The 57,671-nt window shown below is 68.7% G+C and carries 43 protein-coding genes (2 of these 43 cut by a window edge); 17 read left to right on the top strand and 26 right to left on the bottom strand.

The genetic code is table 11. From position 1 onward, the window contains the following. From gyrB to dnaA, 10 genes are all read right to left on the bottom strand, one after another. Nucleotides 1-2,001, bottom strand: the 5' portion of a protein-coding gene (gene gyrB / locus C3V41_RS09425; protein WP_254423743.1) for a DNA topoisomerase (ATP-hydrolyzing) subunit B. It extends 36 nt beyond the left edge of the window; the window shows 2,001 of its 2,037 coding nt (coding positions 1-2,001); it begins with the start codon at nt 1,999-2,001; its stop codon lies beyond the left edge, outside the window. Between the two features lie 236 nt (nt 2,002-2,237). Continuing rightward, on the bottom strand, nt 2,238-3,359 hold the full coding sequence (rsgA, locus tag C3V41_RS09420; RefSeq protein ID WP_106110048.1) for a ribosome small subunit-dependent GTPase A: 1,122 nt from the start codon (nt 3,357-3,359) through the stop codon (nt 2,238-2,240). Continuing rightward, a complete protein-coding gene (locus tag C3V41_RS09415) occupies nt 3,346-4,104 on the bottom strand; it encodes an ABC transporter permease (RefSeq protein WP_106110047.1) in 759 nt (252 codons plus the stop codon). The genes rsgA and C3V41_RS09415 overlap by 14 nt, the downstream gene beginning before the upstream one ends. Continuing rightward, a complete protein-coding gene (locus tag C3V41_RS09410) occupies nt 4,105-4,857 on the bottom strand; it encodes an ABC transporter permease (RefSeq protein ID WP_254423555.1) in 753 nt (250 codons plus the stop codon). Then, nucleotides 4,854-5,837 carry an ABC transporter ATP-binding protein gene (locus tag C3V41_RS09405; protein ID WP_106110046.1) on the bottom strand — a complete coding sequence of 328 codons (984 nt, stop codon included), beginning with the start codon at nt 5,835-5,837 and terminating at the stop codon, nt 4,854-4,856. Before C3V41_RS09405 ends, C3V41_RS09410 begins: the two co-directional genes overlap by 4 nt. Further along, a complete protein-coding gene (locus tag C3V41_RS12890; RefSeq protein WP_129591546.1) occupies nt 5,830-6,954 on the bottom strand; it encodes a hypothetical protein in 1,125 nt (374 codons plus the stop codon). Before C3V41_RS12890 ends, C3V41_RS09405 begins: the two co-directional genes overlap by 8 nt. Nucleotides 6,955-7,208: 254 nt before the next feature. Next, nucleotides 7,209-7,925: a DUF721 domain-containing protein gene (locus C3V41_RS09395; protein WP_106110044.1), complete on the bottom strand. Its 717-nt coding sequence runs from the start codon at nt 7,923-7,925 to the stop codon at nt 7,209-7,211. 88 nt (nt 7,926-8,013) lie between these two features. Then, nucleotides 8,014-9,240 carry a DNA replication/repair protein RecF gene (recF, locus tag C3V41_RS09390; protein ID WP_106110043.1) on the bottom strand — a complete coding sequence of 409 codons (1,227 nt, stop codon included), beginning with the start codon at nt 9,238-9,240 and terminating at the stop codon, nt 8,014-8,016. A 19-nt stretch (nt 9,241-9,259) separates the two neighbouring features. Next, nucleotides 9,260-10,393 (bottom strand): DNA polymerase III subunit beta, encoded by a 1,134-nt coding sequence (dnaN, locus tag C3V41_RS09385; protein WP_106110042.1) that lies wholly within the window; start codon nt 10,391-10,393, stop codon nt 9,260-9,262. A gap of 771 nt (nt 10,394-11,164) precedes the next feature. Beyond that, on the bottom strand, nt 11,165-12,832 hold the full coding sequence (gene dnaA / locus C3V41_RS09380) for a chromosomal replication initiator protein DnaA (RefSeq protein ID WP_106110041.1): 1,668 nt from the start codon (nt 12,830-12,832) through the stop codon (nt 11,165-11,167). 913 nt (nt 12,833-13,745) lie between these two features. Between dnaA and rpmH the strand changes: the two genes are divergently transcribed. The 8 genes from rpmH to C3V41_RS13880 all read left to right on the top strand — a co-directional run bounded on the left by rpmH (nt 13,746) and on the right by C3V41_RS13880 (nt 20,144). Beyond that, nucleotides 13,746-13,883, top strand: a complete 138-nt coding sequence (rpmH, locus tag C3V41_RS09375; protein WP_106110040.1) for a 50S ribosomal protein L34 — start codon at nt 13,746-13,748, stop codon at nt 13,881-13,883. A gap of 22 nt (nt 13,884-13,905) precedes the next feature. Next, entirely contained in the window at nt 13,906-14,253 is a 348-nt protein-coding gene (gene rnpA, locus C3V41_RS09370) for a ribonuclease P protein component (protein WP_106110039.1), read from the top strand. After that, entirely contained in the window at nt 14,250-14,591 is a 342-nt protein-coding gene (gene yidD, locus C3V41_RS09365; RefSeq protein WP_106110038.1) for a membrane protein insertion efficiency factor YidD, read from the top strand. Before rnpA ends, yidD begins: the two co-directional genes overlap by 4 nt. Further along, a complete protein-coding gene (gene yidC, locus C3V41_RS09360) occupies nt 14,591-15,727 on the top strand; it encodes a membrane protein insertase YidC (protein WP_106110037.1) in 1,137 nt (378 codons plus the stop codon). The genes yidD and yidC overlap by 1 nt, the downstream gene beginning before the upstream one ends. 38 nt (nt 15,728-15,765) lie before the next feature. Next, nucleotides 15,766-16,344, top strand: a complete 579-nt coding sequence (locus C3V41_RS09355) for a Jag family protein (RefSeq protein ID WP_106110036.1) — start codon at nt 15,766-15,768, stop codon at nt 16,342-16,344. Nucleotides 16,345-16,784: 440 nt separating this feature from the next. Beyond that, nucleotides 16,785-17,420, top strand: coding sequence for a 16S rRNA (guanine(527)-N(7))-methyltransferase RsmG (gene rsmG / locus C3V41_RS09350; protein ID WP_106110786.1), 636 nt, complete (start codon nt 16,785-16,787; stop codon nt 17,418-17,420). 145 nt (nt 17,421-17,565) lie between these two features. Next, complete coding sequence (locus tag C3V41_RS09345) at nt 17,566-18,465, top strand: ParA family protein (RefSeq protein WP_106110035.1); 900 nt, start codon at nt 17,566-17,568, stop codon at nt 18,463-18,465. 407 nt (nt 18,466-18,872) lie between these two features. Next, nucleotides 18,873-20,144 (top strand): ParB/RepB/Spo0J family partition protein, encoded by a 1,272-nt coding sequence (locus tag C3V41_RS13880; RefSeq protein ID WP_441299706.1) that lies wholly within the window; start codon nt 18,873-18,875, stop codon nt 20,142-20,144. 3,448 nt (nt 20,145-23,592) lie between these two features. Here the strand turns inward: C3V41_RS13880 and C3V41_RS09335 are convergent. The 13 genes from C3V41_RS09335 to C3V41_RS09275 form a co-directional block, all read right to left on the bottom strand. Continuing rightward, nucleotides 23,593-24,531, bottom strand: coding sequence for a D-alanine--D-alanine ligase family protein (locus C3V41_RS09335; protein WP_106110034.1), 939 nt, complete (start codon nt 24,529-24,531; stop codon nt 23,593-23,595). 14 nt (nt 24,532-24,545) lie between these two features. After that, nucleotides 24,546-25,712 (bottom strand): aminotransferase-like domain-containing protein, encoded by a 1,167-nt coding sequence (locus tag C3V41_RS09330; RefSeq protein ID WP_254423742.1) that lies wholly within the window; start codon nt 25,710-25,712, stop codon nt 24,546-24,548. Nucleotides 25,713-26,491: 779 nt separating this feature from the next. After that, entirely contained in the window at nt 26,492-27,436 is a 945-nt protein-coding gene (locus C3V41_RS09325) for an NADP-dependent oxidoreductase (RefSeq protein ID WP_106110032.1), read from the bottom strand. A gap of 446 nt (nt 27,437-27,882) precedes the next feature. Further along, nucleotides 27,883-28,122, bottom strand: a complete 240-nt coding sequence (locus C3V41_RS09320) for an Imm1 family immunity protein (RefSeq protein ID WP_165271627.1) — start codon at nt 28,120-28,122, stop codon at nt 27,883-27,885. A 317-nt stretch (nt 28,123-28,439) separates the two neighbouring features. Further along, complete coding sequence (thrC, locus tag C3V41_RS09315; protein ID WP_106110030.1) at nt 28,440-29,936, bottom strand: threonine synthase; 1,497 nt, start codon at nt 29,934-29,936, stop codon at nt 28,440-28,442. Between the two features lie 219 nt (nt 29,937-30,155). Then, nucleotides 30,156-30,605 (bottom strand): hypothetical protein, encoded by a 450-nt coding sequence (locus C3V41_RS09310; protein ID WP_106110029.1) that lies wholly within the window; start codon nt 30,603-30,605, stop codon nt 30,156-30,158. Nucleotides 30,606-30,708: 103 nt separating this feature from the next. Beyond that, complete coding sequence (gene trxA / locus C3V41_RS09305; RefSeq protein WP_106110028.1) at nt 30,709-31,044, bottom strand: thioredoxin; 336 nt, start codon at nt 31,042-31,044, stop codon at nt 30,709-30,711. Nucleotides 31,045-31,392: 348 nt separating this feature from the next. Next, a complete protein-coding gene (locus C3V41_RS09300; protein ID WP_368033258.1) occupies nt 31,393-32,361 on the bottom strand; it encodes a lipid II:glycine glycyltransferase FemX in 969 nt (322 codons plus the stop codon). Nucleotides 32,362-32,497: 136 nt separating this feature from the next. Continuing rightward, a complete protein-coding gene (locus tag C3V41_RS09295; protein ID WP_106110026.1) occupies nt 32,498-33,730 on the bottom strand; it encodes a carboxylate--amine ligase in 1,233 nt (410 codons plus the stop codon). Nucleotides 33,731-33,827: 97 nt separating this feature from the next. Next, a complete protein-coding gene (gene trxB, locus C3V41_RS09290) occupies nt 33,828-34,751 on the bottom strand; it encodes a thioredoxin-disulfide reductase (protein ID WP_106110025.1) in 924 nt (307 codons plus the stop codon). A gap of 105 nt (nt 34,752-34,856) precedes the next feature. Continuing rightward, entirely contained in the window at nt 34,857-38,933 is a 4,077-nt protein-coding gene (locus tag C3V41_RS09285) for a murein biosynthesis integral membrane protein MurJ (protein ID WP_106110784.1), read from the bottom strand. Between the two features lie 54 nt (nt 38,934-38,987). After that, nucleotides 38,988-41,348: a DUF6049 family protein gene (locus C3V41_RS13170; protein WP_165271626.1), complete on the bottom strand. Its 2,361-nt coding sequence runs from the start codon at nt 41,346-41,348 to the stop codon at nt 38,988-38,990. Beyond that, entirely contained in the window at nt 41,345-41,866 is a 522-nt protein-coding gene (locus C3V41_RS09275; RefSeq protein WP_106110024.1) for an NUDIX hydrolase, read from the bottom strand. The genes C3V41_RS13170 and C3V41_RS09275 overlap by 4 nt, the downstream gene beginning before the upstream one ends. 490 nt (nt 41,867-42,356) lie before the next feature. Between C3V41_RS09275 and C3V41_RS09270 the strand changes: the two genes are divergently transcribed. After that, entirely contained in the window at nt 42,357-43,856 is a 1,500-nt protein-coding gene (locus C3V41_RS09270; RefSeq protein WP_106110023.1) for a CCA tRNA nucleotidyltransferase, read from the top strand. Nucleotides 43,857-44,115: 259 nt separating this feature from the next. Here the strand turns inward: C3V41_RS09270 and C3V41_RS09265 are convergent, their stop codons facing one another. Together C3V41_RS09265 and C3V41_RS09260 are read right to left on the bottom strand one after the other, a co-directional pair. After that, nucleotides 44,116-44,715 (bottom strand): zinc transporter, encoded by a 600-nt coding sequence (locus C3V41_RS09265; protein WP_129591545.1) that lies wholly within the window; start codon nt 44,713-44,715, stop codon nt 44,116-44,118. A 239-nt stretch (nt 44,716-44,954) separates the two neighbouring features. Next, nucleotides 44,955-45,608 (bottom strand): DUF6318 family protein, encoded by a 654-nt coding sequence (locus C3V41_RS09260; RefSeq protein WP_254423740.1) that lies wholly within the window; start codon nt 45,606-45,608, stop codon nt 44,955-44,957. A 374-nt stretch (nt 45,609-45,982) separates the two neighbouring features. On the opposite strand from C3V41_RS09260, the gene serC reads away from it, so the two are divergent. The 3 genes from serC (at nt 45,983) to C3V41_RS09245 (ending at nt 50,030) form a co-directional block, all read left to right on the top strand. Beyond that, entirely contained in the window at nt 45,983-47,065 is a 1,083-nt protein-coding gene (gene serC / locus C3V41_RS09255) for a 3-phosphoserine/phosphohydroxythreonine transaminase (RefSeq protein WP_106110020.1), read from the top strand. 221 nt (nt 47,066-47,286) lie between these two features. After that, nucleotides 47,287-48,465, top strand: coding sequence for a phosphoglycerate dehydrogenase (locus C3V41_RS09250; RefSeq protein WP_106110019.1), 1,179 nt, complete (start codon nt 47,287-47,289; stop codon nt 48,463-48,465). A gap of 80 nt (nt 48,466-48,545) precedes the next feature. Next, nucleotides 48,546-50,030 carry an MFS transporter gene (locus C3V41_RS09245; protein ID WP_106110018.1) on the top strand — a complete coding sequence of 495 codons (1,485 nt, stop codon included), beginning with the start codon at nt 48,546-48,548 and terminating at the stop codon, nt 50,028-50,030. A 221-nt stretch (nt 50,031-50,251) separates the two neighbouring features. On the opposite strand, the gene C3V41_RS09240 is transcribed toward C3V41_RS09245, so the two are convergent. Continuing rightward, nucleotides 50,252-52,384, bottom strand: a complete 2,133-nt coding sequence (locus C3V41_RS09240) for a beta-galactosidase (protein WP_106110017.1) — start codon at nt 52,382-52,384, stop codon at nt 50,252-50,254. Nucleotides 52,385-52,650: 266 nt separating this feature from the next. Here C3V41_RS09240 and C3V41_RS09235 point away from each other — a divergent pair, with 266 nt between their 5' ends. The 5 genes in view from C3V41_RS09235 to C3V41_RS09215 are tightly spaced (at most 43 nt apart) and all read left to right on the top strand, a layout consistent with a single transcriptional unit that may run on beyond the window. Then, complete coding sequence (locus tag C3V41_RS09235; RefSeq protein WP_106110016.1) at nt 52,651-54,006, top strand: extracellular solute-binding protein; 1,356 nt, start codon at nt 52,651-52,653, stop codon at nt 54,004-54,006. Between the two features lies 1 nt (nt 54,007). Further along, the gene (locus C3V41_RS09230; protein WP_106110015.1) at nt 54,008-55,399 is read left to right on the top strand and encodes a carbohydrate ABC transporter permease; all 1,392 of its coding nucleotides are present in this window, start codon (nt 54,008-54,010) and stop codon (nt 55,397-55,399) included. Further along, nucleotides 55,396-56,235, top strand: a complete 840-nt coding sequence (locus C3V41_RS09225; protein ID WP_217350932.1) for a sugar ABC transporter permease — start codon at nt 55,396-55,398, stop codon at nt 56,233-56,235. Before C3V41_RS09230 ends, C3V41_RS09225 begins: the two co-directional genes overlap by 4 nt. Nucleotides 56,236-56,240: 5 nt before the next feature. Further along, nucleotides 56,241-57,422 carry a glycoside hydrolase family 53 protein gene (locus tag C3V41_RS09220; RefSeq protein WP_217350931.1) on the top strand — a complete coding sequence of 394 codons (1,182 nt, stop codon included), beginning with the start codon at nt 56,241-56,243 and terminating at the stop codon, nt 57,420-57,422. Between the two features lie 43 nt (nt 57,423-57,465). Continuing rightward, on the top strand, nt 57,466-57,671 hold the beginning of the coding sequence (locus tag C3V41_RS09215) for a glycoside hydrolase family 53 protein (RefSeq protein WP_106110014.1). It continues 1,453 nt past the right edge of the window; the window shows 206 of its 1,659 coding nt (coding positions 1-206); it begins with the start codon at nt 57,466-57,468; its stop codon lies beyond the right edge, outside the window.

The following is a 57,671-nucleotide window of genomic DNA, read 5'->3' as shown; positions in this document are numbered from 1 at the left end:
CTGGATAAAGGAGCGGCGCTGCTCGACGTCGTCGCCCATGAGGACGGCGAAGGTCTCGTCAGCGTCAGCGGCCTCGTCCAGGGTCACCTTCTTGAGGATGCGGCGCGCCGGGTCCATGGTGGTCTCCCACAGCTCGTGGTCGTTCATCTCCCCCAGCCCCTTGTAGCGCTGGATACCGCCGTCCTTGGGCAGGCGCCGCCCGGCCGCCCGGCCCGCCTCCAGGAGCTGGTCGCGCTCGGCGTCGGAGTAGGCGAACTCGTGGTCGGTGCCGGTCCACTTGAGGCGGTACAGCGGGGGCATGGCGATGTAGGCGTGGCCGTGCTCGATAATGGGGCGCATGTAGCGGAAGAGCAGGGTCAGCAGGAGGGTGGCAATGTGCTGGCCGTCGACGTCGGCGTCGGCCATAATGACGATCTTGTGGTAGCGCAGCCTGGAGAGGTCGAAGTCCTCGCCGATACCGGTACCGAAGGCGGTAATGAGGTTGCGGATCGTCTCGGACGACAGGGCGCGGTCCAGGCGCGCCTTCTCCACGTTCAGGATCTTGCCGCGGATAGGCATAATGGCCTGGAACTCCGGGTCGCGACCGCCCACGGCGGAGCCGCCGGCGGAGTCGCCCTCCACGATAAAGATCTCGCTGCGGGTGGCGTCGCGGCTGGAGCAGTCACGCAGCTTGCCGGGCATGGAGGCGGACTCCAGGACGCCCTTGCGGCGGGTGGCCTCGCGCGCCTTGCGGGCCGCCAGGCGGGCGGCGGCGGCCTGACCGGCCTTGACAATGACGGCCTTGGCGTCGGCCGGGTGGGAGTCGAGCCAGTCGCCGAGCTGGGCGTAGACGGTCTGCTGGACGAATGTGCGGGCCTCGGTGTTGCCGAGCTTGGTCTTGGTCTGCCCCTCGAACTGGGGCTCGGAGAGCTTGACGGATATGACCGCGGTCAGTCCCTCACGGATGTCGTCACCGGTGAGGTTGTCGTCCTTGTCCTTGAGCAGGCCCTTCTCCCGGGCGTACTTGTTGACCAGGGTGGTCAGGGCCGTGCGGAACCCCTCCTCGTGGCTGCCGCCCTCGGTGGTGTTAATGGTGTTGGCGTAGGTGTGCACCGACTCGGAGTAGGCGCTCGTCCACTGCATGGCGATCTCCAGGCTGATGGAGCGTCTCTCGTCCAGCTGCTGCTCGGCCTCGAAGTCGATAATGTCGGGGTGGATGAGCTCCACCTTCTTGGAGGTGTTGAGGAAGTGCACGTAGTCCCGCAGGCCGTGGTCGTAGCGGTAGGAGACCTCCCGGTGCCCGGGGACCGGGTCGTCGGCGGGGCCGGCCTCGTCACCGGTGATCTCGTCACCGGCGTCCACGGCGGTGGGGCGCTCGTCGGTCAGGGTGATGCGCAGGCCCTTGTTGAGGAAGGCCATCTGCTGGAACCGGCGGCGCAGGGTCTCGAAGTCGAACACCGTGGTCTCGAAGATAGCCGGGTCGGGGTAGAAGGTCTGGGTGGTGCCGGTGGACGAGGTCTCCTCGCCCCTGACGAGCTCGGTGACGGGGCGGCCGCCGTCGGCGAACGACATGCGCCAGGCGTAGCCCTGGCGGCGCACCAGGGTGTCCACCCGGGTGGACAGGGCGTTGACCACGGAGATGCCCACACCGTGCAGGCCGCCGGAGACGGCGTAGCCGCCGCCGCCGAACTTGCCGCCGGCGTGGAGGATGGTCATGACCACCTCGACGGTGGGCCTGTGCTCCGTGGGGTGCTCGTCCACCGGGATGCCGCGGCCGTTGTCGCTCACGCGCACCCCGCCGTCGGCCAGGAGGGTGACCTCGATGTGGTCGCAGAAGCCCGCGAGGGCCTCGTCCACGGAGTTGTCCACGACCTCGTAGACGAGGTGGTGCAGCCCGCGCTCCCCGGTGGAGCCGATGTACATGCCGGGCCGCTTGCGGACGGCCTCCAGCCCCTCGAGGACGGTGATGTCGCTGGCACCGTAGTCAGCGGCCCCGTTGGTGGGGTCAGGGGTCACAGCAATGTCCTCAGCCACGTGTTCGTTGCTCCTCACGTCGGGCGCGTCAGGACGCTGCGGGGCGTTCCTGGCCCTCGGGCCGCGCGCACGTAGGTGGGTACCTGCGGCGGGTCCTGGGCGCACCATGGGCAGTTTCACCGCATTCTATCGCGGCCTGACCTGGGCACTGACCGCCGACGGCGTGGCGCGGGACGTGCCGCCTGTCACCTCCCGCTGACGCGGGGCGCAGGTAAGCCGTACCGTCAGTTCCTCCGTCCCTTAAGACGCATGGTGGTGCGACGTCCTACCTTGTTCTCACGGCTGAGACGGCGCTCCTGGTCCCGCCAGGCGCGCGCGTCGGTGCGTTGGCGCAGGCGTGAGGACTCGGCGCTCATGCGGAGGTAACGCTCCACGCGCGCAGCGTCGAGGCTGCCCTCGCCGACGGCCTGGCGCACGGCGCAGCCGGGCTCGTCCTGGTGGCGGCAGTCGGTAAAACGGCAACGGGCGGCGACGGAGACAACGTCCGCGAAGGTCTCATCGACCGCATCGGCGTCCGTGGTGGAGGCCAGGGCGCGGACACCTGGGGTGTCGATGACCAGACAGCCTCGCCCGGCCACCAGGCCGCGGGAGGTGGTCGTGTGGCGCCCCTTGGCGTCGCCCTGCCGCACTGGCCCGGTGGCGAGATCCGTGCCCAGAAGGGTGTTGGTGAGGGTGGACTTGCCAGCACCAGAGCGTCCCAGCAGCACGGCAGTGCCAGCCTCGGCCAGGGCGTCGGCCAGTCCGGCCAGCCCCTGGTGGGAGTGGGAGGAGACCACATGGACGGCGTCGACCAGGGCGCCCAGCTCCCCAGCGGCACGTTCAGCTTGCTCAGAGTCAACCAGATCAGCTTTGGTGAGCACGAGCCAGACAGAGGTACCCGCGGAGTGGGCAAGAGCGGTGAGACGTTCAACGCGTCCAGCCGACACCTCAGGCACAAAGGGCTCGACAATGACCAGGACGTCAACGTTGGCGGCGACGGGCTGCTCGTGGGAGTCCCGGCCGGCGGAGGGGCGAGCGAGGTAGGTACGACGCGCCAGGACGGTGTGGACGCGGCCGGTGGTGTCAACAGCGAGCCAGTCCCCGACGACCGGCGGCCAGGCCTCGTCGTCGCGGTGGCCAGGTCGCCCCAGCGCGATCGTGCGGGCGGTCACGGGGGTGTCGGCGAGGGCGTCGGCGGCGGCAGTGACGACATCAATAGCTGAGCGGTGCACGCAGGTCACACGTGCCGGGGCGAGGGTCTCACCGGTATCCATGGCGGCGACAGCCAGGTGAGCTCGCCAGCGTTCGTCCAAGCCGTAGTCGGCCAGTGTCAGGCCGCCTCGCCCGGTGGCGTCAGACGGTGTCATAGCGTGTTCCCTGACGTAGTCGGTGGACGGCGACCTGGCTGACGACCAGGCCGGCGGCGCACCAGACGGCGCTCAACGCCAGGTCACGCAGGACCAGGGCGGGGCCACCTGCGGTGAGCGTGCTGACGGCACCGCTGAGCGGAGTGACCTGGGACACGACACGCAGCCACGCGGGGTAGGCGGAGACGGGGACGATGACGCCGACGAGCACGGGCAGGGCGCTGGCGAGCAGGGTGGCGCCGAGGTAGGGGTCGGGCAGGCTCACGCCCAGGCCAGCGGCACCCACCCCCAGGAGCACCCCGCAGGCCAGGGCGCCGAGGCTGAGCAGAAGCACCCGGGCGAGCAGGGCGACGTCGTGCCCCGGGGAGAGGACGAAGACCGCGCCGACAGACAGGACCCCGGTCACAGTAGCCAGCGCCAGCGGCACGAGGCTGACGGCGAGCCAGTAGGCGGGGTCGAGGCGGCGCAGGGTGCACACCTCCTGGAAGACGCCGAGGTTGCGGTCGGTGGCGACGGCGCTGACGACCCCGGAGGCGACGGTGACGGCGAGGCTGACCAGGCAGGCGGCGTAGCCGGTGCGCACGAGGTCGTCGGAGGCCAGGTCGGCCCCCATGAGGACGTCAAAGGCGATGTCGAGCAGGGGCAGCAGGGCCAGGGTGGTGACGGCGGTACCGACGGTGGCGAAGGTGACGGAGGAGGCCCAGGAGACCCGGGCACCGGAGACGACACGGGTGAGGAACGCCACTCACACCACCTCCAGGGTCCCGGTGCGGGTGGCGCGGACCAGGGCGGCCCGTCCCAGCAGACCCGCCAGGGCGGCCCAGGCGAGCGTCGAGCACGTCCAGCCGGCCAGGGCGCCGACGCTGATGGGGCCGCCGAGCAGCACCTGCACGGGCAGGCCCACCGGCAGGAGCCGGCTGAGGGGCTGGAGCCAGCCAGGCGCGCCCGAGCCGAGGAAGGTCAGGCCGGAGAGCAGGAAGACGGGCACGAGCAGGAGGCCCTCGTAGCTGATGGCGTTGGGCGTGAGGACGAACAGCGCGGCCACGGCCAGGCTCAGTGCCACGGCGCCGAGCCACAGCATGAGCGTGCCGGCCGCCACCCCGGCCAGGCGCCGCCAGGAGGGGGCGTGGACGGACCAGGACAGCAGCGACCAGGTCGCCCAGGACAGGGGCAGGGCGAGCACGCCGAAGCTGGCGGCCGCGCTGACCACGGCGGCCAGTGAGCGCAGCGCCCCCACGGGGGCGAGCACCAGGTGGACCAGGGTGCCCTTGTAACGCTCGAACCCGATAATGCCCGCCGCGCACGTCGCCGTGCTCCACAGACCGATGACGCCCCCACGCACCCAGACCACGGTCGGGGTGACGCCGTGCCAGGCGTTGAAGGCCAGGTACTGCACGAGCGTCGTGCTGAGAGTGGCGACGACCATGACCTGGATGAAGTAGGGGACCGACACGAACTGGCGCACGTGGAACGCCGTCATACGAATCTGGCGCCTCACCGGTCCAGCCTCCTGGCCAGTGCCAGGTAGGCCTGCTCCAGGCTCGCCGGGCGCGTGAGCAGGTCGTCGGGCTCGCCCAGGCCGTGGCGCTCAAGCAGCGCGCTCAGGGCCCGCCTACCGGCGTCGACGGCCTGCTGGCCGCCGTCAACGGGCCAGGAGACGGTCAGCGCCCAGTTCGAGGAGCTAGGGCGCTGGGTGACCACGACGCCGCGCCCCAGCACGCCGCGCAGCTCCTCGTCCAGGCCGGCGGCGCGCCCCGGCAGGGTCAGCGTGGTCACGGCCAGCACGCCCGCGTGGCGCGCCACGTCGGCCACCGTCCCGCGTACCTCGATACGGCCCGCGCCAATGACGGAGATGGTGTCCGCCAGCTCCTCGATCTCCGGCATCGTGTGCGAGGTCAGCAGGACGCCCACCCCGCTGGCGGCGACCTCGGCGACCGTCTGGCGCACCTGCAGGGAGATGTCCGGGTCCAGGCCGTTGGTCGGCTCGTCGAGCAGGAGCAGGCGGGGCCTGCCCAGCAGGGCGCGGGCGAGGTGCAGGCGCTGGCGCATGCCCCGGGAGAGGGCCGAGGCCCTGCGGTCCGCGGCGTCTGACAGGCCGACCTGCTCCAGGGCGCCGTTCACCGCGCTCGCGCGGTCCCCGCGGGCCACACCCTGCAGGTCGGCGAAGAAAAGGAGGTTCTGGCGGGCGCTGGCACGCGGGTAGAAGCCCAGGTCACCGCCCAGCACCAGCCCCAGGCGACGTCTGGCCCGGCGCGGGTGGGCCACGGCGTCCACGCCGTCGACGCGCACCGAGCCCGAGGTGGGCAGCAGCAGCGTGGCGCACATGCGCACCGTCGTCGTCTTGCCCGCGCCGTTGGGGCCCAGGAGCGCGTGCACCTGGCCGGCCCCGACCCTCAGCGAGACGTCGGCCACCGCCTGGAACCGGCCCCTGTCGAACGTGCGCGCGAGGTGCTCAGCCTCAAGAACCGCCTCAGTCATGGACCCCCTTCAGACCAAGAGGATCAGTCTCGACCAAGCTGGCGACAGATTCGGCGGCATCTGTTCTCCCTGTCTTGAACAACGATGCGGCCAGTATTTCCCTCGACCCGCGGATAGCTCTGATCGCACCAATCGGGTAGTTCCGCCAGAAAGCCTCCCTTGCCAACTTCTCAGCCATCGGCAGGTCCCCAACGATATAGGCCGTATAGGAAGCCTCAGCTAGCGCCTCGCCCAGATAATCAAAAGAGTTCATTCTACAAAAATTGACATTTTCGAGCATCACATCCATCGCCTGACTCTGAAGCCCGTCAAGCAGGAGCAGCTGCGTCATATTTATTGACACCTGACTCTTATACCTACAGGCGCGCGAGTAGTCATCTGCGGCTATATCCGACCTGCTGATGTACGCCATTAGATGCCGAGAAGACTCTTCTAGTGCACTAAAAGCATCACCTCCGCCCCTCAGGAGGCGAAGCGCATTGAGATTATCAAGCAGAGCCGCATTGACCTCCGCATCACTATCTTTCAAATACGACCGCGCTGTGCGCATTTGTTTCGCAGATGCTACGTCGTCGCGTTCACGCTTAAGCAGGAATGCTGCAGCACGATGATGGGCCCCATATGCTTCAGAAGAGTTGACAGCAGCTTCCGACGCGGCCTCAAATAGCGGCATGCAATTGGCGTCACCAAGAGCCGCTAGAACAACACCGGAATGGATAAGCAAGGAATAATCGTTCGACTTGCACACCGACTTCATTCGCGTCTTGATCCCTGCGGCCACCGCTTCATAGTCGCCGAAGAATAGAATTATCGAATCGATCACACTGGCGAGGTTTGCCAAATCTTCTTGAACGATACGCTCTTCGATGAGTTTCGGGGAGATCTGAGGGACACCAAAGATCTTGCAGTGTTCCTTATAAAAAATTTTAGGGTCTGGTATTAGCCGAACCCCTAGGTCCGTCACATAGAATGGCGCGCCTATACTTCGTGCGTACCGATATAGTCCGCCCGACAGTGACGAACAAGCAACCGATATCCTTTCAGCCAGAGCCGGAGACGAGGGGTATCGGTGACCTGTCGCCTCAATAAAAACAAGATGCGCAAAAATACTGTCCATCGATACCCTCGTCTCCGGTTACTGAGTGTTGACGCAGACCGCTACGTTATAAGGGGCTTACCCTGCACCTATCACTCAGGGCGAGGTGACGCACCATGGTTCCACGCGCCCATCAACATAGCGAAGCGGTCCTCAACGTCCTCCCTCTCAAGGGAATCGACAATGCTCTGTGCCTTTGACATGCACCAACACCTCCTCTCTAAACCTCCTGCATCATAATGAGGGCCACGAAACAAGACAGAAACATAACGCTGTCACCCGTACGTGTCCCTTGGCCCGCGTGAGCCCCGCACGGCCACCCGCTCGCGGCGCCAGGTGGGGCTGGCCGGTCCCAGGACGCGGATCTCGACGGCCCCCGCCCCCGGCTCCAGCGCCCCGGCCACGGCCCGCTCGATACCGGGCATGAGGAGGCGCAGCTGCTGGGCCCAGGCCGAGGAGCTGGCCCGCAGGGTGATCCGCCCGGGCGCGAAGTGCTCCACGCGGGCGTGCTGGGCCACCTGGGAGCCCACGATCTGCTCCCAGCGCACCGATATCCTGGCCACGGCCAGCATCCCGGCCCAGCCGTGCTCCCGGGCGTAGCGGCGCAGCGCCCTGCCCCCGATCTGCGGGTCAAAGCGTGTGGGCCCGGGACGGTCCCGCCCCGGGGACAGGCCGGGGCTGCGGTCATCGGCCTGGTCGTCGTGAGCGGGCCGACGGCGTCGCTGGTCCCAGGGGGCGACCCCCTCCTGCGCGCCCACCAGGCTGGCGCCGGCGCGCAGGGAGGTGCGCACCACCCCGGCCTCCCAGGCCTGGCGGCGTGAGCGGGCCAGGAGACGCCGCGCCAGGGAGTCCCGGTCCGGCGCCGTGGGCCGTGGCGAGGCGGCGCCCAGCGGTCCACTGGCACCGGGAGTCCCGGTAGCATCAGGAGCACCAGGGGCCCCGGCAGCCGGGACGCCCGGTGAAGCATCCAGCGCACCAGGGCGAGCAGCCATCTCAGGGGCCCCAGCAGCCGCAGGAGCCCTAAGGGCCCCAGCAGCCGCGCTCCCTCCGCTGACCCCACGCCTACGGGCAGGTGGCGGTTCAGACACGGGTGACCGCCCCGTCGTGCACCCGGAACCGGGCCCCGGCCAGCTCGTCCGGCACGTCCTGGTCGACCGCCGAGGTCAGCAGCACCTGCTGGGCGCCGGCCACGAGCCCGGCCAGGGCCCGGCGGCGGCGCTCGTCCAGGGAGGCGAAGACGTCGTCGAGGACGAGGACCGGCTCGCCGTCGCCCCCCAGGGCGTCCACGTCGGCCCGGAGCATCTCGTAGGAGGCCAGGCGCAGCGCCAGCGCCAGGGACCACTGCTCCCCGTGGGAGGCGAAGCCCTTGGCGGGCAGGGAGCCCAGGAACAGCGAGAGGTCGTCACGGTGGGCGCCCACCAGGTTCGCGCCGCGCTCGATCTCCCGACGGCGCAGGTCGGCCATGGCCGTCTCCAGCCTCGCGGCGGTGGCGGGCACGTCCCGCAGGCCCTCCTCGTCCTGCACCCAGGCCTGCGGCCCGGGGACGGGATCGGGCCTGCCCTCGTGGGCCAGGAGGCTGGAGCGGTAGGCCAGCGCGGCCTGGCGGGAGGCGTCGGCGGCCCCCTCGCTGACGGCGGCGTAGGCGCCCTCCAGCCAGGGGCGCAGGCGAGAGACGACGTCGACCCGTGCGGCGATCAGGCGGGCGGCGCTGGCGGCGAGCTGGGCGTCCCAGACCTCCAGGGTGGTGAGCACGGAGCCGGTGGGGCCCCGCGAGGCGCCGTGGGCGCGGGCGGACTTCAGCAGGCTGGCGCGCTGGGCGAGGATCTTCTCGTGCTCGGTGCGCGTGGCGGCTAGGGCGGGGCGCAGCGCCACGGCGAGGTCGTCCAGGAGGCGACGGCGCCCACCCGGTTCCCCGGCCACGAGGACCAGGTCCTCGGGGGCGAAGACGACCGTGCGCAGCACCCCGAGCAGGTCGCGCGGACGGCACGCCCCCCGGTTGAGGCGGGCCCGGTTGGCCTTGCCCGAGATGATCTCGATCTCAATGACGCTGGGGCGCTGGCCGCGGACCACCTTGGCGCGCACGACGGCGCCGCCGGGCTGCTCCTCACCGGGCCCGGCCCGTCGGACCAGGGCGGTCTCGGCGCCGACGCGGTGGCTGGAGAGCGTGGAGAGGTAGCCGACCGCCTCCACCAGGTTGGTCTTGCCCTGGCCGTTGGCCCCGATCAGGGCCGTGGGCCCGGCCTTCAGGCTCAGGACCAGGTGGTGGTAGGACCGGAAGTCGTCCAGCGCCAGGTCAGAGACGTACACCCGCGTGTCCCGGGCGGGGTCAGGCCCCGAAGCGGATGGGCATTAGGAGGTACCGGAAGGTCGGATCCACCTCGCCGCCGACGGACTCCACACCGGTGAGCACGGCCGGCTTGGAGGGGTGGGTGAAGTCGAAGCAGACGTAGGGCCTGGTGATCGCCCCCAGGCCGTCCAGGAGGTAGCCGGGGTTGAAGGCCGTGGAGATGTCCTCGCCGTCCAGGTGCGCCACCAGGGACTCGGAGGCCTGGGCGTCGTCGCCCTGCCCGGCGTTGAGGATCAGCTCCCCGTCGGTGAAGGCCAGGTGGATCGGGGTGGAGCGGTCCGCGACCAGGGCGACGCGACGCACCGCGGCGATCAGCTCCTCCCGGCCGACCGTGGCGTGGATGGCCGTGGACTGGGGGAACAGGCGCAGGACCGGCGGGTAGTCGCCGTCGGTCAGCAGGGAGGTGGTGCGCCGCCCCCCGGCCTCGAAGCCGATGAGGGCGCTGGTGGGGGAGTCGGGCTCGGTCAGGGCCACCGTGACGTCGCCCGAGGAGGTCAGGGACTTGGCGACGTCGGACAGGGTACGGGCCTTGAGCAGCGCCGAGGTGGACAGGGCCTGGTTGGTGGGGGACCAGCCCAGGGTGCGCACCGCCAGGCGGTAGCGGTCGGTGGCCATGAGGGTGAGGGCCTGGCCCTCGACCTCCATGCGGATGCTGGTGAGCAGGGGGAGGGTCTCGTCGCGCGAGGCGGCCACGGAGACCTGGGCGACGGCGCGGGCCAGGTCGTGGGCGTCAATGGTGCCGGCGGTGGCTGGCATGGCGGGCAGGGCCGGGTAGTCGTCCGCGGCCATGGCGGCCAGGGCGAAGCGGGCCGAGCCGCAGGTGACGGTCACCTTGGTGCCCTCGACCTCCAGGTCCACGGGCTTGGCGGGCAGTGCCTTGGCGATGTCGGCCAGGAGACGGCCGGAGACCAGGACCACGCCCTCCTCCTCGACCTCGGCAGGCACCTCGCAGTGGGCGGAGACCTCGTAGTCGAAGGAGGCCAGGACCAGGGAGGTCTCGGTGGCCTCCAGGCGCACGCCGGCCAGGACGGGTACGGGAGGACGAGCCGGGACGGAGCGCGCTGTCCAGGTCACTGCCTCGGCCAGGACGTCGCGGTCAACCCGGAGCTTCATAGAGTGCCTCCCTGAGCAGTGGGCCGCAGCCCTGACGACAAGCCAGCCCCGCAGATACCACGGGTAGGTACCACGGACGGGGCGATCCACATGGATTCTAGACGCACACCGCCGGTCCGCGTCCACGCCAGCGTGTCGGTGGGGCTCCACGGGGCCCCCGGCAGTGCGCGTCCGTCCTGCTACGACACCCCTTTGCGTCTCGTCGCCCTGCGCACGTCCACCTGGTTACCGGCGTCCTCGTGCCTCGCCGCCTTTGGGGACGGGCGCCGCCTCGCCCCTGGCTCTCCGGCTCCGGGCTCTCCCGGGCCCCTGGTTCTCCCGCCGGTGGAGTGGTGGTACCGGGACGGTGCCCGAGGCGAGGCCAACGCCATGTGTCCTGGGTCACGGCATCTTCTGCGTCCGGGCATGCTGTGTCCGCGGCGCCTACGTTGGCAGCCTTGTTCGATCTCGTGGTAGGGAACAGGTTGTAGTTGTAGTAGGTAGTGTGGATCCTGGGGGAAACCCGGTTTTCCGGCGTCATGACGCCGCTGGGGGGTGTGGACTAACAGGTGTGTAGTTCGGTGGGTTCCGCAGCGGATCTGTGGACGGCACAGCAGCTCCCACTGGCTGTCCCCAGAAGAGGGGTCCGGGATCCACATGCTGAGGCGGGGTTGTCCACCGTCTTCCCACAGGTTTGTCCACAGGCTGGGGGACGCCGTCGGCCCCCTGTGTTCTCCACAGGCTGGGGATAAGTGGTATCGACATGTGGATATCCGGGCCTGTGGCCCTCCCTCAGCTCGAGGCGGCCTGCTTAATGCGGCTGGTCAGCTCCGTGACCTGGGTGAAGGTGGAGCGGCGCTCGGCCATGAGGGTGCGGATCTTCTTGTCCGCGCTCATGACGGTGGTGTGGTCGCGGCCACCGAACTCGCGCCCGATCTTGGGCAGGGACAGGTCGGTGAGCTCGCGGCACAGGTACATGGCGATGTGGCGGGCGTTGACGATGAGGCGGGAGCGGTTGGCGCCGCACAGGTCGTCCAGGGTGATGCCGAAGTAGTCGGCGGTCTGCCCCATAATGAGGGTGGTCGTGATCTCCTGGCCGGCCGGGTCGGAGATAATGTCCTTGAGGACCATCTCCGCCAGGGTCTGGTCGATGGGCTGCTTGTTCAGGGAGGCGAACGCCGTCACGCGGATGAGGGCGCCCTCCAGCTCGCGGATGTTCGTGGTGACGCGGGAGGCGATGTACTCCAGCACGTCCAGGGGCAGGTCCAGGCCCTCGGCGCGGGCCTTGCGCGAGAGGATCGCGATGCGGGTCTCCAGGTCCGGGGGCTGCACGTCCGCCAGCAGGCCCCACTCGAAGCGGGAGCGCAGGCGCTCGTCCAGGCCCCCCAGCGCCTTGGGCGGCTGGTCGGAGGTGAGGACCACCTGCTTGCCCGAGGAGTGCAGGGCGTTGAAGGTGTGGAAGAACTCCTCCAGGGTGGACTCCTTGCCCTCCAGGAACTGGATGTCGTCCACCAGGAGGATGTCGACGTCCCGGTAGCGGCGCTTGAAGGACTCCAGGCGGCCGTCGTCGCGGTTGCCGTCACGCAGGCAGGCGATGAAGTCCGCAGTGAACTCCTCGGAGTTGACGTACTTGACGCGGACCTGGGGGTTGAGGGTACGCGCGTAGTGGCCGATGGCGTGCAGGAGGTGGGTCTTGCCCAGGCCGGAGCCCCCGTAGATGAACAGGGGGTTGTAGGCGCGGGCAGGCGCCTCCGCCACGGCGATGGCGGTGGCGTGGGCGAACCGGTTGGAGGCGCCGGTGACGTAGGTGTCAAAGGTGTAGCGCGGGTTGAGGCGGGTGCCGTCGCTGCCGGGGGTGCTCTGGCTGACGCCGGGTGCGGCGGGTGCGGTGGGTGCGACGATGAGCGGGCGCCCGGGGTGGAAGGCGACGGTCGGGGTGCCGGCCTGCGGCGTGGTGGGTGGTACGTAGACGTGGCGGCCGGCCCGCTCCGGGGTGGGGGTCAGGGGCTCCCCGGACCAGCGCTGACGGCTGGCGCCCGGCTCCTGGGTGGGGGTCAGGGGGGTGGAGGCCGACGGCGAGGCGGAGGCCGCCCCCGGCACCGGTGTCATGCCGGACGGGGGGGTGGGCAGCACCCGTGGGGCGAAGGTCGGTGCGGCTGGCGGGATGGGGACGATGGGTGCGCGAGGGAAGACCGGGGCGGAGTTCTCCAGGCTGGTGTCGACAATGACCTCGAAGGGGACGTCGGTCCCGGCGACGCTGGCCAGCGCCCGGCTGATGGGGCCGCGTGACTGCTCGACAATGTCCTTGGCGAACCCGGAGCCGACCACCAGGACGAGGGTGCCGTCGACGTCGATGACACGGGTCATGCGGATAATGGACACCTTGCCCTGCCCGAGCTCCCCTGAGGACGCAAGCGCCTCAAGGGCCGAGAGCCACATGGTGGTTGCGGTATCAGGCACCTCTGTCTCCTGGTCGAGCTGGTGGCGAGCCTGCGGGCCTCACCGTGGGAACCCATCATGCTGTTTTTCCACAGAGTTGTCCACATGTGGGGACAACCTCCTGCGTGAGGTGCCGAGGGGCGGTGCCGCGCCGTAGCGGGGCTGTGGACGACGAGGTCCGGTCCCGCTGTGGGAGAGGAAGTCCACAGCTTGTGTGTTCACGCCTTACCACAGGCTGTGACAGGGGTGGGAAAGCAGGTTTTCCACAGGCCCCGGGGGCCGGTAGGGGCTGGTATCCCGCCGGTTGATCAGGATCTGCCGGGTGTGCCCAACCCTGTGGATAACCAGGGTCGGGAAGGCCGGTTGTCCACAGGGGGCTGTGGACAACCATGGGGAGGGGTTGGTGAGGGGGCCTGGGGACAAAGCTGGGGACAGAGTGGGGATAACCTCGGGGCCGGTTCCGCACCGCGCCGGGGCGGTGGCTCACGCTGGGGCAGAGTGCGGCTCGCGACCGTACGGGTGGCTCGCCCGCGGCTGGTCGAGCCCGCGGCAGCGGTCTCGCGGTCGTGTGGGCTGAGGCGGGTGCCCACGGGCGGCGGCGCCCAGCTCGGTCAGGCGGCGGGCGGATCGCGACCGTGTGGACGGGTGTTGATACCGGCGACACCGGGCATGTGCAGCCCGGAGTGGCTCGCGACCGTACGGGTGGCTCGCCCGGGCTGTACGCCCTGGTGGACCGTCCGGCCCCCGACCGCACGTGTTCAGGTTCTCACCGAGGCCGCGTAGGAGGCGTTTGACCACCCCTGCGGGCTCCCCGTACTGTAGTGAGGACGTTCGCGCGGAGTCACGCCCCACACCACGGGGCAGCCGCGGGAGCGACCGTGCCGCGAAGCCTCGTGCCGCACGGCTGCCGAATCTTCCGACCAGGAGTACACCCGTGACCAAGCGGACATACCAGCCCAACAACCGTCACCGCGCCAAGGTGCACGGTTTCCGCAAGCGCATGAGCACCCGTGCCGGCCGCGCCATCCTGGCCGCGCGCCGTCGCAAGGGCCGCGCGCGCCTCGCTGCCTGAGGTGCTTGACGCGGCGCACCGGATGCTGCGCAGCGATGACTTTGCTGTCGCAGTCAGGTCCGGCGTGCGCAGCGGCAACCGTAGGATCGTGGTCCACTACCGCGCCGGCGAGACCGGGGACACCTCCCCGGCGCTCGTCGGCGTCGTCGTTCCCAAGAAGCAGGTGGCCCGGGCCACGCACCGCAACCGCATTAAGCGTCGGCTGCGTGCCCTCATGCGCGCGCGCGTGGACACCCTGGCCCCGGGCAGCCGACTCGTCGTGCGGGGCCTGGCGGGTGCGGACGGCGCCTCCAGCCGGCAGCTGGGGGCCGACGTCGACCACCTCCTGGCGCGCTGCCGGGACCTGAGCGCCCAGGGACGGCGGCGGTGAGCCTGCCCGGGGGAGGCGTCCCGGCGCGCCTCCTGGTGTCCGCCGTGCGCTGGTACCAGCGCACCATCTCCCCGGCCTTCCCCCCGCGGTGCCGCTACTACCCCTCCTGCTCGGCCTACGCCGTTGAGGCCCTCGCGGTGCACGGGGCCCTCAAGGGAGGCCTGCTGGCCCTCTGGCGCCTGGCGCGCTGCAACCCCCTCACCCCCGGGGGTGTCGACCACGTCCCGGACCCGGGACGGTGGCGCTACCACTATCCCCACGACGTTCCCCGCTTCGCACTCACCGCGCATGAGGACCATGTGCTCAGCGAGCGGGACCAGCACACCAAGGAGTGTTGATGGACAATATGCTGTGGCCGCTCAAGGTCGCCGTCGCCTGGGTCATGGTGCGTATCCATGACTTCCTCGTGCTTATCGGGTTCCCCGAGGGTGCCGGCGTGGCGTGGGTGCTCTCCATCGTCGGCCTGACCATCTTTATGCGCATCCTCATTATGCCCCTGTTCGTGCGCCAGATCCGCGCCTCTAGGGGTATGCAGCTCATGCAGCCCGAGCTCCAGGCGCTCCAGGCCAAGTACAAGGGAAAGAAGGACCCGGCCTCCCGGCAGCGCCAGCAGGAGGAGATGATGGCGCTCTACCGCAAGCACGGGGCCAACCCGCTGTCCTCCTGCTGGCCGATCCTGCTGCAGATGCCGGTGTTCTTCGCGCTCTTCAGGGTGCTGGCCTCCCTCCAGGCGGTCGCCAGCCACACCTACGCCGGTCACGACTCCATCGGCCCCCTCACCGCGGAGCTGGCCGAGCAGGTCCAGAACTCCAAGGTGTTCGGCGCCAGCCTGTCGTCCTCCTTCATGAACTCCTCGCAGACGAGCGTCAAGATCGTGACCGTGGTGCTCATTGTCATAATGTCCATCACCCAGTGGTACACCATGGCGCAGCTGAGCACCAAGAACATGCCCGAGTCGGCGAAGGGCAAGGACAACCCCATGATGCGTTCCCAGCGCATTATGATGACGGTCATGCCGATCTTCTTCGCCTTTACCGGCATTAACTTCCAGATCGGCGTCCTGGTGTACTGGGTGACCACCAACGTGTGGACCATGGGCCAGCAGTTCTTCACCATCCGCAAGATGCCCGCCCCCGGGTCCGCCGCGGAGAAGGCCTGGAGGGAGCGTGAGAACGCCAAGCGCGCCCGCAAGGGCCGTCCCTCCCTGGAGGAGGAAGAGGCCGCCCAGGCCCTGGCCGACGGCATTGAGCTGGGCGGCCAGCGGGTCCAGCCGGTGCGCAAGGACCGCCAGAAGAAGAGCCGTCCCCTGCCCGTGACCTCGGAGGCGCAGACTGAGGACGCCGGGTCCAAGGATCCGGCCTCGGAGAGCACCAACGCCTTCGGGCTCACCAGCGAGGAGATCGCCCGACGCCGGTACGAGAGGCGTGCCCGGCAGCGTCAGCAGCGCAAGAACAAGAACAAGAAGAAGCGCTGAGTTCCAACCCCGTCATCCTGAGAAGAAATGGACTGCCCATGACTGAGAACACCACCGGCTCCGCCACCATGAAGCGTCTGGAGGAGGAGGGCGAGGTCGGTGCCGACTACCTCGAGGAGCTCCTCGATATCGCTGACCTCGGCGGTGACATTGACATTGACGTCGATCACGGCCGCGCCTCCGTCGCCATTGTCGCCTCTGAGGAGGGGGACGAGCGCGACCTCGCCGACCTCGTGGGCCGCGACGGCGAGGTCCTCGAGGCCGTCCAGGAGCTCACCCGCCTGGCCGTCCAGGCACGCACGGGTAACCGCTCCCGCCTCATGCTGGACATTAACGGCTACCGTGCCAGGCGTCGGGTGGAGCTGACCGGTATCGCCCAGGCCGCCGTGGAGAAGGTCCTGGCTACCGGCCAGGCTGTGTCCCTGGAGCCCATGAACCCCTTTGAGCGCAAGGTCTGTCACGATGTCGTCGCTGCTGCGGGCCTGGTCTCGGAGTCCGAGGGCGCCGAGCCCCACCGTCACGTCGTGGTCCAGCCCGTCGAGGACGAGGAGGATACGGGCAACGACGTCAATGGTGATGACGTGGAAGACGAGACTATTGAGGACGGTAGGTCGTGAGCGAGCAGAAGGTGAATGTCTCTGAGGCGAATGTTCCAGAGGTGAATATCTCGGAGGCAAATGTCCCGGAGGTGGCTGAGCGCTCGGGGCCGGAGTCTGGCGCGCACCAGTCCGGTGCCGGTCACTCTGACCGGCCCGAGACTAGTGGTGCGGGCCAGACTCAGGCCGGTGGCGTGGATCGGTCTGAGGTTGACTCTGACCGGCCTGACACCGCCCGGCCTGCGGGGCATGCCGCGACGTCGCACCGGCACCACCATGTCCAGGGCTCCCACTGCTCCCTGCCCGACTGCGCCCGGCGCGAGGCCGAGGAGGCCAGGGAGGCTGCTGCCGCGGCCGCTGGCGCAGGGGTGGCCGGTACGGCTGACGCGCAGGCGCCCGACAGGACCGGTGCGCAGGTCGCGGCCGTGCGAGGCACCGACGACACGGGCGCGACCGGGGGCGTGGACGCCACCGGGACCGACCTGGAGCAGCCCTCCCAGGAGGTGCGTGACCTCTTTGGCCTGGCCTTCGCGGGGGCGGAGCACTTTGCGCAGATGCTGGCCGAGGAGGGGCAGCTGCGCGGACTGGTCGGACCGCGCGAGCTCCCACGCCTGTGGAGCCGTCATATTGTCAACTCCGCGGCGGTCGTCCCCTTCCTGCCCTCGCGGGGGACGGTGGTGGACGTCGGTTCCGGGGCCGGCTTCCCGGGTGTGGTGGTCGCCCTGCTGCGTCCGGACCTGGAGGTGACGCTCATGGAGGCCATGGAGCGCCGCGTGGAGTGGCTCGACGTCGTCGTCGAGGAGCTTGGGCTGGATAACGTCACCGTCCGACGGGCCCGGGCGGAGGAGGTCGGGGAGCAGTACGACGTCGTGACGGCACGTGCGCTGGCCAACCTGTCCAAGCTGGTCCGGCTGACCGCGAGGCTGGTGCGTCCTGGCGGGGCGATCCTCGCGCTCAAGGGCTCCCGGGCGGAGGCCGAGGTCGAGGAGGCCAGGTACGTTATTAAGAAGGCGCGGTTCAGGCCCGCGGTGGTGCACGATGTGGTGGCGCCGGGGGAGGAGCTGACCAAGGTGGTGGAGTTGAGGCGGACTCGCTGAATATATGTGATAATAATCATATATTATGCCATGGGAAGACACGGTTCTCCGCGGGAAGGGCGTCCGGCGGAGGAAGCGAGGCCGCTCTGCCGTAGACTGAGGTGGCCAGCCGCATCGGCTCGGAACGTCGTCCCAGGAGAGCCACGTGTCGTCTATCTTTGACCAGCTTCAGGCCGATCATAAGATCCTGTCTGAGGTGGCGGAGGGTGACTTCCCACGCCCCACGCAGACCCGGGTCATTGCTGTCGCAAACCAGAAGGGCGGTGTCGGGAAGACCACAACCGCCGTCAACGTGGCCGCGGTACTGGCGCAGGGCGGACTTGAGGTCCTGGTGATCGACGCCGACTCCCAGGGCAATGCCTCGACGGCGCTGGGCGTGGGGCACCGTGACGGGACGATCTCCATCTACGACGTCCTGGTGGAGGGCACGCCTATTAGGGACGTGGCCGTCCAGACGCGGTTCACGCCGAACCTGTGGTGCGTACCCGCCACCATTGACGTGGCCGCCGTCGAGATTGAGCTGATCGACGCCGAGCGGCGTGAGTCCAGGATGCGCATGGCGCTGCGTGAATACCTGCTGGGACGACGGGAGCAGGGACTGCCCCGGCTGGACTACGTGCTTATCGACTGTCCGCCGAGCCTGGGCATTATGACGATTAACGCCTTTGTCGCCGCTGGCGAGGTCCTTATCCCCATGCAGGCCGAGTACTACGCCCTGGAGGGCCTGGCCCTGCTCACCCGTTCCATTAACAGGATCGCCGAGATACACAACCCGGTGCTCGGGGTCTCCATGATCGCCCTGACCATGTTCGACAAGCGCACCATGCTGTCGCGGGACGTGGAGGCAGAGGTCCGCAACTACTTCCCGGAGGCCACTATGGAGACCCGGATACCGCGGTCGGTGAGAGTGGCGGAGGCGCCCTCCTACGGGTCGCCGGTGGTCTTCTGGGATCCCCGTTCAACTGGTTCCGTGGCTTATGCGAAGCTAGCTCAAGAAATCGCAATGCGCGGCGTTGCTCACACGATGACTGAGGGAGAGACCTGATGGCACAGAAACGACGCGGTCTGGGGCGCGGACTCCAGGCACTCATTCCAGATACGCAGCTGGAGAGCCCGAACCAGAGGCCCTCGGACGTCTTCTTCCCGGCTGGGCACCGACCTCCCCGGTCTCACTTTGGGGGCGGCACCCTGACGGCGGAACCCGTCAGGACTGCCCCTGACCGCACCTCGGTACTGGGGGATCGTCAGGTGACAGAGGTGACGGCAGCGTTGCTTGCTCCCAAGCCCCGACGACGCAGTGGGGGAGGGCGCAAGGCTGCTGCCACAGGTGCGGCGGCCGATGTTTCACGTGAAACACCGGTGGACTCACAGGATCCGAAGGGCGCTGCGGGTTCGGACGGAGCTGTCCAGGAGCCTCGGGGCCGGTCTGAGGCAAGGCCAACAGGGTCTCGCGTGGAGGGGCCCACGACGACGAACTCGACAAAGTCCTCGACCCCCTCCAGTGCCGAGACGTCATCGGCTACGGGGGAGGGGGCTGTACCTGACGCGGCGCCCGCTCTGGGTGACGGGGCACCTGGCAAGGACAGCAGAGACGCTGGCAGTGTTACGGCCTCTGTTCCTGAGGTCAAGGCCGCAGTCGACAGGGCGTCGGATGCTGGTGCAGATAGCTCCGGTGGTGGGGCAGATGCTCCGGACGGGGCAGATGCCTTGGTGGCGAAGACAGGTTCCGCAGGGAATGAGGCGGGCACCTCGGTTGGCGAGGCGCCCGCTGTCGTTAGTAAGGCGTCTTCCTCGACGGTGCAGTCTGCGAGCAGCAAGTCCGGGGCGGCAGGTAGCGCGAAGCGTGTTTCACGTGAAACGTCGCGTCCCGACGGGGAGGTCGATCCTGACGGCCTGGTCCCGGTTCCGGGGGCCACCTACGCGGATCTGCCGCTGGATGCTATTGTCCCGAACCGGCGTCAGCCGCGTCAGGTCTTTGACGAGGACGAGATCGCCGAGCTGGTGGCGTCGATGAAGGAAGTCGGCCTGCTCCAGCCCATTGTGGTGCGACGTATTGACGAAGGCTCGGATGAGGGCGATGCCCGCTACGAGCTCATTATGGGCGAGCGGCGTCTGAGGGCGGCCAAGGCAGCTGGTTTCAAGAAGATTCCGGCGATTGTCCGCTACATTGAGGACGAGGATCTCCTGCGGGACGCCCTGCTTGAGAACCTGCACCGGGTCCAGCTCAACCCCCTGGAGGAGGCGGCAGCCTACCAGCAGCTGCTCGACGACTTCTCGTGCACGCATGAGGAGCTGTCACGACGGATCGCACGTTCGCGGTCCCAGATCTCCAATACGCTCCGTCTAATGAAGCTGCCGCCGCTGGTTCAGCGTCGGGTGGCTGCGGGAGTCCTGTCAGCCGGTCACGCCAGGGCACTTCTTGGCCTGCCTGACGCAGCTGCAATGGAGCGCCTTGCTCAGCGTATTGTGGCTGAGGGGCTCTCGGTGCGCGCGACGGAGGAGGCGGTGGCTCTTCATGACGAGCCAGCTAAGAAGAGGAAGTCCTCCCGGGCTCGTGCGGTGGCAATGACGGCTCTGGCCACACGTCTCTCTGACACCTTCGACACCCGGGTCAAGGTGGTCCAGGGAGCAAAGAAGGGCCGGATCACCATTGAGTTTGCCGGTAAGGACGACCTGGCTCGCATTATTGAGGCCCTGGCTCCAGGGACGTCGCTTCAGGAGTGAGGGTACAGGCACGCATTGGTAGGCGCTCTTCCTAGTAGGAGGCGCGTGGCAGGAGCAGGGCACGTCTTCCTGTACCAAAGGGGATGCCCGGGTATGGTCGGGTTACCGTATGGCCGGAGCTGCCGGTGGTGGCCGTCTTCTTCCTGGGCTCAGCTCCGGGGTTGGTTACCGCGCGCCAGGACTGGAGTGAGCGCATGGTCCCGAACGCCAGCGGAGATGCGTGTGTCGAACGCGCAATAAAGCGGGGCGAAGAGCGTGGCCCCACACGCCAGCGAAGATGCGGCTGGTTGCTGTGCGCTAGGACTGGAGAGATCCTTGTCCTTCTCAGGTATCTGACCCCTGCTGCCTCCTAGGGGAGAGGGGCGCTCAGTTATCTCCACATTGCCACTGAACAGGCGTTGGGGTAGTTCTTGTCTTGCTCTACGTCAAGGGACTGTCCTGGGAACGAGGTCCGCCGAGGAGATTGGCGTGGCGTCTTCTCCGACGTCAAGGGGGTTGTCAGCGGTCCAGGCCGTCGCCGCGTCCGGTCTTCCCCTGCATTAAGGGAGCTGGTTCCTTCATCCGCAGCCATCTGTGTGACGCCGCCGTGGACGATATCTCTCTGCGTCAGGAGGCTGCTACCGGTCCAGAACGCCGTGTGAACCGTACTCGGTCTCCTCCTACATAAGGGGCTGGCTGTCCTTCACCCGCGGTCACTTGTGTAATGCTGTGGACGACGTCCCCCTACGTCAAGAGGCTGTCCTCCCGATTATCTGGTAGCTCGGCGGAGGAACGGGTTGACAGTTCTATTGGCGAGGGCATTGAGGGGCGATACCGTCAGGTGTTTCACGTGAAACACTTGACGACAGGAAGGCGTCGAGAGCTAACGAGGGGCGCGATGAGTCGCTCCATATAGAGGTCGTAGACGTCATTGTTTCACGTGAAACATCCGGATACCACTGGCGCTACCCCGGAGCTCGCTTCCCGCTCGAGCAGCAGGTGTCCGGCCCTGTACCGCCGGAGTCACCGGACGCCTTCACCAGCAACGCCCAGGCCGCCGGGTCCGGCCCCCATACCACCAGGGAGGCACCCGCACATTCCATGCAGTACCTGGACTCAGCGTCCGGCCCCCATATCACCGGAGGCGCCTCAACCCCTGTTTCTCCATGACCAAGGTGCCCCGAGCTTCACAGTCAGGTTCCGCTCCGCTCATGCTATAGATGGAGTGCTTTGTAGCTCAGAACTCCCTGCTCGCAGGAGTAGTCCCCACGACCCGTCGCACTCAGGCATCGCCTGGACCAGAGCTCCCTGCTCGCAGGAGTAGTCCACGACTGGACTTATTGGTGAGGGTGAGGGCGGACAAAGCTCCCTGCTCACAGCGCTCCGGCGCCGTTCCTCACCGAAGGAGTTGGAGCCAGAGGCCTCTGATCTCACAGGTGCTGAGACTCTAATAGTCCGCTTGTCTCCTACCTGTGCAGGCACTGTCTCTCGGTGACTTCTGAGCGCCTCTCCTTATGGGGCCGTGCCAGCAGGTCTCTTTGAGCGGCCTTTCGTACGCTGGGATTGGTGCAGATCCGCCTTGAGCTCGGACATCACCACTCCAGCGGCCTCTCATGACTGGGACTAGTGACGTTCACCCTCTCGGTGGTTGTGCTGTTCTCCGGGGATCCAGGAGACGATGGCGCCTCAGGGGTGTCGTCGCGCATCTTCAGGAGACTAACCTCTTGGAATCCAGGAGCTAGCCGCCCCCCAGTAGGCCTACGACCTCCTGGACTGTTCTCCTGGATCCAGGAGATGGCACTTGTCTGGGGACAGGAAGATGGCTGGTCTCTGAGCGGGAGTGTTGTTCTGATCCGTACCCGTTAGTCCTGTTCTAAGAGGTCACAATGGGGTTCTGTGGCATGACCCGGCTTCCTCGGCTAGAGGGTGAGCCGCAGCGGGGAGGGGCGGTACCGGGAGCCCGGGGTCTAGCTCCCTGGACTAGAGGGTGATCCGTACGGGAACCTGCCACATGAACTCACCCTTGTCCTGGTACGCCAAAGAACAGTGCAGGGCGGCTCGGAGCTCTTGTCTGATCGTCAGCTCTTTGTGAGTTAATGAAGATAGGATTGACCGCTAGAGCAGGCCGCCTCTGCCTGTCCCTTAAGGTCGAGGGCCACTAGGGCTTTTACAAGGGAACTGCTTGAGGTCGCCAGGAACGTTTAGCGAAGCATGTTTCACGTGAAACACATGGAGATGGAGGGCGGAGGAGGTCACAGCGAAGAAGGTGGATCGCAGGTGTTCGTCCCGCTGTTTCACGTGAAACATGAAGTTGATAGCGGCAGCAGGGCGGGCCCTGTCTCGTCGACGTCGGCAACAGGAAGGAACGGTCCTGCGTCGGCACGGTATTTGGCGGCAGCAGAGGGGTGAGCCCGCAAGGACGGATCACTCCTCCACTCTCATGGACACCTCCGCCCGGCTGCAGGTGAGCGCAGTAAGGGCAGGTAGGTCCTGTGACTTGCAACCAGGTCAGCCTCGTCATAGTCGAGCCTGCGAAGGGCGGGTTTGGTCGACGCGTTCGTACATATGCTGCGAACACGTTGAGTCCGCGAGGATGGGTAGTAGGTCGACGTGATGCCAACACAGCTCTGATCCTACGTAGGCGACAATTCGTCCCTGAGGGTCAGGGTGCCGCACCATGCGTGACCTGATCTGACCAGGCAGGTTTACGAGGTTCTCTTCCTAGACGACCTCACCAAGGGGGATCAGAGGGAGTCGGGGGCGGACTGTGTGCCGTGTACTCATGAGTCGAAGGAGGTGAGACCGCCGTCGGGAGCGGGGACTTGTCCGGTCTCGGAGAGATCGAGCGCGGCGCGGACCTGGTGGGCACCCACCGTTTCTCTCTGTCAGGGTGCTCCCGGGTGGTCAACTGCCGCGGCCTCGGCTGTCGGTTCGTTGATTCTAGGAGCTGTCAGAGCTCAATCGAGGTCGATCAGGCTCGTCCTGAATGGGAGTCCAGGAGGTGAACACTCCCATGTTTCACGTGAAACATGGGAGCGGCCTGCCGTAGAAGCGGTCCTGCGGCCGATGTGCTGCATACTGTGCTGCATACGGTGTGCTGTGCACGGCGTACACCGCGGTAGCGTAGATCTCCTGAGGCTGGTTGTGGCGCGGTTCGTAAGGGTTGGTCCTGGCTGGTGCAGCAGACAGCCCCGCTCTGGAGGGCGGTCTCACAGTTGTTTTGCGAGGTACTGTTCGGGTAAGTCCCGTCCCAGACAGGTGACTGCCGTGCCCCTCGGCACGGCAGTCTGTCCTCTCGCTCTGCGGTGTCTGCCAGGGCAGTCTTGTACCCAAGAGCACGGTCTGCGTAAGCCGGGTTAAGACTGTCACCTCAGGTGCGTTCCTTGTCTGCGGAGCGGTCACGTTCTGCCAAGGTGTACCGAGGAGAAGGAAGTGGACTGGCTTATCTCAGTCCAGCGGAAGAAGGTGCTCAGCTAAGCGGAGCGTGGGCCAGGGAGTTGTAGACGCCTGGCAGATCGCCGTCGGCCTTAACAGCGAGGGGGAACAACGAGGTCTCGGTCATTCCCGGAACGACATTGACGTCAATGAACCAGGGAGTGCCTTCCTGGTCCACAATGAGGTCTGTCCGAGAGACGTGTCCGAGGCCAAGGGTCCGGTGGACGGTCAGGGCGGTCTCCTTGACCCGCGCTAGGACTTCTGAGCTCAGACGTGCGGGGACAAAGTACTCTGAACGACCAGGATTGTAGCGGGCGTCAAAGTCGTAACGTCCCTGGAAGGAGATCTCGACAGGCGGCAGTGCGCGAGCACCGTCCCCTGTGTCTATTACGGACACCGCCACTTCCGTGCCAGGGACGTAACGCTCAATGAGGGCCCGCTCGTCATAGGCGAAGCAGGCAACCATGGCGCTACGCAGCTCGTCGGCATCCGCGGCTAGCGAGACACCCAGGCCGGATCCTCCTTGGTTGGGCTTGACCACTACGGGAAGGCCGAGGTGGCTGGCGACGACGCTGAGCACCTCCTGGGCGCCGAGCTGACTGAAGTAGGCCTTGGGAAGAGTCACCGAGTCGGGGGTGAGGACCCCGCCGCGGCGGACTGTGGCCTTGGCGGTCGGCTTGAATGAGGCGCGCTGGCAACCATCAGAATGGGTTCCCACATACGGCAGATCCAAGGCGATAAGAATATTCTGAAGACCCCCGTCCTCGCCGGGACCACCGTGGACGAGCGGCCAGACAACATCGGGAGAGAACGCGCGCAGGGAGGAGATCATGCGGGCGTCGACGTCGAGAATGAGGACGGTATGGCCGAGGTGACGTAGGACCTGGGCCACGCGGTGACCAGAGCGCAGGGAGATATCGCGCTCATGAGACAGTCCGCCAGCGATAATGGCAATACGTAGGGGGTCAGACATGGTGGTGTACTTCCTCAGATCTGGTCGGGGGCGGGGCCGACGACGGCGTCGGCGTCGCCATTGCGGGAAGAGATAGGGCCAAAGATGCGGACGAGTTCCAGATCCCTGGTAATGACCTCGGAGAGACGCTGGACACCCAGGCGGATATCTGCGGGCTCGGGGTAGCAGAAGGACAGGCGCATATGGTCACGACCAGCCTGTCCGCCTGCATAGAAGGCCGTGCCGGAGACGTAGGCGACGAGGTTGGTGACGGCGCGAGGCAGCATTTTCTTGGCGTCCAGGCCCTCGGGCAGCCGTACCCACGTGTAGAAGCCACCTTCCGGTACATTCCAGGAGCACATAGGAAGAAACTCATGGAGGGCAGCGATCATGGTGTCGCGACGCTCACAGTACATATTACGGAACTCCGCAATCTGCCGCTTCCAGTCAAAGCTCTCCAGGTACATGGCCACCGAGTACTGGCCCATGGAGGAGGGGCAGAGGATAGCGGCCTCTGAGGCGAGCTTCATCTTCTCACGGACGGCAGGAGGTGCCACCGCCCAGCCGACTCGGTAGCCGGGGGCGAAGATCTTGGAGAAGGAGCCGAGGTAGACGACGTCGTCGGGAGCGAGTGTCTTGAGGGCGGTGGATGTCTGCCCCTTAAAACCAAGCAGACCGTAAGGGTTGTCCTCAACAATGAGGACGTGGTGGCGTCGGCAGATCTCAATGACCTGAGGGCGACGCTCCTCGGAAAGAGTGACTCCAGCGGGATTGTGGAAGTTGGGGAGGCAGTAGAAGAACTTGACGCGGCGCCCCTCGCGCTCCAGGCGGAGCATGGTCTCTTCCAGGGCCTCCGGGATGACGCCGTCAGCATCCAACGGCACCTGCTGGACGTCGGCCTGATAGGTGGCGAAGATGGAGAGTGACCCGACGTAGGTGGGTGCCTCGGCGAGAATGACGTCACCGGGGTCAATGAACAGCTCGGTAATAATATCGACGGCCTGCTGGGAGCCGGTGGTGATAATAATGTCCTCGGGGTCGGCGTCAATACCTTCCAGCGCCATGACCTCAGGGATCTTCTCGCGAAGGGAGGGCAGGCCCTGACCATTGCCGTACTGGAGGGCCTTACCTCCGTCCTTGCGGATCATGTCGTAGGTAGCCTGGGCCAGCTCGTCAAGAGGAAGATCCTTGAGATTGGGCATGCCGCCAGCCAGGGAGACCACCTCAGGACGAGATGCGACGGCGAAGAGAGACCTGGTCTCTGACGCGCGCAGGCCGTGGGCTCGTGCTGCGTAGTTATCCAACCAGGGGTCGAGACGGTTTCCCTTGACGTCGTTGCTCACGTCTGATCCTTTCCGGTCGGGGGACCACCCCCCATGGGCCCCAGTCTGCCACTTGGCGCCAGGGAGCGGGGAGGAACGGTGCTGGTGACGGTGGCGACTCGGGAAGTGGTCGCGGCGTTATAGGGGCCGGGAGCCGTGTGCTGGTCCTGGGGTCGTTGTTTCACGTGAAACAACGACCCCAGGACCATTCGCTGAGGAGTTGTCTCCCTGCTCCTGTCGGGGGACACGTCTCAGCAGGGTCCAGCTTCTCCTTGCCCGCAGGCCCTCGCTCCTGTCAGGCAGGGACACAAGGGCCTCGTTAACCTCGCGCGAGCAGGGATGATCCGACCGCGGACAGTGCCTACCCGGCCGGGACTAACCCTTCGCGACAGGGTGATCTCTTGCTCCTGTCAGGCAGGGATACGAGGTCAGGACAACGCCACCCGCAGGTGCAGCTCGCTCCTACTCCTGTCAGGCGGGGCGTGAGCGCACGTTGATCGGCAGCATCCCTCCCGGCCTCACTCCTGTCGAGTGGGGACGCAAGGCGGATGCGCACAGGGATCAGCGCCGCAGCACCTTACCCCCCTGCCCCTGTCACGCCAGGGGTGCGAGGCGCACCAAGTCGGCACACTGGACCGTCGCGTCCCCTGTTTCTGCTGTCAGGCGATGGTGACGACGAGCTTGCCTCGGACGTGGCCCTCACGCAGGGTGGTGTACGCGCTACGCACCGACTCGACGTCGAACGGGTAGACGTGGGCCACCTGGATCTTCAGGACACCGCCAGCCACCAGGTCAGCTACCTCCTTGAGGTCAGCAGGGCCAGCGTGTCGCATACCGGTCACGTGGACGCCCTTGGCGACAGCCTCCGGTGAGGGGACCAGGGTGCCAATGGCCTCGGGTGCCAGGCCCAGCGACAGGGCCAGGTCGACGTACTCCGGACCGTGGCAGTCCAGCAGCTTGGTGACCGGGCGTGACGCCACCGAGCGGATCCGGGAGGCCAGGCCCTCGCCGTAGGCCACGGGGACCGCCCCCAGGGAACGCAGGTAGTCGGCGTTGCGCTCACTGGCGATACCGATGACCGGTACGCCTCGGTGGGTGGTGAGCTGCACGGCCAGGGAGCCTACGCCGCCGGACGCCGCGCTGACCACGAGGACGTCGTCGCTGGTCAGCGCCAGCGTACGCAGTGCGCCGCTGGCGGTCAGGGCGACAATGCCCAGGGCGGCGGCCTCGGTGAACCCGAGGGCCTCCGGCTTGCGCAGGACCTCGTCCGCACTGACCACGACCTGCTCAGACAGGGCCCCGACGACCTGACTCTGACCAGGGGCCGCCCAGAGGGTCCCGAAGACGGCGTCGCCGACGGCGAGGTTGCTGACCTCGCTGCCGATTGCGCTCACGACGCCCGAGAAGTCGTGCCCTACGCCTTGTGGCAGGTGCGAGGCGTCCTTGCCGATCATCCCGCTGAATACCTTCCAGTCCACCGGGTTGAGTCCTGCGGCCCTGGTGCTCACACGGACCTGGTGGGGTCCGGGGGCGGCGTCAATGACGTCGGTCATCTCCAGGACCTCCGGGCCGCCGAAGTGCTGGTACTGGATCGCTCGGGTCATAGTGTGTCCTCCTGGCTCTGGTCCTGTATGTGGTTGCGCTGATAATGGTGCCCGGACACGCCCTGTGGGGTGCGGGCACCTCGTGCTGAGGGGGGTAAGCAGTACCTGAGGCGTGGTGGCGAGCATGGTCGGAAACGTTATTTACCAAGGATATAGAATCATCTGCAGATATGCTGGGATATAACGTATACGTGCAGCTCAGAGGCGAGTCTGAAAGTATGCTGTGAAATAGGGTGCATTCTGTCCTCGGCAGTGAGGACGGCGGTAGGCGGGGCATGGCCCGCGCGCATGGTTCGTCCTCGGTGGTGGCATCAGATGGCCTCGACCACGCCGCATAACTGAGACGAGGCGCGGTTCGTTCTCGGCGGTGGCGGATTCGTCCTGCTCCTGTCGGTTCGTCCTGGGCCTCTCCTACGGTCTGCCACGGCTGTCGATCACGGCTCGTCCTACTCGCGCACTAGCGGCAACACGGTCTCCGGTATGTCTCCGTGGGTGAAGAAGTGCCTGAACGCCTTGATCGCCAGCTCGCGAGGCACCTCCACGCTTCTGGGGATCTCTGACCAGCTGCCGTGGTAGTCGTACTCAAGGAAGCCCTGGCCGTCATCGACCACCGCAGCCGGCCAGAACATCTCCGTATCGTTGCCAAAAGGAACTGTGCACCCATCCCCCTCGAAATGTATGAGCACGCAGCTAATATTCCCCAGGAGGAGCTCGATAACGGGGGTGCCTCGTAGGTGAGGGGGCGTCGAACGGTCTCTATCGCATTCTCTACGTCTCCCCACGTCGGCGCCTCTGCCTCAGTAAACCGGTCGGCGGAGGTGTCACAGTAGAGTTTATGACCATATTGCTGTTTTGTGATTGCCGATTGTAAAAAAATGTGCAACCCCTCTAACCAATCCGGTTGACGGCCTGATAGGCCAGCCCGGCTGAGGCCGCTACCCCAGCGCATGGCACGACCAGGACAATAGATCCCGCCCTGTCCGCGCTATGGTCCTGGGACCTGTCAGTGCTGGGCGTAACTGGCGACCAGGGGTCGGAGCTCCTCCTGGGTGGCCGGGATCTCCACGACGTGCTGCGGCCTGGCCAGCAATTCCCTGACCACCTCGGCCACCGGCAGCTCCTCACCCAGGGCCTCGGTGACCGTGTGCCCGAACTTGGCGGCCTTGGCGGTCTCCATGACCACCATAGGCACGCGCCGCCCGTGGGCGGAGCTGCCCTGGTCGAGGCTGTCACCCCCAGGTACATTGTCCGCGCCAGGTGCGGCGTCGGCCTTAAGGACGCGCAGCGCCACGGTGACGCCGTCAGCAGTGTGCGGGTCAATGAGCTCACCTGTGGCCGCGTGGACCTGGCGGATCGCCTCAAGCCGGTCGGCGTGGGTAGAGGTCCCCGAGATAAACCCGTGCTCCTGACGCAGAGAGACAATTCTGTCACACAGGTCCAGGACGCCGTCGGACTCCAGACGAGTCCAGTACCGCATAAACTCCTCCCCGAGGACCTGGGCCACGAAACGTTCCAGGTTGGAGGCCTTGGAGATGTCCATGGAGGGGCTGGATGTGGCCAGGGTCTCGGCACCGCCGCGTGGGCGGTAAACGCCGGTGGAAAAGAACTCGTCGAGGACGTTGTTCTCATTGGTGGCCAGTACCAGGCGGCGCAGCGGGACCCCCATGGAACGGGCCAGGAAGGCGGCGTAGATATTACCGAAGTTTCCACTGGGGACGGCGACGTCGACCTGGAGGCCCGTGCGGACGTCCTCGGGTGCGGCGTCGGTGACCCGCAGCCATGTCCACACGTAGTAGACGGCCTGGGCGGCAATACGACCGATATTAATGGAGTTGACCGCGCCAAGGTGGTGGGCGGTCTTGAAGTCGGCGTCGCCCATGAGGGCCTTGACAAGGTTCTGGCAGTCATCAAAGACGCCGCGCACGGCCACGTTATGGATATTGTCGTCCGCGATGGAGTACATCTGGGCGCGCTGGACCTCGCTCATGCGCCCGGCGGGGGAGAGCATGACGACGCTGACCCCCTGTTGGCTACGGAAGGCCTCCTCGGCGGCCGAGCCCGTGTCACCGCTGGTGGCCCCCAGGATTGTGAGGACCTGACCGCGGCGGGCCAGGACGTAGGGGACGGCCTGGCCGAGGAACTGCATAGCCAGATCCTTGAAGGCCATGGTCGGGCCCTCGGACAGGCCTGCCACGAGCAGGCCCGGGTGCAGCGCCTCCAGGGAGCGCAGGGGGACCACCGAAGAGGGGAAGCGCTCGGGGCCGTAGGCGGCGGCGGTCAGGGCGGCCAGGTCCTCGCCGGGGACGTCTGTGGCGAACAGGCCGATGACCTGTGCGGCCAGCTCAGGGTAGGTCAGGGGACGCCAGGCCTCCAGCTGCGCGGCGTCGATCCGGGGCAGGGCCTCGGGGACGGTGAGGCCGCCGTCAGGGGCCAGCCCCATGAGGAGGGCATCGCAGAAGCTGACAGGGTCCATGCCCCCGCGGGTGGAGACGAACTGCATGCCGGGCCTTCCTGGAAGGTGTGCAAGGATCGGCGCCCACGGTGACGTCCTCGGGCGCCGCCCGGGCACGCCGCGTCGCAGACCGGCCGAAGGCCGTGGCGGACACCGTCCCGGGGTGCGAGCCCGCTCATCCTAAGGGGCCGGTGCATTGGGCCGCAACCGGCGCGCGCCTGGTGGGGCGGGCTGGCTGCGGCGCGTGGTCACCACCCCTCCCCGGCCTCACCGAGCATGAGCGGGACCAGTACGGCTACCAGGTCCCTGAACCGGGGCCGCGTAGCCCCGTGGTCCGGCGTCGAGGTCCCCCTGCTCCAGGGTCTGCCAGTCCCGGGCGTCAAGGTCGTAGACGTACAGCGGACCGTCCTCGTAGTCGCCCACCATGAGGTAGCGCGGGTAGTCCGCCACGTACAGCCCGGTGGTCTCCACCATCTCGGCTGGCCCGTACAGGTTCGCGCCGTTCATGCCGCAGCCGTCCGTCAGCTGCCAGAACCCCAGCAGTGCCGCCGGTACCTCGGCACCCAGGTGCTCCCTGACCCAGGCGGTCGCCGTCTCCACCTCGCCGGTGGGTGCGGGTACCAGCTCCTGGTCCCAGTAGGTGCGGTACCGCTCACCTACCTGCGCGATCAGCGCGACCACCAGCTCGTCATTAGCCCGGTTACGTGTCTGCTGCACGGTACACCTCCAGGACGGGGACGGTTCCGCGTGTCAGCCTAGACGTCCCGGACACCGGCAGCGGGGACGTGCCCTGCCACCGAGACGAGGTGGTGTGGTGCTCCTAGGAGTCTTGGCCCAGGGCCCGTTCGACCTTCTTCCTGAAGCTGGCCCGGGGGTAGCTGCCCTGAAACTGCGTGACCACCTCACCGGCGCGTACGACGGCGAAGGTCGGCAGGGAGCGGATACCGAACAGACGGGTCGTGACCGGGTTCTCGTCCACATTGACCATGACGAGTTTCACCCGACCGGCGAGCTCGCCCGCGACCTCGTCTACCACCGGGGACATCTGGCGGCAGGGGCCGCACCACTGGGCCCAGAAGTCTATGACGACCGGCAGGTCGCACCGGGCGACCTCGACGTCGTAGGAGGAGTCGGTGACGGCAAGGGCGGAGGGCATAAGTATTCCTTTCGAGCCTGTTATGACGGCACCTGTTCTCGCGGGCGGCAGTAACCGGCGGTTGCTCGCGGGACCGGGTGCTATGTGTCCCACAGCCTGCACGGGTTCCTGTATATCGCACAGGTTCCGCGCCAGCCCTCTACCGGCCGCGTCCCGTGGGGCCAGCAGGTGTCTCCTACAGGATGCCACGGCCTAATGGGAACCAGTGCGGTCCGCGGGCGTACCACAGACCGTACCTGTGAGCATCCTGTGAACCCCCCGTTCTCACGAGCAATAAGTACCGTTCTCGCGAGCAATAAGTACCGTTCTCGCGGAAGAGGGGGAGGGGAGGACGAGGTGGGGCGGGTGTCAGCTTGAGGAGCGTGCCCGGGTGGCTAGGCTGCGCAGGTGGCCCTTGGCCTCCTTGGCGCTGCGCAGGGCCAGGAAGGCCGAGGACCGCAGGGGCATGTCCCAGCTGCCGTCGACCTCCGTGACGCGCTGGGCGTAGCGCTTCTTGTACTGACCCACGCTGTAGAGCTCGGGCACCCGCACGGACCCGGCCCCCATGAGGTCGTAGGACACGCAGCCCTCGTCAGCCAGGGTCCGCATGCACCACCAGTCCAGGGCCTCGGCGCCCCGGTAGGCCCGGGACTCGTTGGAGGAGGCTCCGTAGTAGGCCCAGGTGTGCCGCTGGTAGATCGTAATGAGGTTCCAGGCCTGGGGCTTGCCCTGGGCGTCACGCATGACGAACAGGCGCGCGTGCTTGGGGCCTAGGAAGGTCAGCATCTGCCAGTAGACCTCACTGGGGTGCGGGGTGAACCCGTCCCGCTCGGCGGTCTCCGTCAGCACCTGGTAGACCTTCTCGAACTCGTGGCGGCTCAGGTCGCTCTCGTCGGCGAACGTGGCCCCTGCCGCCGCGGCCACGCGCTGGGCGCGACGGACCCCGCGGCGACCGTCCTTGGGCATGGCCGCGGCAATGGCCTCGGGGTCACGCGGGCTGAGGTCGGCGATATAGGTGTGGTCGTAGGTGATCGAGTTCAGCAGCGGGTGCAGGTCCGGGGCGCTGAAGGCGGCGGCCAGGCGCAGGAACACCACCGACTTGTCCCGCCGTCGCACCTCGGCCTGCAGGAGCTCACGCAGGTGCGCCTCACGCTCGGGGGACTGCTCCTTGAACCACACCGGCCCGTGCTTGGCCCACAGGAAGCGCCGTCCCACGATCTCGTAGACCAGGAACATGACGTAGGCAACGACGACGCCGCCGTCCTCGTAGACGTACCGGCCCCAGACCTGGTTGCCCCGGGCGGCCTCGAAGGCCTCCCACGGAATGGTCTGCTCCATGGGCATCTCGCGGTGACGGATCAGCTCGTGCGCCTCCTGCGGGCGGAGCCGGCGGAGGGTCTCTTGACGCTCACTGGACACGTGGAACCTTCTGTCTCTCGGGTCGGGCTTAACGGGTCGGGCTTAGGTGGGGAGGTCAGTAGGACTGGTCGGTGGGGTCGGGGTAGTAGCGGGCGAACTTGCGGTAGTGGTTGAGGCGCTGGGCCTCCACCACCAGACGGCGGCGCTGGGAGCGCTCGCTGGGGTCCCGCAGGGGGTCCACGGCGTCGCCCAGCAGGCCCCGCACCCGCTGCGCCAGCTCGGGGTCGCGCAGGTAGTGCATGAGCAGGCGTCCGGGCACCAGGGAGTAGAGCACCTCCCGGGTCACGTTGCGGCGCACCAGGCGACGCCCCCCAATGAGGTCCTCGATCATGGGGACCATGGGGTTGGCCCCGGCGGCCGTCATATAGAAGGAGTTGCGCCCGATACGCGGGTTGACCTCGAAGAACAGGGCGCGCCCGTCGCGGGGGTCGATCTTGACGTCGAAGTTGGCGAAGCCCCGGTACCCGGCGGCCGTGAGGATCCGCTCGGCGGCCTCCCAGATCTCGGGGAAGGGCTCGGTGACCATGGCCACCGGGTTGCCGATCATGGTGGGCGCGTGGTCCTCCAGGAGCACCCGGGCCGAGCCCATGAGCGTCACCCGTCTGGCGGAGTCCACGTAGGTGGTCACCGAGCGCATGGCCGTGTTGTCACCGGGGATGAGCTCCTGGACCACGAACGTGGAGCGGAAGCCCGCCTGACGCAGGTCCTGCCACAGGGACTCCAGCTCCTGGGGGCCGTCCATGAACCAGATCTTGCGCTTGCCGGGGAAGGAGACCGCGTCGTAGGCCTCCCCGACGGCGGCCTTGGCCACCACCGGGAAGGGCATGTCGATCTGCGGGGCGGCCCAGCCCGGATCGTCGCAGTCGGACATGTCCACCACGACCTGGCGGGGGGTGTCCACCCCCACCGAGGCGCACAGGGCGGAGAAGGAGGTCTTGTCCGAGACGGCGTCGATCACCTCGCTGGGGGGGAAGGGGACCGCGTAGGCGGGCTCCAGCAGGTGACGGTGGCGGGCCAGGAGGGCGGCCTGGTGGTCGGTGTTGGCCATGACCACCGCGCGCTCGTCCTCGCCCAGGTCCTCGGCGACCTCCAGGAGGGCCGCGATGGTGTCCTCCTCGGTGGGCTCCTCGGGCAGGGGGACGACGTCGATGTAGGAGGACAGGCTGATCGCCTCGATCGGGGCGGGGGACAGGACCGTCACGCGACTGGTGGTGGCGGTGTGGAGCTGGCGGGCGATGGCGTAGACGCCGATGTCCCCCCCCAGGACGACCGGACGAACGTGACTCATGTGGCCTCCAAGCTAGTGCGGCACCCTCCCGGGCAGACGGGAGGGCCGTCTGCCCAGGATAGATCAGACGGCCCCCGACGTGCGGGTGGGGTACGGCTCAGGCGTGGTCGGCCAGGTAGTGTTCGGCGTCCAGGGCGGCCCGGCACCCGGATCCCGCTGCCGTGATCGCCTGCTGGTAGTGGGGGTCGGCCACGTCGCCGCAGGCGAAGACCCCGGGGACGTTGGTGCGCTGGCTGGGGGCCTCGACGCGGACGTAGCCGGCGTCGTCCAGCTCCAGGACGTCCCTGACGAGCTCGGTGCGGGGGATCTGGCCAATGGCCACGAACAGGCCGGCGGCCGGGATCTGGCGGCGCTGCCCGGTGAGCGTGTCCTCCAGGGTGACCGACTCCAGGGCCTCCTGCCCGCCCAGGCCCACCACCCGGGAGTTCCAGGCGAAGGTGATCCGGGGGTCGTCCAGGGCGCGCCGGGCCATGGCGGCGGAGGCGCGCAGGGCGTCGCGGCGGTGCACCACCGTGACCGAGGAGCCGAAACGGGCCAGAAACAGGGCCTCCTCCATGGCCGCGTCCCCGCCGCCCACCACCACGATCGGCCGGTCCCTGAAGAAGAAGCCGTCACAGGTGGCGCAGTAGGACACCCCGTGCCCCGAGAGGCGGTCCTCCCCCTCCACGCCGAGCCTGCGGTACTCGCTGCCGGTGGCGACGATGACGGTGCGGGCCTCGTGGACGCCGTCGTCGGTGGTGACGCGCTTGACCTCACCGACCAGCTCCAGGCCGGTGACGTCCTCGTAGCGGATCTCGGCACCCAGGCGCTCGGCCTGCTCCTGCATCCGGCCCATGAGCTCAGGGCCCTGGATCCCCTCGACGAACCCCGGGTAGTTCTCCACCTCGGTGGTGCTCATGAGGGCGCCGCCGGCGGTGACCGAGCCGGCCAGCACCAGGGGGTCCAGCCCGGCGCGGGCGGCGTAGATCGCGGCCGTGTAGCCGGCCGGGCCGGAGCCGACGATGACGACGTCGTGGATCATGACTCTCCTGAGGGTGCGCAGGTGCTGACCGCCTGCTTGGCCTCGCGGGCCCGGCAGGACATGGACACAACCTCCGGCAGGTGACGGCGATTCCTACGGATCCTCCTATCGGAGCGTGATCTCCGTAATAGTGAGCTTGTTCTCGCCGTCGGAGGACTTGGGCAGCCGGGTGACCAGCAGGACCACCGTGCTGGTCTCGGTAGGCTTCTGGAAGTTGAAGGTGGTGGTGCCCTGGGTGAACTCGCCCTCCGCCAGGAGGGTGCCGCCCTCGGGGTCGTCGGGGCTGGTGGCCCGGATCTGGACGTGGCCGCCCGCCCCGGTGCCCTGGATGTCGATGCCCGAGACGGTTGCCTTCTGCTCCAGGGTCACGGCCAGGGACTTGGTCCCCCCGTCCATGCCCGGGTCCCGGTGCCACTGGGAGAACCACTCCTTGGAGGTGTCGCCGTCAGTCAGGCGGCTCTCCAGCTCGGGGTGGTCCCCGCTCAGGCTCTTGGCCCCCGCGACCTTGACCGGCGCCGAGGAGGGCGTCGGCTTGGTGCTGTCGTCGCTGCTGCTGGTGGTGGCGGCGGGCGCCTGCGTGCTCGACGTCGAGGTGCTGGGGACGGTCTTGGCCGCCGGGACGTCGTCGTCGGTCAGTCGCACGCCGGCGAGCTGGAGGAGGTTGCTCACCGCGAAGAACGCGCCCACGAGGACCAGCGCCACCAGGGAGACGAGGACCACCGTGGAGGTGCGGCTCACCGACCGGGAGCTCTCCTCGTCGTCCTCGACCCGCTCCGGGGTCGCGGCCACGGCGGCCCCACGGGCCTGGGAGGCCGACCACGTCTGCGTGGGGTTCCTGCCGTCGGCGGGCCGGGAGGGCGGGGCGGCGACGGGCTCGGGCTGGGCCGGCGGCGCGCTCGGGGGGATCGACGGCGGCACCGGGTTGGAGTACGGGGTCTCCACCGCCGGGCGGGTCCGGGGTGGGATCTGGGCCGGCAGCTGCTCCGGGGGCGCGGTGGCGGGCGCCTGCGGGGCGGCGCCCTGGGTCTGGGTGCCCGCGCCCTGGGGGGCCTGGGGGGCCTGGGCGTCGCCCTGGGCGGGGGCCGGCTGGCGCGGAGGGACCGGGACCGGGTCGCCGTAGCGTGAGGCCGCCTCCAGGGCCACGGCCTTGGTGGTGGCCAGGAAGGACTCGGCCGGCCGGTCCTGCGGGGCGGCCGGCTCCGGGTCCGGGGCGGGCAGGAGCGGCAGCAGGGAACGGGAGTCCCACCGCCCCAGGGACCGGGCGACCTCCGCTGCCGACAGCGGCGGGTGACCGCCCCAGGTCCGGGCGATAAGGGCCTCCAGGTCACGGTCGGACGGGTCCCAGTCAGGGTCCAGGCGCGAGGGCGGTACCGGTCCGCTCGCGCCCATGGGGGCCGAGGGGATCCCCGAGCGCTTTCCGGGCCACCGCTTGGTCAGCAGGTAGTACAGGAGGCTGACCAGGCCCTTGGCGTCGGTCCGGTCGGCGGCCAGGGGGTCGAAGTTCACGCCCCCCTCGCGGCCCAGGACGGCGGCGTCGACCCCCAGCCCGAGGACCTGGACCTGGCCGTGGCGGCGCAGACGCACCGAGTCCGGGCCCAGACCCAGGTGGTGCAGGCCGCGGCGGGAGGCCGACTCCAGGGCGCTGGCGACCTCCCCGATAATGGTGCGGGCCTGGGCGGGGTTGACGCCCCGGCGCACCAGCTCGGCCAGGCTGACGCCCTCGGGCGGCTCGGTGACAATGAAGGTGACGGATCCCTCCTCCACGTCGTAGACGCGCTGGACCCGTGAGTCGGTGATGAGGACCGCGCGGGCGGCCGCCTCCAGGACCTCGGCCCGGTGGGGGGTGGCGTCCGTCAGCGTCAGGATCATGACGTCGCGGTCCAGGATCGTGTCCACGCCCAGGTGGCGCACGATCCGTGGCAAGGTGGCGGGGAGAGCCTCCCCGAGTGCGTAGCGCCCGGAACCCAGTGGAGTCATGGTGCTCATGCGGGCCCTCCTCTTTGCTTGGTGGCGCGCTGACTGTGATCCCATCGTAACCTCAGAGGGGCGTCGTACCGCAGTGTTACCGACAGCATAGGGCGACGCCACAGCCGGCTGTGCCGGTGGGTGACCCTCGGAGGGCCCGGGGGTCGTGGGGGCGCCGGGGCGCACCGGGATGCTGGGGGGCAGCGAGCCCGTCGGGGCGCTGACGGAGTGCCCGGTGGTACGGGTCGCTCCGGTCCTCCGGGTTCCTGACGGCGCTACCGCCGACCTCGTGCGGGGCGGCAACGAGGCCTCTCCCTGTGGGACCCCTGCGGCCTGTGGGGCCCCGGTGGCCTGCAGGACACCGGTGGCCTGCAGGACACCGGTGGCCGCCCCACCCGCGGCCTGCCGGGCCCCACCGGGCAGGGCCCCGGCGTGCGCGGCCGTCCCGCCTGCCCTCGCCCCGTCCGCGGCTACGCCAGCCGCGGTCACCCCGGCTGCTCCGTCCGCGCTGGCTACCGGCCCCTGCGAAGTGGGCGCCGACGTCGTCGGATCCAGGGCCTGGGAGGCCCGTAGCACCGCGGCGCCCAGGGCGCCGGGCAGCAGGCGGCCCAGGAGCGCCAGGATCCGGGCCAGGCGCGTGAACAGGAGGCTGAGCTCACTCACCCGCAGGACGCGGCCGACCGCCAGGTACACCACGGTCATGACCGTGGCGACCACGGCGATCTGCACCAGGGCGTCCAGGGCGCGGGTGCCCGTCATGGAGCCGTCGGCCGGCCCCAGCAGCAGGCGCACGCCCGTGCCCGCCGCCGCCGCTCCCAGCGCGGCCATGCCCAGGCGCAGGTAGGTGCTCAGGACCCGGCGGCCGTCCAGGGAGGGGATGTGGCGGCGCATGAGCGGGACGATGGCGGCCGAGGCGGCGACCAGCCCCAGGGAGGAGCCGACGGCGGCCCCCACCATCCAGAGGTTGGCCGGGGCCAGGAAGTAGGCCACCACGCAGGCCACGACCGGGGTGACGCCGGCCACCAGGTCGGCCAGGAGCAGCCGCTTGGTGTCGGCGTAGGCGAGCATGACCCGCTGGGTCGTGAACCACACCCCCTGGGGCACGATCCCCAGGGCCAGGGCGATGAGGACCGGTGCCGAGCCCACGGCCTCGGCGGTGGAGATCGAGGGCACGAAGGCCTGCAGGGCCTGGGCGGACAGCACCACGATCCCGGCGCTGGCCAGCATGGTGAACACGGCCACCGAGCGCAGCCCCAGGGACAGGTCGTCACGGACCCCCTCCCCGTCCCCGGCAGCGGCCTTCTCGCTCATGCGGGTGAACAGGGCGGTGATAATGGAGGTGGTCACCAGGGACTGGGGGAGCATGTAGACCAGGAGGGCGTTGGCGTACATGGTGGTGGAGGGCACGACCACCCCGGCGTACGCGGGCTCCCTGGCGGCGGTCACGGCCAGGGAGCCGAGGTTCGTCGTCGCCCAGTCACCCAGGGAGGCGATGAACACGCCCAGCAGCGCCCAGGAGGCCACCTTGGAGGTCTGCCCCAGGCCGATCCCCCTGACCCCGAAGACGACCCGGGGCCTGAAGCCGATACGGCGCAGGGGCAGGTAGAGCACCACGGCCTGGATGACGATCCCCAGGGTGGCGGTGCCCGCCACCAGGGCGATCCTGGCCACGCCCCAGTCGGCCGGGGTCTCGCTGCCCTGGTAGGACTGGTAGATCTGCATGTAGGCCAGCAGGGAGGCGATGGAGATAATGTTGTTCAGGACCGGGGACCACATGTACGGCCCGAAGCTGGAGCGGGCGTTGAGCACCTGCCCCCACAGGGCGTACAGGCCGTAGAAGAAGATCTGGGGCATGCACCAGAAGGCGAACCCGTAGGCCACCGGCAGCCAGGCCTCCAGCCCCGAGGCGTAGACCATAATGACCAGCGGGGCGGCTATGGTCAGCAGGACGGTGACGGCCAGTATGAGGGTCCCCGCGGCGGTCAGGAGCCGGTTGACCAGCTCGTCGCCGTTCTTCTGCCGCAGGGCCCGTACGATCTGCGGCACCAGGACGGCGTTGAGGATGCCGCCAATGAGCAGGTTGTAGAGCTGGGTGGGCAGGGCGTTGGCGGTGTTGAAGGCGTCCGCCGCCCCGGAGGCGGTGGCGCCCAGGGCCACCGCCAGCAGCGCGTTGCGCACGAACCCGAGGATCCGGCTGGTCAGGGTTCCCGCGAACATGACCGCGCTGGACCGGGCGAGTGAGTTCTGGGGGGTGCGGCTCACGCTGCCTCCTCATGTGGCCGGGTGGGGGGCCGCGGCAGACCGGGGCCCTTGACGGCGTCCGCTGCGGATGGTCCGCACGACGCCGACGACGAGCAGGATAACCAGGGCCGAGGCGCCCACGCGCACGCCTCTGCTCTCCCAGTTCGCCCGTACCCGCATGTGCAGGATGGCGGGTGTACCCACCACGGTACCGTCTGGGGCCAGGATGTGGATGGTCAGGTTCACGTCACCGCTGCCCACGGCGCTCACCGGCAGGGAGGCCACCGCCCCGCCGCGGGCCGGGACCGTGATGGTGACCGGCTTGAGGGGCTGGAGCCTGGTGGAGGAGGAGAAGATGCGCACCTGGACCGTGGCCGCCTGGTTGAGGGACGAGGTGATCCGCACCGGCACGTCCGCGCTCTGGGCAATGAGGTTAATGGTGCTCGACGGCGCCGCGCCCAGGGACTGGGTGATCCGCGTGCCCACCTGGTGGTCGGCGGTCAGGGCCCTCTGGCGTCCGGAGGGGTCGTCGCGCCAGACCGTGGAGGTCACGGTCGAGACGACCTGGGTGACCCCCTCCAGCTGGGTGGTCGGTGAGGCCAGCACCCCCACGATCGAGCCCAGCGTATGCTCTACATCACGTGCCTGCTCCAGCTCGCTGGTGCTGAGCTCGGTCTGGGACACGGACTGCTGCGCCAGGTCCTGACGCTCCACCAGGTTCTGGCTGGCGCGGGTGTCGGACACGACCCTGGACAGGGTCCGGGGCTCGGACCAGCTGTTGCCCATGAGCGCCTCCAGGCGCCGTCCCAGGGCCTGGGGGTTCGTGGCGGCCCCCCGACCCAGGGTGACGACCAGGTTCCGGTTCAGGGCCGGGGCCTGGCGGGTGATAATGGCGGACAGGCCGCGCAGGAGCTGGCGGGAGTCCAGCTCGCACAGCGGGGACCGGGAGCTGCCGGTGCTCAAGGTGGAGGCCAGCGCCTGGGACAGGCTGGGGTCGGACAGGAGGACCACGCGGTCGTCAATGAGGGTCGTCCCACTCGGGGTGTAGGTCAGGTCCTCGGCCACCGGGGCCGCCGACGCCGGGGCGATGAGGGTGGTGGTGGAGGCGGGCAGCGCGCTCAGGGTCTGGCTGTCCAGATCCTCCACCCAGGCGGTGTCCGTGGCCGCCCCGGCGGCGACCGTCTGGGAGGAGGCGGAGCGCTCCAACGCCGAGCTAATGAGATCCGTCTCCCCCAGGTGCGCCAGGGCTGGGACGTCGGCGTCGTTCCAGGGCAGGGCGATCACCTCCCCGGCGGACACGGCCTTGGTCAGCGCCGCCGTCAGGGGGTCGGTCGCGGGGAAGGCGTACTTGGCCCCGGGGGAGGCCGTGGAGGTGGCTGTGGAGCTGGGGGAGGGCGTCGTGGGGGAGGGCTCGGCGGAGGGGGTCTCCGCGGGGGTGGGTGAGGCCGTGGCCTGCCCGCTTCCCGGGGGCGGTGTGGCCGGGACACCCAGGGCCTTCAGGAGCGCCGGGTCCACGGCCAGGACGACGCCGTCGCCCGCCAGCGCCAGCAGCCCCAGCACCCGCTGGCGCAGCCGCTCCACGGTGGTCGTCACCCCTGAGGGCGCCGGGGCGGGATCCTGGGTGGGTAGGACAGTGGCTGAGTCGGCGGGCTGGGTGCTGAACTCGGTGGAGGCGGGGGGAGACAGGGCGACGGTGCTCAGGGCGATGAGCTCGGAGGGCGAGGCGGTGACCGGTATGACGGTGGTCACGCCCGTGGCCCTGCTCGGGGTGGCGTCGCTGGACCAGATGAGCAGGCTGCGGTCCTTGGCCACGGTGGTGGCGCCCTGGGCCAGGCTGACCTGGACGCCGCGGGGCCCCCACTCCCGGGTGCTGGACAGGGGCAGGTCGGCGGCGGGGACGGTGACGCTGAAGGTGCCGGTGGCCCCCGGTGGGACGGGGGCGTGCAGGTCCTGGGTCAGGGAGGTGGTCAGGGAGCTCTCCCGCTCGTCCGCCAGCCAGGACTCCAGGTCGGTGGTGATGATCTCGGTGTGGTCCTGCACCTGGACGCTCAGGGCGGCCCTGTCCAGGGTCTCCTGGGTGCCGTTGGTAATGGTGCCGCTGACGGTCAGGTCCTGGCCCTTGGTGAGGACCTCGGGGGCCAGGGCGTCCACTCTGAGGGTCACCTCGCCCTCCACCAGGGGGGCCTGTGAGGGGGCCGTGCCCGCGGCGGGGGCGGACTGGGCGGCCAGGGCCTGCGACGGCGGTAGGCCAGGCTGGGTCACTGGGGCTTGTGATGGCGGTAGGCCGGGCTGGGCGGCGCAGCAGACCGAGGGCGCCAGGGCCAGGGCCAGGCTCGCGGTGATCCCGCACAGGAACCTGGCTGCGCGACGTATACTCCACTGCCGTGTCATGAGGAGGTGCTCCTGTCACCGACGAGGATCGAGCGCGCAGCTGCCACGATCCGGCGCTCGTTGGGGTAGGCCAGACGGCGGGCGACCTGGTCGATGTCTACCCAGGCGACGTCCTCGGCCTCGTGGTCGGGGTCGTTCTCGGTGGTCAGCGTCCCACCCGTGGCCTCCAGGAGGAAGTGGTGGACCACCTTGTGGACGCGGTGGTCGCTGCTGGCGAACCAGTAGTCGATAGTAGCCAGGTGCTTGAGGACCCGACCCGTGATTCCCGTCTCCTCGGCGATCTCGCGAACCGCTGCCTGCTCGGGGGTCTCACTGCCCTCCAGGTGGCCCTTGGGAAGGCACCACTCCAGGCGTCCGCCCCGGTTGCGCCGGGCGATGACGGCGACTGCCGCCCGGCCCCCCTGGACCTCCACAATGAGCCCGCCGGCACTGGTCTCGTCCACTACCGGCAGGTTTCGCGCACCGCCGTGTCGCGCCGGTATGGCGGCGCGGGGTGAGCGAGTGCGGTGAGAGGGCATAGAGGCAGTCTAGGTGGTCGGGCGGAAAGGGCCTGCTGGACCGATCCGTGAGACGTGCCTGCGGGGACGGGGCGCGGCTCGGGATGCGGCCCGTCCCGGTGCGGGGGTGCGTCCGGCTGCGGGAGGGTCGTGCCGCTGGTCGTTGGAGCAGGTAGGTGCGCGTTTGTGCGCTGTCTCTTGTGGGGGTGCTAGTGAGGGGCACCGGTGGGGGCGCTGGTGTGGGGTCCGGCCAGCTGACTCATCTGGCGGGTTTGTTGAGCCTGGGCGACGCCCTGCTGGCGGGGCCCGGCGGCCCAGTGGCGCAGCCGTTTGCGGCGACAAGAGGTGATGCCCTGGGGGGGTCCAGCCGTTACCGGGTCCGGCTGGTGCCCGGTAGGCCTGACTGGCAGGCGCGCCTGCGCGGGTGCGCTCCCGGGTGGGGGTCGTCTGCTCCTGTGCCCGCGGGCGTGCCCGGGGCGCCCCCGAGTCGGTTCGTGGCAGGCTTGCCCTGATGACTGAGCCCACGCATGACAACCCCCGCGACGCCGTCGAGCCCGGGGTGGCTGCCTCCGCCCCGGTGGACGACCGGGGCCTGACCGCGACCGCCCGCGCCGCCCTGGAGCACCTGCCCGTGGCCCTGGCGGTCCTGGGGCACCTCTTCACGCGCGCCGGGCACGAGATCGCACTGGTCGGGGGCCCGGTCCGGGACGCCTTCCTGGGGGTGGCGCCCCACGACCTGGACCTGACCACCTCCGCGCGACCCGAGGAGACGGAGAGGATCCTCACCCAGTGGGGCGACACCACCTGGGACGTCGGAAAGGACTTCGGGACCATTGGCGCACGCCGGGGCGAGACGGTCGTGGAGGTGACCACCTACCGCACCGAGGCCTACGAGGTGGGCTCGCGCAAGCCAACCGTCTCCTACGGCGACACCCTGACCGGGGACCTGAGCCGCCGCGACTTCACCGTCAACGCCATGGCCCTGCGCCTGCCCGACCTGGAGCTCGTGGACCCCCACGAGGGTCTGACGGACCTGGAGGCGGGCGTCCTGCGCACCCCGGTGGGCGCCGTCCAGTCCTTCGACGACGACCCGTTGCGCATAATGCGGGCCGCGCGCTTCGCCTCCCAGCTGGGCTTCGACGTCGAGATGGACGTGATGGACGCCATGGCGGAGATGGCCCCGCGCCTGGACATTGTCTCCGCCGAACGGATCCGGGCCGAGCTGGAGCGGCTCCTGACCAGCCGGTGGCCGCGCCGGGGCCTGGAGCTCATGGTGCACACCGGTGTGGCCGACGTCGTCCTGCCGGAGGTGGCCTCCCTGCGTGAGACCGTGGACGAGCACCGGCGTCACAAGGACGTCTACGAGCACACCCTGACCGTCCTGGAGCAGGCCATGGACCTGGAGACCGGGCCCGAGGGCCCCGTGCCCGCCCCGGACCTGGTGCTGCGCCTGGCGGCTCTGCTGCACGACATCGGCAAGCCCGCCACGCGCCGGTTCCTGCCCGACGGGACCGTCACCTTCCACGGCCACGACCACGTGGGGGCGCGCATGACCGCCAGGCGCCTGCGGGCCCTGCGCTTTGACAAGCAGACCGTCAAGGACGTCTCCCGCCTGGTGGAGCTGCACCTGCGCTTCCACGGCTACGCCGACGCCGCCTGGTCGGACTCCGCGGTGCGTCGCTACGTCACCGACGCCGGGCCGCTGCTGGAGCGTCTGCACCGTCTCACCCGTGCCGACGTGACCACCCGCAACCGGCGCAAGGCCGCCATGCTCTCCCACGCCTACGACGACCTGGAGGCACGCATTGCCGCCCTGTCCAGGCAGGAGGAGCTTGACGCCATCCGCCCCGAGCTCGACGGCGGTCAGATTATGGCCGAACTGGGTCTGGAGCCGGGTCCGGTAGTGGGGGAGGCCTACCGTTTCCTGTTGGACCTGCGTATGGAGAAGGGGCCGGTGGGTCCTGAGGCGGCTCGTCAGGCTCTGCGCTCCTGGTGGGCAGCGCGTCGGTGAGTACGGGCGGTGGGGTGCGGGTGCGGCGGTGAGTGCGGGCGGTGGGGTGGGGCTGGCCGCTGGTGTGCTGCCTCGCACCCTCTCGTGAGAACGGTACTTGTTGGCCGTGAGAACGGTACTTGTTGCTCGTGAGAACGGTACTTGTTGCTCGTGAGAACGGTACTTGTTGCCTGTGGGGGTGGTGTACCGCGCTGAGGATCCAGGCTCGGTGCCTGTCACGAGCGGTGCGTGTTGTACGGGGCGTGGGTGCGGGGGTTGTCTAGTGTCCTTGTTTGTGTTCTGCGTGGTCGGTGAGGTGTGTTGTGGTGTCTACTAGGTTGAAGGTGTCGGATATCTGGGTGGTTGTGACGGTGCCTTGGACGTCGTGCCAGGTTCCGTCCTGGGGGCGGTAGCGGGCGGTCCAGGTGGTGGTCAGGGTGAGGTGGACGCCGGTCTGGGGGTGGTGGTAGCGGTGGGTCAGGGTCTGGTGGGGCCAGGGGGCGCCGGGGCTGGTGGTGGTCGTGGTGGTGGCGTCCCCCCAGTCCCAGTGGTAGGAGGCGGGCGTGGCCTCCACCTCCACCAGGGTGCCGGCCACGGTGGTGGACAGGGAGCGGGTGGAGGGGTCGGTGTAGGCGATGAGGTCCACGTCCACCCGGGCCGTGGAACCCGGGGGCTGGCGGGTGATACCCGACCCCTCCACCATCAGGGACGCCACGTCCCTGGCCGAGACCACCACCGGCACCGCAGCCGGCGCAGGCTCGGGCTCGGAGGCGCGGTCGAAGCGGCACTTAAAGAAGCCGCCCCGCTTATAACGGGTGAACGTGCCCACGAACTCGCACGAGGGGAACCGCCCCCCGCTCGGGTCGGAGTACGCCGCCACCACGCCACCGGACCCGGACGATCCGGATCCGGAAGAGCCCGAGCCGCCCGAGCCGGACCCGGACGGCCCCGCGGGCGGATCTACCCGGGTGTACTGGTCACCGTACAAGGTAATTGACTGCCCCTGAGCTCTGCCCCCGATATCCGTAGTTGGCGAACTGTCAGATCCTCCCCCGCCTGGCATAGGAAGGGTGACGGGGAGTGTCAACACGATCACGGCAGCGTAGGTTATAGTGCCCATCATTTCTTTACCTCGGACTCCCCGATCGTCCAGTTTCCGTTTACGTAGCGCATTGCGATAATGAGGGTGAAGTCTCTGGAGTCTGTCGTCTTCGGTGTCCCATCTCCGTCGTACGAGGTTCCCTCCGCCCACTGCATGTCGATCTCTACGTGGATGTAGTCGTAGCCGGGGTTCTGCTCGTAGACCCGGACTGCCGTGACCGTGCTGTCCCATGGGTCGGCCCACCCGCCGCTGTCGTGGATCTTCTTGGCGTCGTCGATGACGCTGTTGCAGAAGACGCACCGCTGCTCGCTCATGGCCGCGAAGTCCGTGGTGTCGCCGGTGACGAAGGCGTACTGGTAGAGGTCAATGAAGTAGGCGGCCGCGGTCGCGGCGCCCTCGGTGGTGTCCTCGCTGATCTGCTCGGGCCGCTCCGGTGGTGGTGTGGCCAGGGCCGCCTCGCGCCTGGCCACCAGGTCCGGCCCCAGGGCCGCGTCACGACTGGCCCGCGCACTGGCCGACGCAGAGGCCGCCGCCGCCATCGCACTGGCACCCACCTCATAGGGATCCACACTCGGCGACGCCCCCGCACCAGCCCCACCGGAGCACCCCGCCACACCGGAGGCCACCATGACCACCACCAGGACAGGCACCCACGACCCGGACCGCACCATCACGACCCCCCTCACACGCTCGGGAACACCAGGGGCGGCCCCGGCGGCACCAGCGCCACCACGACCAACCCCACCGCCAACCAGACGACACACACCACCATAACACCACCACCCAACCCACGCACACACACCACAACCACCACACACCAGAATCCCAGACACCCCCACACCCACACCCCCCAAACCAGGACCCACGTCCCACACCCCACCCGGACATTCAACTGTGCTCCTGCTCGGGCGTGGTATCGGTGTCGGTCCCGGGCGTCGTCGCCTCGGTCTTCTGCGCCTGGCGCCTCGGCGTCGTCTCACGGCCAGACCGTTCCGCTCTCTGAACTTGAATTGCCCACTAGGTGAGAATGGGTGAGGATGCCCGTATGCGCGTCTACAACTTCTCCGCAGGCCCCGCCCAGCTACCCCTGCCCGTCCTGGAGCGGGCCGCCTCCGAGCTGACCGACTGGGGCGGCTCGGGCATGAGCGTCCTGGAGGTCTCCCACCGCGAGAAGGACTTCGTGGCCTGCGCCGTCGACGCCGAGACCACCCTGCGCCGACTCCTCGCCGTGCCCGAGAGCTATCGCGTCCTGTTCCTCCAGGGCGGGGCCACCGCCCAGTTCGCCGCCGTCCCCATGAACCTCACTACCGCGGGGGACACGGTCGCCTACCTCAACACCGGCCAGTGGTCCACCAAGGCCATTAAGCAGGCCCGTGCCTACGACCTCGACGTCGTCGTGAGCGCCGACGAGTCCGCCTCCTCCTACACCACCACGCCCGACCCCGGCTCCTACGAGGTCCCCGCCACCGCCCGCTACCTGCACTACACGCCCAACGAGACCATTGGCGGGGTGGAGTTCCCCAATGTCCCCGACGCCGGGGACGTGCCCCTCGTGGGGGACCTCTCCTCCACGATCCTCTCCCGCCCCCTGGACGTGGGCCGCTTCGGTCTCATCTACGCCGGCGCCCAGAAGAACATGGGTCCCTCGGGGCTGACCGTGGTCATTGTCCGCGAGGACCTGCTGGGCCGCGCCCGCACCATTACCCCTGGCGTCCTGGACTACACGAAGATGGCCGCCGCCAACTCCATGCTCAACACGCCGCCCACCTTCTCCGTCTACCTCCTGGGACTCGTCGCCCACTGGATTGAGGACACCGGCGGGCTGACCGCCATGGGGGAGCGCAACCAGGCCAAGGCCGCCGCCCTCTACGCGGCCATTGACTCCTCCGGTTTCTACTCCAACCCCGTTGAGGAGCGCTCGCGCTCCTGGACGAACGTCCCCTTCACCCTGGCCGACCCCGCCCTCGACGCCGAGTTCCTGGCCGGGGCGCTAGCAGCCGGGCTGACCAACCTCAAGGGCCACCGCTCCGTGGGAGGTATGCGGGCCTCCATCTACAACGCCATGCCCATGGAGGGCGTGACGGCCCTTATTGACTACATGGCCGAGTTCGAACGCACCCACGGCTGAGCTGGCTGGCTCTGCGCGGTGCGGCGGCGTGGGACCTGGCGGCATGGGGCCCGGTACTGCGGTGCCCGGCCGCGCGGGACCTGGCGCCCCGTCGCGGCACCGGGTGCGATGCGACACCCCCTGCCTGCGTCCTGCTCGGCCCCGTCTGCCGCCCCGGCGAGGGGGTGTCCGCCTCACCATTACCCGCAAACAAACACTGTCTTCAAAGAGAAGGACCTACCATGACCTCCAAGCAGTTCCGTGTCCGCACCCTCAACGCCATCTCCGGCAAGGGGCTGGCACGCTTCCCCGACGACCGCTACGAGGTAGGCGGATCGGTGGAGGATCCGCACGCCCTGCTGCTGCGCTCCGCCCTCCTCCACGACTCCGCGGTCCCCGGATCCGTGCTCGCGGTGGCCCGTGCCGGGGCCGGCACCAATAATATTCCGGTGACCTCCCTGACTGAGCGCGGTATCCCGGTGTTCAACACCCCGGGCGCCAATGCCAATGCCGTCAAGGAACTGGTCCTGGCCAGCCTGTTCATTGCCTCGCGCCACCTTATTCCTGCCGCCCGCTTCGCCCACACCCTCGCCGGTGACGACGACGCCATCGCCCGGGCCGTGGAGGCCGGAAAGAAGAAGTTCGTCGGGTTCGAGCTGCCCGGGCGTACCCTGGGGGTCATTGGGCTGGGGGCCATCGGCGTCCAGGTGGCTAATGCCTCCCTGGGTCTGGGGCTGAAGGTCATTGGATACGACCCTGCCATTAGCGTGGAGCACGCCTGGCACCTGTCCGCCGACGTCAAGCGCGCCAACTCTATTGAGGACGTGTTCCGCAAGGCCGATATCCTCACCGTGCACGTTCCCCTCATTGACTCGACCCGCGGCCTGGTGAGTACCCAGCGGATCGCCCTCATGAAGGATACCGCGGTGCTGCTCAACTTCGCCCGCGCTGAGATCGTGGACACCGCCGCCGTCGTGGCCGCCCTGGACGAGGGGAAGCTGGGCGGGTACGTGTGCGACTTCCCCTCCACGGCCGTCCACAAGCACCCCAGGTGCATCTCCCTGCCGCACCTGGGGGCCTCTACCAAGGAAGCCGAGCGCAACTGCGCCATGATGGCGGTGGACTCCCTGCGCGGTTTCCTGGAGGACGGGCAGGTGCACAACTCGGTCAACTTCCCCGAGGCCGTCATGTCGCGCGAGCCCGGCACCCGACGTATTGTCATTGTCAACCGCAACGTACCCAATATGGTGGGTCAGGTCTCCACCATTGTGGCCCAGCACGGGCAGAATATTGCCAACCTGCTCAATAAGTCCCGCGGTGAGCTGGCGGTCACCCTGGTGGACGTCGAGGGGGAGGTGGCCTCCGGGCTCCTGGACGAGCTGTGCGGGATTAACGGCGTCCTGTCCGCCCGTCTGGTCTGAGAGGGGCGCCTGCCTGGGGTAGGTATCCGCTACGCCAGTAGCGTCCGCAAACGACTGCCCTGGGCGCGTAGCCTGGGGGCGTGCGACTGCGAGACGACCTGCGGGATCTGGCCGCCTCGCGCGGCCTGCGGATCCTCCTGGCCACCCGCCTCATCTCCCAGACCGGTGACGGCATGGTCCAGGTGGGCCTGGTCACCCTCTTCTTCTTCGCTCCCCAGAACGCCACGAGCACGGGCGACGTCGCCGCCGCCCTGGTCGTCATGCTCCTGCCCTTCAGCGTGGTCGGCCCCTTCACCGGTCCCTTCATTGACCGCTTCCGACGACGCAGCACCCTCATGACCATGAACCTCGTGCGCGCCGGGCTCATCCTCACCACGGCCGTGGTCATACGGGGCGCGGGCGCCGGGGTGGTGGTCTACCTCCTGGTCCTCGCGGCCCTGGGGGTCAACCGCTTCCTCCTGGCCACCCTCGCCGCGAGCCTGCCCCACGTGGTGGACGCCGACCGGCTCCTGACCGCGAACTCCCTGGTGCCGACCCTCGGTGGGGCGGCCACGGCCGCCGGGGCGGTCATCGGCCTCCTCCTGCGGCTCACGCTGCCAGCGGACGCCCAGGACGTCGCCAGCCTCCTGACCGCCGCGGGGCTCTACGTCGCTTCCGCCGGGGTCGTGAGTCGCCTGGGCCGCGACGAGCTGGGCCCCGACTGGCTCACCAGGGCGCGGTCCACCGGGGGCGGGGCCGCCGGGGCTGCCGGGGCCGGGACCGCCGGGGCCTTCGGGGCCCAGCGGCGGAGCGAGCCGGAGGACACCGCCCGGGGGCTCGGCACCACAGGCACCGGTACCACGGGCACGGTCCGCGACCTGGCCGACGCCGTCCGGCACCTGCTGTCCCGACGCACCCCGGCGCTCGCCCTGGGGGTCATGGGCGCCTACCGGCTCGTCTACGGCCTGGAGCTCGTGACCATTATCCTGGCCTCCCGCAACCTCCTCGCCGACCCCGCCGACGCCGACGCGGGCCTGGCCGTCTTCGGCACCCTCATGGGAGCGATGCTTGTCGGGCACGGCCTGGCCGTCGTCCTCACCCCGCTGGCCCAGGAGCGCGTCAGCCCACCCACCTGGGTGGTGGCCTGCCTGCTGGGAGGCAGCCTGGGGCAGGTGCTCCTGGTGGCCGGACACACCCGTGAGGGCATGGCGGCCGGGCTGTTCGTCTTCGGGGTCGGGGTGCAGGGCGCCAAGATCGCCGTGGACACGATCGTCCAGACGGACACCTCCGACGACTACCGCGGCCGGGCCTTCTCCCTCTACGACGTCCTGTTCAACGCCGCCGAGTGCCTGGCAGCCGGGGTGGCGGTCCTCGTCATGCCCGACGTCGGCTGGTCGCGCGGAGTCCAGGCGGCCCTTGTGGCCGCGGTGTGGGTGGTGGCGCCGGCCTACCGGTGGAGCGTGCGCCGGTGGGGCGTGCACCGGTGCGGCGGGTCCGGGCGCGGGCCGGAGTGCCAGCGTAGACCCGGGCCCAGGTACCAGCGCGGGCGCGGACCTGGATCCGGGCCGGGGGCGGTGGTCCGCTAGGAGTCGCCAGCCCTGGTCCCCGCGGGCCCGCGGTCGTGTGCGTCCCTGTTGGCCGCCCGCCGCCACCTGGTCCCCGCGGGCGCCGGGGTGCCGCTTTCGACGAGCCTCTGCGCGTAGATAGCCACGACTGGTCCCCGCGGGCGTCGGGGCGCCGCTTTCGACGAGCCTCTGCGCGATAGCCACGACTGGGGCGCCGCAGGACCGGCTCGGGGCCAAGGACGTCATAGCTGGCTCCTCACGACGCGCACGTCCCCGGCAGGCAGTGTGACGCTATCCAGCTCCTCGCCGGTGAGGACGTCGGTGCCCGCCAGGGCCGCCGTGTGCGCGACGCCGTCGTGGTTGACCAGGATCGTGTAGGTGGTGCCCTCCCGCTCGCCCACCCCGTAGCGGGTGACCGCCTCCAGGCCCGGCACCCGTGCCCCGCCGTCCACCACCGGGCGGTCGGTGGGCAGGTTGAGCAGTGGTTCCAGGACGCGGGCCAGCCCCTGCCCGTCCAGCAGGACCGACACGTAGACGGCCAGCCCCTGCCCGTATCGGTGCGCGGTCACGGCCGGTCCGGGTGTGGGGCCGTCCAGGGCCGTCCACACGGGCTCAGCCCCCTCAAGCCGGAGGTCCTCCGACCACAGCGTCCCGGTGAGCGGTGAGGCGCTGACCGCTCGTCCCTCTCCCCGGGTGGTGGGTGCCAGGTGCACCTCCTGGCCTACGGGCACGGGCCGGATCTCCTCCACGCTCAGGCCCAGGACGTCGCGCAAGGGGCCCGGGGCCCCTCCACGGTGCACGCACTCCTCGGCGTCCACGACGGCGAAGAAGGGCAGGGCCGCCAGGCGCCCGCCCCGTTCCACGAAGGTGGCCAGGTTCTCGCAGGCCCGCTGTGAGACCAGGTAGGAGGCCGGGGCGATGACGACGTCGTAGCCGGACAGGTCGGCCTCGGGGTGGGCCAGGTCGACCGTGGTCCCGCGCTCCCACAGCCAGCGGTAGGTGGTACGGACCTGCTCGCGGTGGCTCATGAGGCTGCTGGGGCGCCACGCGAGATCCTGGGCCCAGAAGGACTCCCAGTCCCAGGTCAGCGCCACCCGCGCCCGGACCCGGGTCCCGCGCAGCTCGGACAGGGCGGCGAGCTCGGCCCCCAGCTCACAGACCTCCCGGAAGACCCGCGTGTCCGTCCCGGCGTGGGGGATCATGGCGGAGTGGAACTTCTCAGCCCCACGTCGTGATGCCCGCCACTGGAAGGCCATGACGCCGTCGGCTCCCCGTGCCACGTGGGCCAGGGCGGTGCGGCGCTCCTGACCGGGGTCCTTGGCACGGTTGTGGGACTGCCAGCTCACCGCGGAGACGGAGTGCTCCATGAGGAGCCAGGGGGCCCCGCCCGCCAAGGAGCGGGTGAGGTCGGACTCCAGGGCCGCCCAGATCTGGGGGACGGGGGAGTCCGCCTCCAGGTAGTAGTCGGTGGACACGACGTCCGTCTGGGACGCCCAGCGCCAGTAGTCGTTGGCCGGGCAGTTCGTGGCCATGAAGTTGGTGGTGACCGGGGCCTGGGGGAAGGCGGCGCGGATAATGTCGCGCTCGACGGTGAAACGGGCCAGGAGGGAGTCGGAGGTGAAACGGGCGTAGTCCAGCTCGCAGGCAGGATTGAGGGCGGTACCGGAGTGGCGCGGGGTGGTCACCTCCTCCCAGTCGCCGTACACCTGCCCCCAGAAGGTCGTGCCCCAGGCCCGGTTGAGGGCCTCCAGGCTCCCGTAGCGCTCGCGCAACCAGGTACGGAAGGCGGCCTGGGAGCACTCGCAGTGGCAGTCCCCGCCCGGGGCCCCGTACTCGTTGTGGACGTGCCACATGACCGGGGCGGTGCGCGGGCCCTCGTCGGCCGGGGTGGCGCAGCGTCTGGCGACGTGCTCGACCAGGGCGCGTGTGACCCGTTCGGCGGCACGTGCGTAGGCCGGTGAGTGGGGGCAGCAGATGCCGCGTGAGCCGCCGTGGCGCACCGTGCCGTCGGCCTCGACCAGGCACGCCTCGGGATGGGCCCGGTAGAACCAGGCAGGTGGGGCGGCGGTCGGGGTGGCCAGGTCCACGCCGATCCCCGCCTCCTGGAGCAGGTCCAGGATCTCGTCGAGCCACTCGAAGCGGAAGGTCCCTGGTGTCGGTTCGACCAGGGCCCAGGACCAGATTCCCAGGCTCACGGTGTTGACCCCGGCCTGGTGCATGAGGGTGACGTCCTCGCGCCAGACGTGCGGATCCCACTGCTCAGGGTTGTAGTCGGCCCCGTACAGCAGACGGGTGCCGGGCAGGGGCAGGCTCCTGGTGCCGGGGCTGGTCGCGGTGCGGGGTCGCCCGGAGGGGGGCGGGGGCGGGGTCGCCATGGGGACTCCTTGGACTCTTGGGTGGCTGGCGTGGCGGCCGACCGGTGGGCTTACCGGCCGACCTGGGTGGAACCCGTATGGGAACGGTCCCAGAACTCTGGTCGTTGATTGTCGATGGTGCTGGAGCCTCCCATGTCAGTTGCCCTCAGGAACTGCGACTTAACAGGTGCCAACTCCGGTACTAATACTGGGACCGGTCACAGAACCTGTCAAGTCCGCCCAGGCTGTCGCCCTGCCAGGACGCCGTACTCACAGAAGAGGACACCATGACTGCCACCCCCACCCTGTGGACCTCCCCCGCCCTGTCCCGCCGTCGCCTCCTGACGGTCCTCGGCGCCACCGGGCTCACCGCCGCGCTCGCGGCGTGCTCAGCACCTGAGGACGCCGCTGGGCAGGACGACCCGACCGGCCCGGTGTGGGACGCCGAGGCCCGCCAGTACGTCATGGAGGACGCCGTCGCCTCCGGGCAGCAGCCCCTGAGGATCTGGGTCGAGTACGCCGCCTACGGGGACGCCCTCAAGGCCGCCTTTCAGAAGGCGCACCCGGGAGCGGTCCTGGACTACGAGGTAGTGGCCAAGGTCGACGCCCTGGACAAGATGTCCCTGGCCGGTGAGGCGGGTACCGGCCCGGACGTCTTTACCACCAACTTCGACGACCTCGCCCAGGCCGTCAGCTCCTCCCTCGCGGCGCCGCTGGGTGAGTACGGTCCGGTCATCGCCGAGCAGTGCGGCCAGGACCTCAGCTCCGTGGTCACCCGTGACGGCCAGGTCTACGGTGTCCCGGTCTCCACGGAGTCCATCGCCCTGTTCTACAACAAGACCCTTCTCAAGGATCTCACCGGCAGTGACCAGCCTGCGCGCACCTGGGAGGAGATCACCTCCCTGGCCTCCACGTACAACGACAAGGCGAGCAACCGCTGGACCATTCGATTCCTGTCCGGCCAGCTCTACTACGCCTACCCCGTCCTGTCCTCGGCGGGCTGGCACCTGTACCCTGACGGCGACCTCGCCCACCCCGGCCTGGACCAGCAGACCCTGACCCAGGGCCTGGAGTCCTACAAGAACCTGCGCAGTGTCTGGGACGTCAACTCCGCGGACGCCACCTACGACTTCATTGAGAACGAGTTCATCAAGGGCCAGACCCCCTACGTCATCACCGGTCCCTGGGTTTTCTCCGACTTCGACGCCGCCGCGCAGGAAAAGGGCTTTGAGTACGGTGTCACCACGCTCCCCACGACCGCGGGCGGCCAGAAGGCCGCCTCCCTGGCCGGCATGGCCGTCGGCGTCGTCTCCGGCTACTCCAGGTACCCGGCCGCCGCCCGGATCCTGGCCGCCTTCCTCGCCTCCGACGCCGGTGCCCAGGCCCTCTACAGCTCTGTCAGGGCCGTGCCCGCCCTGGCTCCCGACAGGCTCGGCTCCGTACCCGCCCTGGCCGACGACGACAAGGCGGCCGGCGTCCTGGCCCAGTCCGCCAACGCGGACTTCGTCCAGGAGATTCCTGAGTACATGTACACCGTCGGCAACGAGCTCGTGGCAGGTGTCTGGGACGGGGTCCTGGACGTGCCCGCCGCCCAGAGCAAGGCGGTCACCAGCTACGACCAGCTCCGGAGCATGGTGAGCTGACATGGCGACCAGGATGCGACGCGGGCGGGGCCGCTACCAGGGCGGTGTCCCGGCCCTGTGCTCCGCGGTGGTCTGGGGCAGCGGCCAGATCCTCAACCGGCAGGTCGGAAAGGGCCTGATCTTCCTGACCTCGTTCGTCGGCGTCGTGACGAGCGAGGTCGTCACCGGCCACTACCTCCTGGGAGGCAGGGACTACTCCCCACGGGCCAACGGAGGCTGGATCGTCCACGGCCTGTGGGGCCTGGTCACCCTGGGAACCCGCCCCCGGACCATGACCACCTCGGGCCTGACCAGCGGGGACAACTCGGTCACCCTCCTGGCTGACGGCATGATCACCCTCTTCGGGGTCCTGCTCCTGGTCGCGCTGTGGTGGTGGAACGTGAGGGACGCGTGGACCACGGCCCGGGAACGAGCCGGTGGCAGGCCCACTGCCTCCACCCGGCAGTGGCTCCGGAGCCTGTGGCAGCGCTCGACGGCGTACGTCATGTTGACCCCCTCGGCACTCCTGGTCCTGTTCGTCTCGGTCCTGCCCATCGTCTTCGGGATCCTCATTGCCTTCACGAGCTACGACCGTGACCACACCCCGCCTGCGCACCTCGTGCGCTGGGTGGGTCTGGACAACTTCACGACTGTCCTGCGGGTGGGCAGCTGGGCGCGGACCTTTGCGGGGGTCCTGACCTGGACGGTGGTCTGGGCGTTCCTGGCGACGCTGACGACCTACTTCCTCGGGTTCGTCCAGGCGGTCCTCCTCACGCGCAGGGACGTCCTGTGGCCCAGGCTCTGGCGCAGTGTCCTCATCCTGCCCTGGGCCGTCCCGGCCATGGTCTCGGCCCTCGTGTTCCGCTCCATGTTCAACGGGCAGTTCGGCCCCGTCAGCGGCTTTCTGGTGGACATGGGGATCACGGACCAGAGGGTCAACTGGTTCACCGACCCCAACCAGCCAAACCTGGCCCGTGCCGTGGCCCTCCTGGTGAACCTCTGGCTCGGCTTCCCCTACTTTATGGCCCTTATCTCCGGGACCCTGACGAATATTGACTCCAGCCTGTACGAGGCTGCCCGTATCGACGGGGCCTCGGGCCTCCAGGCCTTCAGGGCCATTACCCTCCCCATCGTCTACCGGGCGACCGCCCCCCTGCTGATTATGAGCTTCGTCAGCAACTTCAACAACTTCGGGGTCGTCTACTTCCTCACCCAGGGAGGTCCCGCAGACCCCTCCTACCAGTACGCCGGTGACACCGACCTCCTTATCACCTGGCTCTACAAGCTGACCCTGGACAACCGTATGTACAACATAGGTTCGGTCATGTCGATCCTCATCTTCGTCGTCGTCGGCAGCTTCTCGGTCTGGAACCTGCGACGCTCCCGCGCCATGGAAGGGGCTGACCTGTCGTGAGCATCCAGAGGGTCCGGCGCCACCTCGCCAGGGCTGCCGTGCACTGCGAGCTGGTCGTAATGGCCGCCGTGGTCGTCTACCCCCTCGTGTGGGTCGTCGGCGCCTCCTTCGGGCCGGACAAGGGCCTGGCCAACGCCTCCGCGATCCCCGCCGGGGCGACTCTTGACAACTACCGTGAGCTGCTGACGGGGACGGACTACCCGCGGTGGTACCTCAACTCCCTCATTGTCGCAACCGCCAACGCCGTCCTCAGCGTGGTCCTCTCCGCCTTCAACGCCTATGTGTTCTCACGCCTGAGGTTCCGGGGCAGGAGCGCGGGGCTCCTGGTCATGCTCGTCCTCCAGGTCTTCCCGTCCTTCCTGACTGCCATCGCCGTCTACATGCTGTTCCTCAACCTTGGTCTGCTGGACTCCCTGGTCGGCCTGGTCGTGGTCAGTGTGGCCGCCCAGCTGCCCTACAACACCTGGCTGCTCAAGGGGTATATGGACAATATCTCCACGAGTTTCGACGAGGCGGCGCTCATGGACGGGGCGTCCCGCCTCCAGGTGTTCCGGATCATTATCCTACCGCTGACCAAGCCCATGCTCACCTTCGTGGCGATCACCCAGTTCGCCGTCCCCTGGATGGACTTCGTCCTGCCTCAGCTGCTCATCTCCAGCCCAGAGAAGAAGACGATCGCCATTGGCCTGTTCGCCATGGTCAACGACGCCACCCGCAACGACTTCACTCTCTTTGCCGCCGGCGCCGTCCTCGTCGCGGTCCCTATTACGATCCTCTACATTGTGCTCCAGCGCTACCTCATCTCCGGGCTCACCGTCGGCGGGGAGAAAGGATGACACCCGTGAACAACATCTCCCGCGACACCATGACGCCCCGTGACAGTGCCAAAGGACTCCCGCCCCTGGACGTCCGTGGTATCGACGTCTCCAGCCTGGCCGAGGTGGAGGCCTGCGGCGGACGCTTCTGCCACGACGGGCAGGAGGGCGACCTCCTTGAGATCGCTGCCGGGAACGGGGTCAACCTGGTCCGGCTGCGGTTGTGGGTCAACCCGTACGACGCCGCGGGGCAGGGCTACCTCGGCGGCGGCAACGACCTGGAGACCGACCTCGCCCTGGCCCGGCGTGCCACCAGCCACGGCATGCAGATCATGGTGGATCTTCACTACTCCGACTTCTGGACCGACCCCAGGAAGCAGGTCCTCCCCCGGGAGTGGACGGGTCAGGACCTGTCTGAGCTGGCACTCACCGTCAACCGGTACACCACCGACGTCCTGGGTGCCTTCCTCCGGGCCGGGGTGGTCCCCTCCCGGGTACAGGTCGGCAACGAGATCACCAACGGCATGCTGTGGCCCCTGGGGCAGCTGCCCCGTCACGACGACCGGGCCCATGTCCGGCCAGGGGCCACGCGCCACCAGGAGGCGGCTGCCTTCGACGCCCTGGCCCTCCTGGTCCGTGCGGGCACGACGGCGGTTCGTCGGACCACCCCGGACGCGCGGGTCTGCGTCCACCTGGACGACGGCGGGGACACCGCCCTCTACCAGCACTGGCTCGACCGGATGCTCCAGCGCGGGCTCGACGTGGACGAGGTGGGTCTGTCCTACTACCCCTACTGGCACGGGAGCCTGGACGACCTGAGCGCCACCATGGGCCACATCGCGGGACGCTACGGCCTCGACGTCGTCGTGCTCGAGACCGCCTACGGAGCCAGCACGCGCTCCCACGGGCCCGCCACGGTGCTCAACGAGGAGCTGGTCCAGGCAGGCGGCTACCCGGCCACACCGGAGGGTCAGCTGCGCTACCTGACCGACCTGCGGGACCGTGTCGCCTCCGTCCCGGGAGGGCACGGCCGGGGCCTGGTCTACTGGGAGCCCGCCTGGCTCGCCGTCCCCGGCACCTCCTGGGCGAGCCAGGCTGGCATGCGCTACGGGGACGACGTCGCCCCTGCCGGGCCCTCCTGGGCCAACCAGGCGCTCTTTGACGATAACGGCCAGGCCCTCCCCGCCTGGCAGGTCTTCCGCCCCTGAACCCGTCCCGTGAACAGTCTGTCTACGCTCAAGGAGACAACACATGGAAAGTAGTCACATTCTTAGTCGTCGGTCCTGCCTGGGGATCCTCTCGGGGGCAGCCGCCGTCATAGCTGGTATCGACCTTGCCGGCCCCGCGGCGGCGACAGGACGGGGTGTACCTCACTGGATTAGCGGGGTCGACCTGGGCATGCTCATGGAGGTTGAGGAGAAGGGTGGTCGCTTCTCCACCAGCGCCTCGTCCTCGAC

The sequence above is a fragment of the Actinomyces sp. oral taxon 897 genome (assembly GCF_002999235.1).
Lineage (GTDB): Bacteria > Actinomycetota > Actinomycetes > Actinomycetales > Actinomycetaceae > Actinomyces.
The sequence above is the reverse complement of the archived record's forward strand: the minus strand, read 5'-3'. Positions and strand labels throughout refer to the sequence as shown.

Excerpts from the sequence above, each read along its gene's own strand:
- thrC (WP_106110030.1), bottom strand. The coding sequence starts at position 29,936 with ATGCAGTTCGTCTCCACCCGCGGGGGCATGGACCCTGTCAGCTTCTGC.
- C3V41_RS09300 (WP_368033258.1), bottom strand. The coding sequence starts at position 32,361 with ATGGAGCAGACCATTCCGTGGGAGGCCTTCGAGGCCGCCCGGGGCAAC.
- C3V41_RS09405 (WP_106110046.1), bottom strand. The coding sequence starts at position 5,837 with ATGACTGAGGCGGTTCTTGAGGCTGAGCACCTCGCGCGCACGTTCGAC.
- dnaN (WP_106110042.1), bottom strand. The coding sequence starts at position 10,393 with ATGAAGCTCCGGGTTGACCGCGACGTCCTGGCCGAGGCAGTGACCTGG.
- trxB (WP_106110025.1), bottom strand. The coding sequence starts at position 34,751 with ATGATCCACGACGTCGTCATCGTCGGCTCCGGCCCGGCCGGCTACACG.
- C3V41_RS09230 (WP_106110015.1), top strand. The coding sequence starts at position 54,008 with ATGGCGACCAGGATGCGACGCGGGCGGGGCCGCTACCAGGGCGGTGTC.
- C3V41_RS09330 (WP_254423742.1), bottom strand. The coding sequence starts at position 25,712 with ATGCCCAATCTCAAGGATCTTCCTCTTGACGAGCTGGCCCAGGCTACC.
- serC (WP_106110020.1), top strand. The coding sequence starts at position 45,983 with ATGCGCGTCTACAACTTCTCCGCAGGCCCCGCCCAGCTACCCCTGCCC.
- yidC (WP_106110037.1), top strand. The coding sequence starts at position 14,591 with ATGGACAATATGCTGTGGCCGCTCAAGGTCGCCGTCGCCTGGGTCATG.
- C3V41_RS09275 (WP_106110024.1), bottom strand. The coding sequence starts at position 41,866 with ATGCCCTCTCACCGCACTCGCTCACCCCGCGCCGCCATACCGGCGCGA.
- rsgA (WP_106110048.1), bottom strand. The coding sequence starts at position 3,359 with ATGACACCGTCTGACGCCACCGGGCGAGGCGGCCTGACACTGGCCGAC.
- C3V41_RS09235 (WP_106110016.1), top strand. The coding sequence starts at position 52,651 with ATGACTGCCACCCCCACCCTGTGGACCTCCCCCGCCCTGTCCCGCCGT.
- C3V41_RS09270 (WP_106110023.1), top strand. The coding sequence starts at position 42,357 with ATGACTGAGCCCACGCATGACAACCCCCGCGACGCCGTCGAGCCCGGG.
- C3V41_RS09295 (WP_106110026.1), bottom strand. The coding sequence starts at position 33,730 with ATGAGTCACGTTCGTCCGGTCGTCCTGGGGGGGGACATCGGCGTCTAC.
- C3V41_RS09325 (WP_106110032.1), bottom strand. The coding sequence starts at position 27,436 with ATGACCCGAGCGATCCAGTACCAGCACTTCGGCGGCCCGGAGGTCCTG.
- C3V41_RS09335 (WP_106110034.1), bottom strand. The coding sequence starts at position 24,531 with ATGTCTGACCCCCTACGTATTGCCATTATCGCTGGCGGACTGTCTCAT.
- C3V41_RS09355 (WP_106110036.1), top strand. The coding sequence starts at position 15,766 with ATGACTGAGAACACCACCGGCTCCGCCACCATGAAGCGTCTGGAGGAG.
- C3V41_RS09395 (WP_106110044.1), bottom strand. The coding sequence starts at position 7,925 with ATGGCTGCTCGCCCTGGTGCGCTGGATGCTTCACCGGGCGTCCCGGCT.
- C3V41_RS12890 (WP_129591546.1), bottom strand. The coding sequence starts at position 6,954 with ATGGACAGTATTTTTGCGCATCTTGTTTTTATTGAGGCGACAGGTCAC.
- rnpA (WP_106110039.1), top strand. The coding sequence starts at position 13,906 with ATGCTGCGCAGCGATGACTTTGCTGTCGCAGTCAGGTCCGGCGTGCGC.
- C3V41_RS09250 (WP_106110019.1), top strand. The coding sequence starts at position 47,287 with ATGACCTCCAAGCAGTTCCGTGTCCGCACCCTCAACGCCATCTCCGGC.
- C3V41_RS09285 (WP_106110784.1), bottom strand. The coding sequence starts at position 38,933 with ATGTTCGCGGGAACCCTGACCAGCCGGATCCTCGGGTTCGTGCGCAAC.
- trxA (WP_106110028.1), bottom strand. The coding sequence starts at position 31,044 with ATGCCCTCCGCCCTTGCCGTCACCGACTCCTCCTACGACGTCGAGGTC.
- C3V41_RS13170 (WP_165271626.1), bottom strand. The coding sequence starts at position 41,348 with ATGACACGGCAGTGGAGTATACGTCGCGCAGCCAGGTTCCTGTGCGGG.
- C3V41_RS09260 (WP_254423740.1), bottom strand. The coding sequence starts at position 45,608 with ATGGTGCGGTCCGGGTCGTGGGTGCCTGTCCTGGTGGTGGTCATGGTG.
- C3V41_RS09240 (WP_106110017.1), bottom strand. The coding sequence starts at position 52,384 with ATGGCGACCCCGCCCCCGCCCCCCTCCGGGCGACCCCGCACCGCGACC.